This window comes from Aureimonas jatrophae (assembly GCF_900104035.1).
Lineage (GTDB): Bacteria > Pseudomonadota > Alphaproteobacteria > Rhizobiales > Rhizobiaceae > Aureimonas > Aureimonas jatrophae.
In genome coordinates this window covers 1-54,960 of the sequence record NZ_FNIT01000008.1, presented here as the reverse complement: position 1 = coordinate 54,960, position 54,960 = coordinate 1, and the positions used below count along the sequence as shown (strand labels likewise).

Genomic DNA, 54,960 nt, shown 5'->3' with positions numbered 1-54,960 from the left:
ATCCTGTCGGACCCGGCCGCCGGGCGCTCCGCCCGCCCGCCGATCTCCAACAATTACGTGATAGCTAGCGTAAGCCGCCGCGCGCCGACAAATGAATTCTTTCGGCGCCGTGATTTATCCTAAACCGTAGACGCGATCGTAGATCGAGACCGCCCTGTCGGCCCTCTCGCGCACCTCCGCGACGCTCATTCCGGGCTTGTAGAGCGACGAGCCAAGACCGAAGGTTCGCACGCCCACCTTCGCGAATCCCTCGAAGTCGTCCTCGCCGACGCCGCCCACCACGCCCACCACGCAATCCTTCGGAAGAACGGCGCGAATGGCGTTGACGCCGGCGGGCCCCAGCACGCTGGCGGGAAAGAACTTCAGCGCCGAGGCACCGGCCTTCAAGGCCGCGAAGGCCTCGGTCGGCGTGAAGACGCCCGGCATCGTGACCATGGCGTGCTCGCCGGCGCGGCGCAGGACGTCGGCGTCGACATTGGGTGAGACAAGAAGCCGGCCGCCGGCCGCGGCCAGGCTGTCGACCGCACCCGTGTCGAGAACCGTACCGGCGCCGATCCATACATGGGCCGGGGCGCGGCGTGCCGCCGACTCGATCGAGCGAAAGGCGTCCGGCGAGTTCAGCGGGATCTCGATCATCTCGAACCCGGCGTCCACGAGCGTATCGACCGCGGCATCGGCCTCGTCGGGGCGGATCCCGCGCAGGATCGCCACCAGCGAGCGCCGAAGGTGGGGCCAGGCATGCGAGCGGACGGTGGTCATCGGCCGGAGTCCTTCGAAGCGAACAGGAGCCGCGCTGCGGCCAGAAGGCCGTGGCGCACGCAGGCGTCGGCGTCCAGACGGCGCGGTGACGCGAGGCCGGCCAGCGTGAGCGCACGCTCGTAGAGCGCGACGATGGGGCCGCTGCCCATCAGCGCGACCGGCGCGTTCGCTGCGTCATGCCGCGCGATCGCGCCCGCGACCTCCAGGCCGATCAACGTGCCGGACAGGCGGGCGAGCCCGCTCTGCGGCGAGGCACCCTGCAGGAGCCAGCCGGCCCGCACCTGGAACAGGCGGTTGGTAACGAGGGCGGGCTCATCCAGCGCATGGCGCACGCCGGCCTCGAAGGCCGGGTCGTTCGCGGACGGGGCCGCCTCGGTCTGGACGGCCTGCGCGAGGATGGAATTGGCGCGCAGCATCTGGAAGAGCTCGCCCGTCATGAAGGTCGAGAAGCCCTCCACGACACCCTCCTGCAGCCGCACCCACTTGGAATGGGTGCCGGGCATGCAGACGAGGCCGGTGCGGAAGCCCTCCGCCACGACGCCCAGAAGCTGCGTCTCCTCGCCGCGCATGACGTCGGGTTCGGCTTCGGTGCGCTGCGCGATGCCGGGCAGCACGAAGACGGGACGCGATTCGTGGGTGATCGCGGTCGCGCGGGCGGCCAGATCGTCGAGACCGACCGGCGCGTCGAGATAGCTCGCCTCGACCCATCCCGTGCGCGAGCCGACCATGCCGCACAGAACCGCGGGCACGCCGGCGGGAACGCCGAGCGCCGCGAGGTGCTCCTCGAGAACGCGGCCGAAGCCCTTCGGTCCGGCGGTGACGAGGCCATCCGGCGCGCGTCGTTCGCCGAGCACCGTGCCGTCGGCCGCCGTGGCCCAGGCGCGAAACGAGGTGGTGCCCCAGTCGACCAGGGCGAAGGCAGGCGCGGCGCTCACGAGCGGTCGACCCGAACGCGTGCCTCGGGCAGGCCGCGCACGCCGGGGTCGAGGATGAAGGTCTGGCCGGCCTGCGCGTCGCGCTTGAGGCCCGCCGCGTCCAGTCCCTCGCGCGCGGAGGTGACGATCATTCGGTCGAGATCGCGGCCGACGAACATCGGGCAGGTCGGCCGGCTGGCCGGCACGGGAATCGTCAGGAGGTGCTCGCCGTCCGCCGAGTAGCGGTCGATGCAGCCGGCGCCCCAGCGCGCGTTCCAGATGCAGCCCTCCGCGTCGACCACCGCGCCGTCGAGCCCGCCCTCGCCGCCGCGGTGGTCGACGAGCGTCGACGGCTCGCCTGTCGGCAGGCCGGTGTCGGGGTCGAGCGCGACGCGCTGGAGAACGCCGGCATGGGTGTCGGTGAAGTAGCCCGTGCGCCCGTCCGGCGAGAAGCACATGGCGTTGGGAATGGTGATCTGCCCGTAGAGTCTCGTCAGCTCGCCCCGGAAGAAGTGGTAGATCGAGCCCGCCCCTTCTTCCGCGCGCCGGCCCATCGTTCCGATCCAGAGCGCGCCGCAGGGGTGGACGCGCCCGTCGTTGGAGCGCGTCAGGCCGTTGTCCTCCTCCAGCCGCGTGTGCAGCTGAAGGCGTCCCGTGGCGATGTCGCGAAGGTACAGCCCGTCGGCGGTGGCGACGAGCTGATGGGCGTCGTCGACATAGGCGAGCGCGCTCGCCATGGTCGGCAGGGTATGGACCGTCGTCTCGCCCGCCGAGACCTTGGTCTCGAAGAGCTGCTTCTCCAGAATGTCGAACCACCAGAGCGTGTCGCTCGGCCCGTCATAGGTCGGTCCCTCGCCGAGGTGGCAGGGATGGTCCGACAGGATGGCGACCTCGGTCATTCCCGTGCGCCTTTAGTGGTTGTCGCGCGGGATGCCGCGCGTCTGGGCGATGCGCTGGTACTGCACGGCGTTCTCGAGGACCGCGCCCGTCTCCATCTGGCCGACCAGCGTGCGCTGGATCTCCTGCCAGGGGGTCTGGTGCTCGGGATACTTGTAGCCGCCATCGGACTTGAGCGCCGCGCGCCGCTCATTCAGTTCCTCGTCGGAGATCAGGATGTCGGCCGTGCCGCGCCCAAGGTCGATGCGCACGCGATCGCCCGTCCGGAGAAGCGCCAGACCGCCGCCCGCCGCCGCCTCCGGCGAGGCGTTGAGGATCGACGGCGAACCGGACGTTCCCGACTGGCGTCCGTCGCCGATGCAGGCGAGCGAGGTGACGCCCTTCTCCAGAAGGTAGGTCGGCGCGCGCATGTTCACGACCTCGGCAGCGCCGGGATAGCCGATCGGGCCGGCGCCGCGCATGAAGAGGATCGTGTGCTCGTCGATGCCGAGCGCCGGATCGTCGATGCGGTGGTGGTAGTCCTCCGGCCCGTCGAACACGACGGCGCGGCCCTCGAAGGCGTTGGGGTCGTTCGGGTTGGCGAGGTAGCGCTCGCGAAATTCCGGCGAGATCACGCTCGTCTTCATGATGGCCGAGGTGAACAGGTTGCCGCGCAGGACGAGGAAGCCGGCCTTGGCCTTGAGCGGCTGGTCGTAGGGCCGGATGACCTTTTCGTCCTCGATGCGGATGCCACGGCAGTTGTCGCCGATCGTGCGCCCGTTGACGGTCAGAGCGTCCTCGCGGATCAGCCCCTTCTCCATGAGCTGGGCGACCACGGCCGGCACGCCGCCGGCATGATAGTAGTCCTCGCCGAGATACTCGCCGGCCGGCTGGAGGTTGACGAGAAGCGGGATTTCCTCGCCGAACTCCTGCCAGTCGTCGATCGAGAGCTCGGCGCCGATGTGGCGGGCGAGCGCGTTGAGGTGGATCGGCGCGTTGGTGGAGCCGCCGATCGCCGAGTTGACGCGGATGGCGTTGATGAAGGCGTCGCGCGTCAGGATGTCGGAGGGCTTCAGGTCCTCGCGCACCATGTCGACGATGCGAAGGCCGGTGCGGTAGGCGACCTCCTGGCGGTCGCGGTAGGGCGCGGGGATCGCGGCCGAGCCGGGCAGCTGCATGCCCAGCGCCTCGGCGAGCGAGTTCATCGTGGTCGCCGTGCCCATCGTGTTGCAGTAGCCCGTCGAGGGCGCCGACGAGGCCACGAGCTTCACGAAGCCGGCATAGTCGATCTCGCCCTTGGCGAGCAGCTCGCGCGCCTTCCAGACGATCGTGCCCGACCCCGTGCGCTCGCCGCGGAACCAGCCGTTCAGCATCGGCCCGACCGAGAGCGCGATGGCCGGGATGTTCACGGTCGCCGCCGCCATGAGGCAGGCGGGCGTGGTCTTGTCGCAGCCGATGGTCAGCACCACGCCGTCGAGCGGGTAGCCGTAGAGGATCTCGACGAGGCCGAGATAGGCGAGGTTCCGGTCGAGGCCCGCGGTCGGGCGCTTGCCGGTCTCCTGGATCGGGTGCACCGGGAACTCGATCGCGATGCCGCCCGCCTCGCGGATGCCCTCGCGCAAGCGATGGGCGAGTTCGAGGTGATGGCGGTTGCAGGGACTGAGATCCGAACCCGTCTGCGCGATGCCGATGATCGGTCGGCCGGACTGCAGCTCTTCCTGACTGAGGCCGAAGTTCATGTAGCGCTCGAGATAGAGCGCGGTCATGTCGGCATTGTCGGGATTGTCGAACCAGGCGCGCGAGCGCAGCTTGTTGCCGCCGGTCACGGGCGCGAGATCGCCGGTCTTCTGGGTGGCGGAAGGAAGGTTGGCCATGGGTCTTGTCTCCTCTCGGCGTCTCGAGCCCACGAGGGGCGAGGCGTCGCTCAAGCGTTATCGGACGGAAAAGCGGTAGCGGGAACGGTGACGATAGGTCTCGCCGGGCTCGAGCCGGGCGGAGGGGAAGTCGGGACGGTTCGGCGTGTCGGGGAAGCGCTGGGGCTCGAGGCAGAGCGCGTCGCCCATGCGGTAGATCTGCCCGTTCTTGCCGGCCACCGTCCCGTCCAGGAAGTTGCCGGTATAGACCTGCAGCCCCGGCTGGTCGGTCAGAAGCTCCAGCGTGCGGCCCGTTTCGGGATCGAACACGACGGCGGCCGGCACCGGGTCGCCGCCCTCGTGCCAGCCGTCCAGAACAAAGTTGTGGTCGATGCCGCGACCGCGCCGCAGCTGCTCGTGCGCCTCGCGCACCCGGTCGCCGATCCGCGCACCCTCGCGCAGGTCGAAGGGCGTACCCGCGACGCCGCTGCCGGTGCCCTCGAGCGGGATCGAGGTCTCGTCGATCGCGGTGAACAGCGAGGCCGAGACCATCAGCTCGTGGTCGAGCACCGACTCGACGCGTGCCGCGCCGCCGAGGTTGAAGAACGCATGGTTGGTGAGGTTGACGACGGTGGTGCGATCGGTGGTCGCCTGCCACGCGATCTCCAGCGTCTCGCCGTCGAGAAGGCGGTAGGTGACGCTCGCCTGGAGCGTTCCGGGAAAGCCCTGGTCGCCGTCTGGACTGGTCAGGTGAAGCGTGGCGAAGGGCTGATCGCCTTCCCCGGTCTCGCCCACCTGCCAGATGCGCCGGTCGAAGCCATCGGGCCCGCCGTGCAACGCGTTCGGGCCGTCGTTGGCGGGAATAACGAACGTCTCGCCGTCGAGCGCGAAGCGCCCCTTGGCGATGCGGTTGGCGTAGCGCCCGATCGTCGCCCCGTAGAAGCCACGCGTGCGCTCGTATCCGCTCACGTCGTCGTGGCCGAGAAGGATGTCGGCCTGGGTCCCCTCGCGGTCGGGCGCCAGAAGCGAGTGCCACGTCGCCCCGTAGGTCAGGACCGCAGCCTCCAGCCCGGAGGCATGGCGCAGCGTGATCCGTTCGACCGCCCGGCCGTCGTCGAGCTGCCCGAAGGCTTCGCGCCGCAAGCTCATCGCGCGGGCTCCTCGTGGAAGGCCTCGACCTCGTGCCGGCGCCCGAGAAGGAAGCCGTCGGCCACCAGCTGCAGCGGCGACAGGTCGACATCTCCGCTGCGCGCGGCGCAGAGGTCGCGGAAGCGCGCGTAGATGCCCTGGTATTCGAGGTCCGGCTCGTCGGTCATCGACCGGCCGTCGAGATCCAGAAGGCGCCCGCCGTTCTGGATGCGCAGGAGGCCGTCCGCGGTGTCCACCTCGACCGTCCAGGTCTCGCCGCCGGTCACGCGCCAGTCGAACTCGGCCGAGACGGAGAGACCCGAGGGCGAGGCGAAGCCCAGGTTCGCGGCGATCGGCGCCGCGCGGTTCGCCGGGAAGAACAGGTCGGAGCGGTCGAGGAAGATCGGCTCGGGCAGGATCGCGGTGACGATCGACAGCGCGTTGATGCCGGGATCGAAGACGCCGAGGCCACCCGGCTCCCAGATCCAGGCCTGGCCGGGATGCCACTTGCGCACGTCCTCCTTCCACAGGACGCGCACCGAACGGATCTGCGTCCCGGCGAGGAAGAGGCGCGCGGGCTCGACGGCGGCCGAGAAGCGCGAGTGCCAGGTGGCGAACAGCGACACCTCCCGCTCGCGCGCGAGCGTCTCGAGCGAGGCGATCTCGGCGACGGTGGCACCCGGCGGCTTTTCCAGAAGCACGTGCTTGCCGGCCGACAGCGCCTTCCAGGCCTGCGCGTGCCGCCCCTGCGGCGGGGTGCAGAGCGCGACGGCGTCGAACGCATCGGCGTGCGCGAGGAGATCGTCGATCGTGGCGACGTTGAGGACGCCCGGCAGCTCGGCGTTGCGGCTGGCGACGGCGGTCAGCTCGACGCCCTCCACCGCGCTGATCGAGGGCACGTGCTGGTCGCGGGCGATCTTGCCGAGACCCACGATGGCGACGCGAAGGGTCATGCTCAAAGGCTCCGCACGGCGACGAGCGCGTCGGCGGCGCCGCTCGCTACGCGAAGCGTGTTCACGAGCGGCAGGCGGAAGGGCGCGGCCTCGATCTCGAAGCGGTCGCCGGCCTCGGTCTTCACGCCGTGCGTCACCGAGAGCGTCGCCGTGCCGAAGAAGTGGACGTGAAGGTCGCCAGGCCGGCGGAACAGGTCGTACTTGAAGTTGTGGTGCTCGAGGTTGGCGACCGAATGGCTCATGTTCGCCTCGCCCGACAGGAAGGGCTTGTCGAAGATGACCGCCTCGCCGCGACGGATGCGCGACGAGCCCTCGACGCTGTCCGGCAGCTCGCCGACCAGAAGCTCGGGACCGAGCGCGGCCTGGCGCAGCTTGGAATGGGCGAGCCAGAGGTAGTTGCCGCGCTCGGTCACGTGGTCCGAGAACTCGTTGGCGAGGCAGAAGCCGAGGCGGTGCGGCGTCCCGTCGGGGCCGATGAGGTAGAGGCCGGCCAGCTCCGGCTCCTCGCCGCCGTCCAGCGCGAAGGCGGGCGAGACCAGGTCCTCGCCAGGCCCGACCAGCATCGAGCCGTCGCCCTTGTAGAACCATTCGGGCTGAGCGCCGACCGTGCCGGCCGCCGGCTTGCCGCCCTCGACGCCCATCTGGAACATCTTCATCGAGTCGGTGACCTGCTGGCCGGCCGCCGCCTTGTGCATCTTGTCGCGCCCGTCGGCCGAGCCGAGATGGGTCAGGCCCGTACCGGCCACGATGAAGTGGGCGGGGTCCGCGTGGTGGACGGGCAGCGCGACGCGCCCTTCCCCGAGCATCGCGGACAGGTCGATCCGCTCGCCCCGGCCCGCGCGCTCCACCGCCTCGGCCAGCGACACGCCGTCCACGATCGCCCGGCTCGCCAGATCGTAGGTCGAGCCGAAGCCCGGCACGATGGTCGCCTCGCCCGCGTCGTCGCTGGCCGCCACCACGAGCCCTGCGGGCGTTCGGACCTGGGAGAGACGAAGCGCCATGGTTTACGCGATCCACTGTGCGGAGGAAGGGAGCCGGACGGCAGAGCCGAGGCTATTTGTCTGCTTTATTCCAGACCGAGGTTATTTCGAACCGTCCCAAGTTTGTCAACGCGATCGCAGCCGCGCGCAAGCTGCTCAGCGCATGGGCATGTGCCTGCTGGACAAGCAAGGATCGTAAGTCTACCCCGCCAGCTGATACCCGATCTGTCCCGCATCCCAAGCCCGCTCCATGACCCTTGCCGCCCCGCCGCTCGCTGCCGAGACCGCCGCCCCGCTCGGCTGGCGCGAGCATGCGCGCCAGACGGTGTTGCTGGGGCTACCGCTGGCGGGCGCGCAACTCGCCCAGGTCTCGATCAACGTCACCAACACGGTGGTCGCCGGGCAGATCGGCGCGCGCGAGCTGGCCGCCGCCGTGCTGGGCGCGCAGTGCTTCTACCTGTTCTGGATGTTCGGCTCGGGCTTTGCCTACGCGGTGATGCCAATGGCCGCCGCCGCTCACGGCACGGGCGACGTGCGCGGCGTGCGCCGCGCGGTGCGCATGGGCCTGTGGATCGTCGCGCTCTACAGCCTCGGCGTGATGGTGCCGCTCTGGTTCGCCGAGCGCATCCTCGTGGCGCTCGGCCAGGAACCGGGCGTCGCCGCGATGGCGGGCGGCTACGTTCGCGTCCTCCAGTGGGCGATGCTGCCCTACCTCGCGATCTTCGTGTTCCGCTCCTACTTCAGCGCGCTGCAGCGCCCCGCCGTCGTGCTGATCGTCACGATCCTCGGCGCCTGCGTGAACGTGGGGCTGAACGTCGTCTTCGTGTTCGGCCATCTCGGCCTGCCGGCCATGGGGCTCGCCGGATCGGGACTGGCGACGATCCTCACCTCGAGCGTCATGCTGCTTCTTCTGGCGTTCTACGACCGTTGGCGGCCGGAGCTGGCCGCCAACGAGATCCTGGTGCGCTTCTGGCGACCGGACTGGGCGGCCTTTCGCGAGGTCGTGCGCCTCGGCTGGCCGATCGGGGCCACGATCGTCGCCGAGGCCGGGCTCTTCACGGCAGCCGCGCTCCTGATGGGCTGGATCGGCACGGTGGAGCTGGCCGCGCACGGCATCGCGCTGCAGCTGGCCTCGATCTCCTTCATGATTCCGCTCGGCCTTGCGGCGGCGGCGACCGTGCGCGTCGGCACGGCCTTTGGCCAGGGCGACCGGCTCGGCGTCTCGCGCGCCGCGCGCAGCGTGATCGGACTCGCCACCCTCGTCTCGGTCGGCGCCGCCCTCCTGTTCTGGCTTCTGCCGGTACCCCTGATCTCGCTCTTCGTCGACCGGGCCGACCCGCTGGCGCAGACGGTCGTCGCGGCCGCTGTGCCGCTCCTGTTCGTGGCCGGCGCCTTCCAGATCGTCGATTCCATCCAGGTCGTGGCGAGCGGCTCGCTGCGCGGGCTGAAGGACACGCGCGTGCCGCTCTTTATCGCCCTCTTCTCCTACTGGGCGGTGGGCATGCCGGTGGCCTCCGGGCTGGCCTTCGGGCTCGGCTGGGGCGGGGTCGGCGTGTGGTGGGGCCTGGCGATCGGGCTGGCGGTCTCGGCGGTCCTGATGACCATGCGCTTCCGCCAGCACGAGCGGCGCGGCGACACGGTCGCCGGAGCCTGAAACGCCTCAGCCCCTGAAGGCGTGGGCCGCGAGCGAGGCCGGCTTCATCTCGATCGAGAAGCCCGGCGCGGTCGGCGGCAGGTAGCGCCCGTTCAGGACGCGGCAGGGCTCGACGAAGTGCTCGTGCAGGTGGTCGACATATTCGGCGACCCGCCCTTCCGAGGTGCCCGAGATCGCCAGGCAGTCGATGATCGACAGGTGCTGGACGTATTCGCAAAGCCCCACGCCTCCCGCATGCGGACAGACCGGCTTTCCGAACTTGGCCGCCATCAGCATGATAGCGAGGTTTTCGTTGAGCCCGCCGACGCGCGCGGCATCGATCTGCACGACGTCGATCGCCTCGGCCTGCAGGAACTGCTTGAAGAGGATGCGGTTCTGGCCCATCTCGCCGGTCGCGACCTGGACGGGATGGACGCCGCGGCGGATCTCGGCGTGGCCGAGGACGTCGTCGGGAGAGGTCGGCTCCTCGATGAACCACGGCCGGAACTCGGCGAGTTCGCGCACCCACGAGATCGCCTCGCCGACCTCCCACACCTGGTTGGCGTCGATCATCAGCGTCCGGTCGGGACCGATCTCCTCGCGCACGATGCGGCAGCGCCGGCGGTCGTCCTCGAGGTCGCGCCCGACCTTCAGCTTGAAGTGCGTCCAGCCCGCCGCCAGCCCCTCGCGGCACAGCGCGCGCACCTTCTCGTCGGGGTAGCCGAGCCAGCCGGCCGAGGTCGTGTAGGTCGGGTAGCCCTCGGCTTCGAGCGTGGCGAGACGCGCCTCGCGCCCCGCCCTTGCGCGCTCGAGGATGGCAAGCGCCTCGTTGCGGGTGATCGCGTTGGAGAGGTAGCGCAGGTCGACGCAAGCGAGCAGCGCTTCGGGCTCCATGTCGCAGACGAGGCGCCAGACCGGCTTGCCCTCCCGCTTGGCCCACAGGTCCCAGACCGCGTTCACCACGGCGCCGATCGCCATGTGCATGACGCCCTTGTCGGGCCCGAGCCAGCGCAGTTGCGAGTCGCCTGTCATGAAGCGCCAGAAGCCGCCCATGTCGCGCGCGATGTCGTCGAGGCTCCAGCCGACGGCCCGCTCGGCGGCACGCGCGATCGCGTCCACCACGATGTCGTTGCCGCGCCCGATCGTGAAGGCGAGGCCATGGCCCGACAGCGCCGGGTCGTCCGTGTCGAGCCGGACATAGGCGGCGGAATAGTCCGGGTCGGGGTTCATCGCGTCCGAACCGTCGAGCTTGGCGGAGGTCGCAAAGCGGATGTCGTGCGTTTCGAAGCCGCGGATGGTGATGGACATGGGCTCTCCTCCTCGCTCATATATGAAACGAGAAATCATGAGCGAACAGGACGTGTCAATGACCGACGACGCGGATCCCGGCCCGCGCTACCACGCGCCGGCACTGGAGAAGGGCCTCGACATCCTGGAGCATCTGGGATCGGTGACCGACGCGCCGACGCTCGGCGACCTCGGCGAGGCGTTGGGGCGAACGCGCGGCGAGATCTTCCGCATGGTCGCCGTCCTGGAGCGGCGCGGCTATATCGAGCGCGTCGCGCCGGATCGCTTCGCGCTCAGCGACCGCCTGTTCTCGCTCGCCATGCAGCAGCCGCGCCAGCGCGCACTGGCCGAGGCCGCTCTGCCCGAGATGCGCCGCTTTGCCGAGGAGACCGGCCATAGCTGCCACCTCGCCGTGGCGAGCGGGTCGCAGATGGTGGTGGTCGCCCACGTGCCCAGCCCGGCGCATGTCGGCTTCGCGGTGCGCATCGGGCATCGCCAGCCCATCGCGCTGACGGGCTCGGGCCTCTGCCTTCTCGCCTTCATGTCGCCAGCGCGGCGCGAGCGCACGCTGCAGGACAGTCCGGAGCGGGACGGCCAGCGGGCCTGGCTCGCCGAGACGCTCGGATCGATTCGCGCGGCAGGCCATGTCCTGCGACCCTCGCGCCTGGCCGAGGGCATCACGGACATCTCGGCGCCGGTGATCGATCCCGCCACCGGCGAGGTCCTGGCCGCGCTTTCCTGCCCCTTCATTCGGCTTCTCGATGCCGCGGAGCAGCCGGCGGATCTGGCGGATCGGCTGCGTGACGCGGCCGGGCGCATCGCGAACTGCGTTGAAAACGGCTGAGCGAGCGTCTATGAAACCGTTGTTCGCCGATGAAACGGGAGGGTTCGAGCGATGACCGCACGCCTGGAGGGCCTGAGGGCCGTCGTCACCGCCGCAGCCCAGGGCATCGGCCGCGCGACCGCGCTGCGCTTCGCGCAGGAGGGCGCCGAGGTGATCGCCTGCGACATCAACGGCGAGAAGCTCGCCGAGCTGGCGGGCGCGCACGGGATCACGACGCGCGTAGTGGACGTGCTGGACGACGGGGCGGTGCGCGATCTCGCGGCCGCGGCAGGCCGCACCGACATCCTCTTCAACTGCGCGGGCTTCGTTCACGCCGGCACGATCCTCGACTGCGAGGAAGCGGACTTCGACTTCTCGTTCGCGCTCAACGTCAAGTCGACCTATCGCATGGTGCGGGCCTTCCTGCCCGGCATGGTGGCGGGCGGCGGCGGGTCGATCATCAACATCGCCTCGGTCGCGTCCTCGATGATCGCGGTGCCGAACCGCTTCGTCTATGGCGCCTCCAAGGCCGCCGTGATCGGCCTCACCAAGTCGGTCGCGGCCGATTTCGTGGCGCAAGGCATTCGCTGCAACGCGATCTGTCCGGGCACCGTGGAGAGTCCCTCGCTGCAGCAGCGCCTGGAGGCCACCGGCGACGCGGACGCCGCACGCCGCGCCTTCATCGCGCGCCAGCCCATGGGCCGCATCGGCACGCCCGACGAGATCGCCGCGCTCGCGGCCTATCTCGCGGCGCCGGAATCCGCCTTCGTCTCGGGCCAGGCGCTCGCGATCGACGGCGGCTGGACCAACATCTGACCCCCGGAGAGGACATCCCATGAAGCTCCTGCGATACGGCGAGCGCGGCCACGAGAAGCCCGGCCTCCTCGACAGCACCGGAACGCTGCGCGACCTGTCCGGCCATGTCGAGGACATCGCGGGTGACGTGCTGTCGGACGAGGGCCTGGCGCGCATCCGGGCGCTCGATCCGGCCGCGCTTCCCGCCGTGCCGGACGGCGTGCGCATGGGCGCCTGCGTCGGGCGCGTCGGCAAGTTCATCTGCATCGGGTTGAACTACGCCGACCACGCCGCCGAGACCGGCGCGCCGATCCCGGCCGAGCCGATCATCTTCATGAAGGCGACCAGCGCCATCACCGGCCCCAACGACGGCATCCTGATCCCGCGCAACTCGGTGAAGACCGACTGGGAGGTCGAGCTCGGCGTCGTGATCGGCCGCGAGGCGCGCTACGTCGAGGAGAGCGAGGCGCTCCGCTTCGTGGCGGGCTACTGCGTCGTCAACGACCTGTCGGAGCGCGCCTTCCAGACCGAGCGCGGCGGCCAGTGGACCAAGGGCAAGTCGGCCGACACGTTCGGGCCCATCGGTCCCTGGCTCGTGACGCGCGACGAGGTCGCTGACCCGCAGGACCTTTCCATGTGGCTCGAGGTCGACGGCCATCGCTACCAGGACGGCTCGACACGCACCATGATCTTCGGCGTCGCGCACGTCGTGTCCTACCTCTCGCAGTTCATGAGCCTGCAGCCGGGCGACGTGATCACCACCGGCACGCCGCCGGGCGTCGGCATGGGCATCAAGCCCGAGCCCGTCTATCTCAAGCCCGGCCAGGTGGTACGTCTCGGCGTCGAGGGCCTCGGCGAGCAGCGTCAGGACGTGACGGCCGCCTGAGGCCGGGACGCGTCTTCCCCTTCGGCCGCCTCGCCCGCGGCCGGGGGGATCGAGCGCAGAAGCGTCTCGCGCGCCGAGCGCAGGTGCCGGCGGCCGTAGAACTCGACCTCCATGGCGTTGCGCGCGCGCAACGCGGCGATGATGTCGAGATGCTCCGCCAGCGCCTGACGGTTGCGCTCCGCCTCGCCCTGCTTGTTCCACTGGTAGTGGTAGTGGAAGATCATGGCGATCACGTCGTAGAAGTCGATCACGAAGCGGTTGCCGGACGCCTCGTGGATCAGGCGATGGAAGCGCTCGTCGAGCCGCGAGAAGGCGGCGCGCTGCTCCTCGACGCGCGGCAGCAACGCGCGATGCTCCTCCTCGATCTCCGCCAGCGACGCCCAGGCCGGGTGCGTATCGGGCAGTTCCACGAAGGCCAGCACGGAGCGCAGCTCGAACAGCTCGCGCACCTCCGTCAGCTCTAGCGCGAAGCCGCGTGTGAAACCCTTCAGCACCCATTGGCTGTTGCGCCGCTTCTCGATCAGGCCGAAGCGCGAGAAGCGGATCAGGAACTCGCGCACCGCCGAAACGCCCACGCCGAGCTCGCGCGCCAGGTCCGCCTCGCCGATCGCGTCGCCCGGCTGCGCGCCCCCTTGCAGGATGCGCTGCATGAAGCCGCGCTCGATGATCTGATCCAGCGGGTCGGTCTCGTCGGCGGGAAAGCGGTCGGCGGCCGTGGGCCGGCGGATCATCGCCTTGCGGCCGCCTTCCACGCTCAGGATCCCCCCGTCCGCCATGCGGGCCAGAACCGCGCGCACGGTGGTGCGGCTGACCGCGAGCTGGCGGGCGAGCGCCCCTTCCGAGGGGAGTTCGCCGTCCTGCGAGAGAAGCGCGAGGGCGCGGTTGTAGGCGTCCTTGAAGAGCGTGTTGGGTTTGGCCATCGGGAATGCGCAGGATCGCGCGGCCGGAACCGCGCTTGGGAAACCGATTGATTACGACAGCCTTGGTTCCTTGTCGATGAAAGACAGGTGGGATAGACCTGCCGCCGCGCTCCAACCGGGCGCGCGAGGAGGAACCAGGCGATGAACAAGCGGCGAATCGGCCGAACGGCGCTCGAGATCACGGAGATCAGCCTGGGCGGCGCCGCGCTCGGCAACCTCTACCGCGCCGTGCCGCGCGAGGACGCCATGGCGGTGATGGACGGCGCCTGGGAAGCCGGGATCCGCTACTTCGACACCGCGCCCTTCTACGGGTTCGGCCTGTCGGAGCGCCGCATGGGCGACTTCCTCCAGGAGAAGCCGCGCGACGCGTTCGTCCTGTCCACCAAGGTCGGCCGGCGCCTGCGGCCCGCGCCCGGCGAGGACCTGCCGGGCCTCGGCTACGTCGATCCCCTGCCCTTCGCGGTGGAATACGACTACAGCTACGATGCGATCATGCGCTCGGTGGAATCGAGCTACGCCCGGCTCGGGCTCAACCGCATCGACATTCTCTTCGTCCACGACATCGGCGTCTACACGCATGGGCCGGAGCTGACGCGCACGCATCTCGGCCAGCTCTTCGGTTCCGGGCTGAAGGCGTTGGAAGAGCTGAAGAGCAGCGGCGTGATCGGTGCCTACGGGCTCGGCGTCAACGAGGTCGACGTCTGCCTCACGGTCTTGCGCGAGGCGCCGCTCGACTGCATCCTTCTCGCCGGCCGCTACACGCTGCTCGACCGCGCGGCCGAGCGCGAGCTTCTGCCGCTCTGCCGCCAGCACGGCACCTCGATCGTGGTCGGCGGCGTCTTCAACTCCGGCATCCTGGCCACCGGCGCGCGCGAGGGCGCGAACTTCGACTACGGACCGGCCAACGAGGAGGTTCTCGCGGCGGTGCGAGGCCTGGAAGAGGTCGCCGAGCGCGAGGGCATCCCGCTCAGCCGCGCCGCCCTCCAGTTTCCGCTCAACGAGCCGGCGGTGGCCAGCATCCTTCTCGGCACCGGGCGTCCCGAAAGCCTGCAGCGCAACCTCGCCGGCTTCGCTCCCGCGATCGAGCCCGCGCGTTTTGCCGCCTTCGAGCCCCACACGATCAACCGATAAGCGTTCCAGGAGGCCTTCCCATGCTGCGCCACGTCCACCCCCTGCTCGGCCCCGACCTTCTCCACGCGCTCCGGTCGCTCGGACATGGCGACGAGGTCGTGATCGCCGATGCGAACTTCCCGTCCCACTCGCTCGGCCCGCGCGTCGTACGCCTCGACGGCATCGACGCCGTGGAAGCCGCGGAAGCCATCCTGACCCACCTGCCGCTCGACACGTTCGTGGACCGGGCCGCCTTCCGCATGGCCGTCGTGGACCGGCCCGACGAGGTGCCGCCGATCACCGATCTCTTTGCCGACGCGATCGCCCGGCTGTCGGGCGGCGACTTTCCGATCGAGCCGATCGAGCGCTTCGCCTTCTATGAGCGCGCCCGCCGCGCCCAGCTGATTGTCGCCACCGGCGAGCGCCGGCTCTACGGCAATCTGATCCTGACGACGGGTGTACTTATTGGAAATTCTGTTCCAAAATGAAACTGTGTTGAAACGGCTTGCGGAGAATCGCGGAAGCCGCTAGCGTACCCGTACGATATCCAGAAAGAACCGGGCCGACCCGGCGGATACGTACGCTTTCTCAAGGAGGAACCATTCCGATGCAGTCCCGCCTTCCGACCCGCCGCGCGGCCCTGGCCAGCGTCGCCCTTCTGGCCGCCGCCTTTGTCCTGCCCGGCGGTCCGGCCCTGGCCCAGCAGCCCACCATCCCGATCATCGTGAAGGACACGACCTCCTTCTACTGGCAGATCGTCCTGGCCGGCGCCCGGCAGGCGGGCAAGGATCTCGGCGTCAACGTGCCCGAGCTCGGCGCCCAGGCCGAGACCGACATCAACGGCCAGATCTCGATCCTTGAGAACGCGGTGGCGGGCTCGCCGGCCGCGGTCGTGATCGCGCCGACCGAGCGCACCGCGCTCGGCGCCCCGATCACCGAGGCCGCCAAGTCCGTTCCGATCGTCGGCATCGACTCCTCGGCCGAGACCGACGCCTTCTCGTCGTTCCTCACCACCGACAACGTCGAGGGCGGACGCATCGCCGCGCGCGGCCTCGCCGAGGCGATCAAAGCCAAGACCGGCAAGGAAGAGGGCGACGTCGCGCTGATCACCAACGCGCCGAACGCCGGCTCGCTGGAGGAGCGCAAGAAGGGCTTCACCGAGGAGCTCGCCAAGTATCCGGGTCTCAAGCTCGTCGCCGACCGCTACGCCGACGGCCAGGCGGCCACCGGTCTCAACATCACGACCGACCTTCTCACCGCCAACCCAAACCTCGTCGGCATCTTCGCCTCGAACCTGATCATGGCGCAGGGTGCCGGGCAGGCGGTCGCCGAGAACGGCGTCAAGGACAAGGTGGCCCTGGTCGGCTTCGACTCGGACGAGCGTCTCGTCGGCTTCCTGAAGGACGGCGTGATCTCGGCCCTCGTGGTCCAGGATCCGTACCGGATGGGCTACGACGGCATCAAGACCGCGCTTGCTGTCTCCAAGAAGGAGAGCGTAGCCAAGAACGTCGACACCGGCGCGAACCTGATCACGACGGCCAACATGATGGACCAGCGCTCGCAGGAACTCCTCAACCCGAAGGTCAACTGACCGCGACGGGCTGACAGACGGCCGCCGACCGGGTTGGCGGCCGTCACGAAGGGCCGGGGCTGTGAAGCGCCCCGGCTTTCTCGCCCCCTTGCGGGGCAAGGCGAGACAGGGAGGCCGCCCGCGATGCGGCCCCGCTCGCAGGCCCCTGCTCGAAGGAGGCATTCCTTGACCACAGCGCCCTCCCCCCTCGATCCGCGACCGGCCGGCGAACACGCCGCGCCCGCCGAGCCGCCCGTGGCCGCCGGCGAGACCATCCTGGAACTGCGCGGCCTCGAGAAGCGCTACGGCCAGGTTCTCGCGCTCAAGCCCTGTTCGCTCTCGTTCCGTGCCGGCGAGATCCACGCGATCGTCGGCGAGAACGGCGCCGGCAAGTCGACGCTGATCAAGCTTCTGACCGGCGTCATCCGTCGCTCGGGCGGCGAGATCGTCTGGCGCGGCGCCCCCGTCGCGCTCGCCACCCCGCAGGAGGCGATCGACCACGGCATCAACGCCGTCCACCAGGAGGTCGTTCTGTGCCGCCACCTGTCGGTGGCCGCCAACATCTTCCTGGGCGACGAGAGCGTGCGCGGCGGCCTGCTTCGCAAGCGCGAGATGAACCGCGCCGCACAGGTCATCCTCGACGACATGGGCTTCCGCCTGCCGGCCACCGCCGAGCTCGGCAGCCTGACGATCGGCCAGCAGCAGTTGGTCGCCACCGCCAGAGCCTCGCTGCGCGGCACGCGCTTCATCATCTTCGACGAGCCCACCGCCTACCTGACGCGCCAGGAGGCCGCCCAGCTCTTCACGCTGATCCGCCGCCTCAAGAGCGAGGGCGTCACGATCGTCTACATCAGCCACCGCATGGAGGAGGTGTTCGAGCTGGCCGACCGCGTGTCGGTGCTGCGCGACGGCACCCATGTGGGAACGCGCAACATCCGCGAGACGAACGACGCCGAACTCGTCTCGCTGATGATCAACCGCTCGCTCGACCAGATCTATCACAAGGACAAGGTCGCGATCGGGGAGCCGCTGATCGAGGCGCGCCATCTCTCGGGCAAGGGCTTCGAGGACGTCTCGCTGACCGTTCGGCGCGGCGAGATCGTCGGGCTCTACGGCCTGATCGGCGCGGGGCGCTCGGAGTTCGCGCTCTCGCTGTTTGGTCGCAACCCGAAGACCGCGGGCGAGATCTTCTGGAAGAACAAGCCGGTCGACATCCGCTCCGAGCGCCAGGCGATCGACCTCGGCCTCGCGCTCGCGCCCGAGTCGCGGCGCGACCAGGGCCTCGCCCTCAACCTGCCGATCGGCCTCAACCTGAACCTCCCGATCTACGACCGCGTGACGAGCGGCCTCACGATCTCGCGCCGCCGCGAGGCCGAGGAGGCCGACCGGCAGATCCGCGATCTCGCGATCAAGACGCCGAGCCGCCGCACGCTCGCCTCGGCCATGTCGGGCGGCAACCAGCAGAAGATCGTGATCGGCAAGTGGCTCGCCCACGGTGCCGAGCTCTTCATCTTCGACGAGCCGACGGTGGGCGTCGACGTCGGCACCAAGGCCGAAATCTACCGCCTGTTCGGCCAGCTTCTCCAGAAGGGCGCCGGCATCCTCCTGATCTCCTCCTACCTGCCGGAGGTCTACGAGCTCGCCGACACGCTGCACGTCTTCCGCAGCGGACGGCTCGTCGGCTCCAGCGGCTTCCACGAGACCAGTCACGAGACCATCCTCGCCCAGGCGATCGGGGTCTGACCGTGCTTCCTTCCTTCGAGCGTTTTGCGAGGCGCCCATGACCGTTCAGACCTCCCCCGCCGCGCCGGAGGCCGCCCCCGTGGCGCGTCGCAACTTCGGCTTCCTGTTCGCGCTGACGCTGCTCGGCCTCTTGGTCGCGCTCTGGGTGTTCCTGAGCTTCGCGACGCCGACCTTCGCCACCGCCAACAACATCGCCAACCTCCTGCGCCAGGGCTCGATGATCGCGATCCTGGCGATCGGCCAGACCTTCGTGATCATCACTTCGGGCATCGACCTGTCGGTGGGCGCTATCGTCGGCTTCTCGACCACGGTGATCGCCTACCTCCTGCAGGCCGGCGTGCCGGTCTGGGCGGCGGTGATCCTGACCCTCGTCATGGGTCTCCTGATCGGCCTGTTCCACGGCTTCGGCATCGTGAAGATGGGCCTGCCGCCCTTCATCATCACGTTGGCGACGCTGACCGCGCTGCGCGGCATCGGCCTCGTGATCACCAACGGCTCCACGATCTCGATCACGGACGCGGGCTTCAACGCCTTCTCGCGCGAGAGCTTCCTCGGCATCCCCAACCTGTTCTGGATGGTGATCCTGGTCGCGGTGCCGGCCTACGTCTTCCTTCATATGAGCCGGTTCGGGCGCTACCTCTTCGCGGTCGGCTCCAACCCCGAGGCCGCGCGCCTGTCGGGCGTGAACGTGCCGCGCATGATCTACATGGCCTACTCGCTCTCGGCCGTCTTCGCCGCCTTCGTCGGCGTGCTCCTGGCCGCGCGCATCGGCGTGGGCAACGCCACGCAGGCGGAAGGCTGGGAGCTGCAGGCCATCGCCTCCTCCGTGATCGGCGGCACCTCGCTCTTCGGCGCGGTCGGCTCGGTGCAGGGCCCGCTGATCGGCGCGTTCATCCTCGCCACCATCAACAACGGCGCCAACCTCCTCAACGTCAATTCCTTCTGGCAGCGCATCATCACCGGCGGACTGATCATCGTGATCGTCTACTTCGACCAGCTGCGCCGTCGCCGGCAGTAGGAGCGGATCCGATGACGCATGCGATGCGGGCGCTGGTCTGCGCCGAGCCGGGCCGGCTGGCGCTGGACGAGCGGGAGAGGCCAAGCCAGACCCGCGAGGGATGGGCGCTGGTGGACGTTGGCCATGTCGGGATTTGCGGCACCGACTACCACATCTTCGAGGGCAAGCACCCCTTTCTCCAGTATCCGCGGGTGATGGGCCACGAGGTCTCCGGGCGCGTCGCGCAGAGCGCACGCCTGCCCGAGGGCACGCCGGTCGTCGTCAATCCCTATGTCAGCTGCGGCACCTGCGCGGCCTGCCGCCGGGGTCGCTTCAACTGCTGCATGCGGATCGAGGTGCTGGGCGTCCACCGGGACGGCGCGCTGTGCGAGCGCATCGAGGTGCCGGAGGGCAACCTCATCGCGGCGGGCGATCTGTCGTTGCGCGACGCCGCGATGGTGGAATTCCTGGCGATCGGCGCGCATGCCGTGCGTCGCTCGCAGATCACCGAGGGTCATGCGCTGGTTGTCGGCGCCGGGCCGATCGGCCTCGGCACGGCGATCTTCGCCAAGCTGGCCGGGCTCGACGTCACGATCATGGACCCGATCCAGGAGCGCCTCGACTTTGCCACCAGCGCGCTCGGTCTTCCCCGAGCCATGGTCGCCGACGAGGCACGCACCGAGCGCGTGCGCGAGATGACGGCCGGCGATGGGTTCGAGGTCGTGTTCGACGCGACCGGACACCCGGCCTCGATGCAGGCGGGCTTTGCCGATGTCGGGCACGGGGGAACGCTGGTTCTCGTGAGCGTCGTGACTGGCGACATCCGCTTCTCGGACCCCGAGTTCCACAAGCGCGAGATGCGGCTCGTCGGCAGCCGCAACGCTCTGGCGGTGGACTTCGAGCACGTCATGGCCTCGATCCGCGCCGGCCTCGTCCCGACGGACCGCCTGGCAACCCACCGCACGACGCTGGACGAGGCGGCCACCCGCATCCCCGTCTGGGCCCACGACAAGCAGGGATTGGTGAAGGCGATCGTCGAGGTCGCGGGCTGACCGTCGGCGCCGACGCTGTGACCGATCCGCAACGCAACCGCCGCGACGAGGTGGGTGCCCCTCGCCCTCCGGCCCCATCGCGCCAGATGCGGACACGACCAGAGCGAACGGTTCCGTCGGGATAACGGCGGGCCGCGGGGTTCGATCGGGTTGCGCCGCAACGAAACGGGAGCCAAATCCCCTTCCGTGCGTTGTGTAGGCGCGAATGGAAGTGGCGTGACAGGACGGGTCGGAGCCTCGGTTATGATGACGCAGTCTGTGACGCTGCAGGGCAAGAGGGTTCTCGTGGTCGAGGACGAGTTTCTGGTCGCGCTCGACATCGAAGCCGAACTCGAGGACTGCGGCGCGAGCGTCGTTTGCGCCAGCACGCTGGCCCAGGCCCGCGCGAAGGCGGAGGGCGGTGCCTTCGACGCCGTCGTGCTCGACCTCAACCTGCACGGCGAGGCCTCCTATCCGGTCGCCGACCTTCTCCACGAGCGGCAGGTGCCCTTCGTGTTCCACACGGGCCAGGGCGAAAAGGCGGTTTTGACGCGCCGCTACCCCGGTGTCACCGTGTGCAGCAAGCCCTGCGACGGCCGTTCGCTCGCCAATAGCCTCGGCCGCGTCATCAGCATGCGCTGAGGCGCATCGCTCCCTCAGACACGACCGGCGATCGCCGCCTCGTCGAAACCGCTCCCCTCGTCACCCCTTCCCTCGACCCGCAGGTCGCGGCGACGGATCTTGCCCGACAGCGTCTTGGGCAGGTCGTCCACGAAGGTGATGCGCCGGATGCGCTGGTAGGGCGACAAGCGTCCCTGAAGGTGCTCGAACAGAAGGCGTGCCGTCTCCTTGCTCGCCGGATGGCCGTTCTCCAGCAGGACGAAGGCTTGCGGCACGGCCAGGCGCAGCGCGTCGGCCATTGGAACCACGGCCGCCTCGCGCACCGCCGGATGCGCCACCAGCGCGCTTTCGAGTTCGAAGGGGCTGACGCGATAATCCGATGACTTGAAGACGTCGTCGACGCGCCCGACGAAGGTGAGCGTCCCGTCCGCGTTGCGACGCGCGACGTCGCCGGTGCGGTAGACGCCGGTTCCCGACAGCGTCGCGCTCGCCGTCAGGCCGCCGGGTCGGTTTTCGGTCCAGCGCAGCGCGACCTCACCCTCGGTCACCTCGCGGTCGTCGGCGTCCAGAAGCACGATCGGGTATCCCGGCAGCGGCCGCCCCATGGATCCGATCGCGCCGACCGCACCGGGAACGTGCCCGACCATGGCCGTGGTCTCGGTCTGGCCGTAGCCGTCGCGAACGCGCAGGCCCCACGCGCGGGCAACGGCCTCGATCACCGGAGCATTCAGCGGCTCGCCCGACGAGACCGCCTCGCGCAGCCGGCCGGGCCGCACGCCCAGTCCGTGGCCGACGAGATGGCGCCACACCGTCGGCGGCGCGCAGAAGGTCGTCACGGCCATGTCGTCCAGCGTCGCCAGAAGCCGCCCCGGCTCGAAGCGCTCCTGTTCTAGGACCGCCACCGTCGCACCGGCGCTCCAGGGCGCGAACAGCGAGCTCCAGGCGTGCTTCGCCCACCCCGGCGAGGATACGTTGAGATGGATGTCGCCGGGTTGCACGCCCAGCCAGTGCATCGTGGACAGCGACCCCACGGGATAGGAGCGGTGGGTGTGGAGCACGAGCTTGGGCAGCGCCGTGGTGCCCGACGTGAAATACAGAAGCATCGGATCGTCCGGCGCCGTCTCGTGCGCGGGGTGGAAGGACGCGTCGAGCCCGTCGGCCTCCGCGAGGCTGCGCCAGCCCTTCGGCGCCTCGCGCTCGGGCGATAGGCGCCGTCCGCGGAAGCCGACCTCGTCGAGAACGGCCCCCAGCGTTTGGCGCGCGACGACGCACCGCGCCTGCCCGCGTTGCAGACGATCGCGCAACTCGTGCGGTGCCAGAAGCGGGCTGGCGGGGATCACCGTGATGCCCGCCTTGAAGCAGGCGAGCTGGGTTTCCCACAGCGCCGGCTCGTTCCGCAGCATCACGAGCAGCCGGTCACCGCGCTGCAGACCCAGATTCACGAGAAGGCGGGCCACGCGCGAGGAGCGATTCGAGAGGTCACGAAAGCTCAGGACCGTCTCGATCCCCTGCCTCGCCTCGCGGATGCGCAACGCGGGTCGCGTGGCGGTTTCCGGATCGGCCGCCAAGACGCCGTCGAACCAGTCCAGCGCCCAGTTGAAGGGCTGGGGCTCCGGCCAGCGGAACCGCTCGCGCTTCTCGCGTGGTGCGATCGCGGGGTCGAGGAGCAGGCCGCGCGCCGCGCGAAAGGCGATGCGACCCGCCGTCACGGATTCGTTCCGGTCGCCGGAAGGGGATCATGGAATTGGTGCGGAACCATATAAGGCGAAATCGTGTTGAGGGCGTCGAGAATGCTTGTCCGGCCCGGAGCGGGACGCGGCGGGCAGGCTTCAAAGATCGTCCCGTCATCTGGAGTTAGCATCATGAAGCGTACCATGCTCGCCCTCGCCGTCGCCACGCTGGTTTCCGGCGCTGCCCTCGCCCAGGACACCTCCACCACCAACACCAATCCCGTCCCGGGCTCCGAGGCCGGCGAGACCTCCGTGATTCCGCCGACCGCCCCGTCCGGCGCGATGGCACCGGCCGCGACCGCGCAGCCGGAGCAGACCTCGAACCCGGTCCCGGGTACGGATCAGGGCAAAGAGTCCGCCATGCCCGCCGCCGCGGCCAGCACGGTCGTGACCACCGGCAACGCCCCGGCCACGGGTTCGCCGACCCAGCAGACCTCGAACCCGGTTCCCGGCACCTCGACCGGCGACGGCAACATCACCCCGCCGTCGAAGTAAGTTCGTCGCATTCGAACGGGGGCGCTGGCTTCGGCCGGCGCCCTTTTTTGTTTCCGGTCCGATAGTCGGGATCGGTCTCGGGAAGCCCGGTCGGTTTCTCGCGTGAGGGTGACAGGTCGAACGCTGAATGCGGCGCGTGACGCGCGAGCCGTGCCGATGCGCCAACCTGTGGAGTGCGGCGCCCGAAGAGGGCCCGGCGTCGGATCATTACGCGCAACAACGCGCCCGGCCGGATACGCGATCGGCTTGTCGTCGATGGCCCGGGAAGACGAGCCGCCGGCGGGGCGGCGCAGCGTTCCGCCGCTAGGACCTGTCAGGCCCCCGCACGGTGCTCCGCGTTCCGCTTGCGCGTGGCGGCCGCCTTCTTGGCTGACGCCGAGCGCTCCGCGGCGGTGCGCGATGCGGACGCCTTGCCACCCTTCTTCCCGCCCTTCTTGGAGGGCGTGTGGTCGGTCGGATGACCGCGGCCGGACCCGCTCTTGTTGCCGCCGCCGTCCTCCTTGTTGACGGTCGCCCAGGCGCGCCGCTCGGCTTCCGCCTCGGGCACGCCCCGCGATTCGTAGCTTTCGGCGATATGGTCCGCCTTTCGCTCCTGCTTGTCGGTGTACTTGGACTTGTCGCCGCGTGGCATGGCGCCCTCCATCCATCGTTTCACCCTGCGAGAACGGGTCTTGCCGGTGCCGGTTCCCGAAACCGGCCCGCCGCACAGGACCACGATTGCGGTGCCACGCCCCGACCTCGCCGGCTTCGCACTTGACGCGGCGCCGGGAAAGCGGTGGAGCGATGGTGAAGCGACATCGCATCAGGAGGAAGCGGGCCATGACATCGATCGAGGAGCTCAAGCGCACGACGACCCAGAGCGGCCGTGCCCTCGTCCTGGAGGAGAAGGACCGGCTGGCGCTGCGCGACTTCGTGCTGGACGAGCCGCTCGGCCCCAACGACGTGCGCATCGCGATCCATACGGTCGGCATCTGCGGCTCGGACGTCCACTACTTCACGCACGGCGCCATCGGCTCCTTCGTGGTCAAGGAGCCGATGATCCTCGGCCACGAGGCCAGCGGCATCGTGACCGAGACGGGTGCGGCGGTCACGACGCTGAAGGCCGGCGACCGGGTGTGCATGGAGCCCGGCATCCCGGATCCGAACGGGCGGGCGACGCGGCTCGGCCTCTACAATCTCGATCCGGCCGTGCGCTTCTGGGCGACGCCGCCGATCCACGGCGTCTTGCGCTCCTCCGTGGTTCACCCGGAGGCCTTCACGTTCAAGCTGCCGGACACGGTCAGCTTCGCCCAGGCCGCGATGGTGGAGCCGCTCGCCGTCGGCGTCCACGCGGCGACCAAGGCGCGCGGCGAGCCCGGCCATGTCGCGGTGGTGATCGGCGCGGGACCGATCGGCCTCGTGACCGTGCTGGCGGCGCTGGCGGCGGGAGCGGCGCATGTGATCGTCTCCGACGTCGACGACACGAAGCTGGAGATCGCCAAGACGCTTGGCTCGGTGACGGCGGTCAACGTCGGGCGCGAGGATCTCGGCGAGGCGGTGCGTCGCGAGACGGCGGGCTGGGGCGCCGACGTCGTCTACGAGTGCGCCGGTTCCGAACGGGCCATCGAGACGATCTTCGACCCGCTCTGCCCCGGCGGCACGGTGGTGTTCGTCGGCATGCCCATGAAGAAGCCGAGCTACGACGTGGTGGGCGCCATGGTGAAGGAAGCGCGCGTCGAGCACGTGTTCCGCTACGCGCACGTCTTCCCGCGTTGCATCGCGATGCTGGCGTCCGGCGCGATCGACCTGTCGCCGCTGATCACCCGCACGTTTTCCTTCGAGGAGAGCGTCGAGGCCTTCAAGCTCGCCGCCCAGGCCCCCAAGGGCGAGGTGAAGATGCAGATCCGGATGCCGATCGAGGCCTGACGGAAACTTCCAGCGGCGGCGTCAGCTCGACGGCTCGACGTCGCCCCTGTGCTGCAGCCAGCGCGCGACCGTCCAGCACAGGAGCGCCCAGGCCGAGCCGGCGCACCAGCCGGCCAGGACGTCGGTCGGGTAGTGGACGCCGAGGAAGATGCGGCTCGTGCCGATCAGGAGGGTCAGCGCGATCGCGACGCCCATCAGGTAGATGCGCGTCGTGAGCGCGGCCTGCGTGCGCGACAGGAGCGCGCCGAGCGTCAGGTAGGTCGCGGCCGACAGCATGGCGTGGCCGCTCGGGAAGCTCAGCGTGTGGACGTCCACGAGATGCGACACGACATCGGGACGCGGCCGGTCGAAGCCGAGCTTCAGAAGGCTCGAGACGAGTATCGCGCCGAGAACCGAGGCGAGCACGAGCAGCGCCGAGGACCATTTGCGAACCAGCGCCAGATAGGCCGCGACCGTGACCGTGATGAGCGTCAGGACGGTCATGCCGCCGAGCGCGGTGATATCGCGAAAGGCCAGTTCCACCCAGAGCGGGCCGATCGGGTCGGACGGATCGCCGGGCGTGCGGAACCACAGGAGGATCGCGTCGTCGAAGGCGTGCGTGTCGCCCTCCCCCACCTCTCCGGCGATCGCCAGGAACGCCCCGATCGCGCCGGAAGCCAGCAGGAGCACGACGAGGCCGCGGATCTCGAGGCGCTCGAAGATCGAACGCCAGATCGGGCGGGCGCTCCTTGGCAGTGTGGACATGGGGGGATTGTTCCAGGATGCGGAAGAACAAGTCTAGCCAGCTAGGGGAAGGACCGCCCCCGGCGAGGGGCGGTCCCGCGCAGGTTGCCTATTGCGGCGCGTGCTCGCGCAGCCAGCCCTCCAGAAGCGCGATCTCGCGCTCCTGCGAGGCGACGATCTCCTGCGAGAGCTTGACGAGGACGGGGTCGCGCTCGCCGCTAGCGAGATAGGCACGGGCCATCTCCACGGCGCTGCGGTGGTGCGGAATCATCATGCGGGCGTAGTCGACGCCGGCCTGGCCGGTCATGGGCATGGCTGCCATGGCCTCATCCATGCCGCGCATGGCGTCCATGTAGGCGGCCGAGGGCGAGCCGGGCGACATGGCCGCATGACCGGCGTGGGCCGCCGCCGCGGCACCCGGCTCTGCCGGCATGGCGTGGCCGGAATGGTCCTGCGCCCGCGCGGGCGGGGTGACGAACAGAAGCGCCGCGCACAGCATCGCGGCCGGTATCGAGCGATCGAACATAGGGAAATCCATAGCGTTCGCGCCTGTCGCCGGTTCGGCCGACGGCGCCATGGTCAGGAGAAGCGGAATTCGAAGGGGGTCAGGCCACGCGTGGCGGTGGAACCGGGACGGGCCGGCCCCATTGCGCCGGATCCTCGTCCGCGGGACGGGCGTAGCGGAAGGGGGCCGGAATCGGCCGGATCGCAGCCGGCGCGACGATCGGGATCGCCGGCGCGCAGTGAAAGGCGCAGCAGAGATCGGCGTGACGCGCACCGGACGTCGGCTCGTCGTGCCCGGCGCAATCAGCCATCGTCTGCGACAGCGGATGCGCCTCGCGCGGAACCGCCGCGACGGGGCTCGCGAGCGCGACCAGGCCCGCGAGCAGAAGCAGCATAGGCAGCCAAGCTCCCGGTCCCTGCCGTCGGTTCGTCGCGCGTCGTACCATCGGCCAGCACATCGGCCGTTTGCCGCGGTTTTCAAGAACGGACTGCGCTTGAGCGCTCCGCTGCGGCTGCCTACGTTCGGATCGTTTCGAGGAGACCTGAGCGATGAGCGACGACGCGAGCCCGACGCCCGACGATTCCAAGCTGACGCGCACCAAGGAAAGCTGGGCGCGCGAGGGCCGCTTCCTGACCGGACGCGTCGTGCGGCCCGAAGCCGAGCGCCTTCCGCCCGGTCAGCACCTCGTCCGGAACTGGCCCGTGCTGGATCTCGGCCTGACGCCCGGCGTCCCGACCGAGCGCTGGCGCCTCGACGTGAAGGGCGCGGTGGAGCGGCCGCAGAGTTGGGACTTCGCCACGTTTCGCGCGCAGAAGCAGACCAGCGAGACCACCGACATCCACTGCGTGACCACTTGGTCGCGCTACGACAACCGCTGGGACGGGCTGTCGACGCGCGACTTCCTGGACATCGTCCAGCCGCGCGCGGACGCGGCCTTCGTGATCCTGTCCTCCTACGACGGCTACACGACCAACCTCGCTCTGGAGGACTTCGCGGCCGAGAACGCCATCATCGCCCATTCCTGGGAAGGAGAACCGCTGACGCGCGAGCATGGCGGGCCGATCCGGCTCGTGGTGCCGCATCTCTACTTCTGGAAGAGCGCGAAGTGGCTGCGCGAGATCGAGTTCCGCACGCGCGACCAGCCGGGCTTCTGGGAGGTCCGGGGCTACCACAATCGCGGCGACCCCTTCGCGGAGGAACGCTACTCCGACTGATCCGCTACTCGTCGAGCCCGGGCATCCCGAAGTCGCCTGGCAGCGTGGCGGGAGCGGCCGGCGCAAGGGCAACCGGCACGGCGGGCGCCACGCGCGCGGGCGCCGCCATCACGACCGGCGCCGCAGCCGCCGGCGCGCTGCCGCCGGCGGGGCCGAGATAGGTATCGATCAGGTCCTCGACGCGTGCGTCGCGCGAGCGACCGCTCGCGCCCCCGATCACCACCACGATCACGCCGCGCCCGCCGCGCCGGGCGCTGGCGACGAGGTTGAAGCCCGACGCGTTGACGTAGCCCGTCTTCATGCCGTCGACGCCGGGAACGCGCCCGAGCAGCTTGTTGGTCGAGGCGTAGTGCCGGCCGTTGTACTCGAACCCCTCGGTCATGAAGAGCCCGCGCATGCCGGGGAAGCGCTTGCGGATGGTGAGGCCGAGTACCGCGAGGTCGCGCGCGGTCGAGATCTGGCGCTCGTCCGGCAGGCCGGACGCGTTGGCGAAGTTGGTGCGCGTCATGCCGAGCTGGCGCGCCTTGGCATTCATCTGGAGCGCGAAGCGCTCCTCGGTGCCGCCGAGGTTTTCGGCCACCACGCTTGCGACGTCGTTGGACGACTTCACCGCCAGAGCGGGAAGCGCGTCGCGCACGCGGATCGTGGAGCCCGGACGAAGGCCGAGCTTGGAGGGCGGACGCGCTGCGGCCCGCGCCGAAACGGCGAGCGGCGTGTCCAGGGTCACCTTGCCCGCATCCATCGCCTCGAACAGGAGAAGCAGCGTCATCAGCTTCGTGGTCGAGGCGGGATGGCGCAGGCCGTCGGCGTCGTCGGCAAAGAGGACGCGGCCCGTATCCTGGTCGATCACGATGGCCGAGGGCGTGCGGCTCGAGGGTACCTCGCTGGTCGCGGTCAGTGCCGGGGCCTTGGACGGCGGCACGAGACCGGCCGCCAGGTCCACGCGCGACAGGTCGGCGGTCTGGCAGGCGGCGAGCGAGACGAGGATCGGCAGCGCCAGAAGCGCACGAAGGCAGGAGATGCGAGGCACGGCGGTCAGGAACCCGAAGCGAGGAAGGTCATGCGCCCCGGGGCGCGGATCGTAAGGGAACCCCTGGCACGGGGGCGTGGAGGTTCCAGATAGCGGGCGACGCGTCGGCGGCTCCGTGTCGCGGGCCGCCCCACTCCCCTTCGTTTCCAGCCACCCAAGGAGGCCCCATGGCCGACAACACCGCACCCGTCTGGTTCATCACCGGCTGCTCCACCGGCTTCGGCCTCGAGCTCGCGCGCCTGGTTCTTGGTCGCGGCTGGCGCGCGGTAGTCACGGCGCGCGACAAGGCGCGCCTGGCCGATCTCGTCGCGCTCGCGCCCGAGCGGGCGCTGGCGGTCACGCTCGACGTCACGAAACAGGCGGAGATCGACGCCGCCGTGAAGGACGCCCTCGACCGGTTCGGCCGCATCGACGTGCTCGTCAACAACGCGGGCTACGGCTACCAGGCCTCGATCGAGGAGGGCGACGAGAACGAGATCCGCCAGCAGTTCGACGCCAACGTCTTCGGCCTCTTCGCCATGACACGCGCCGTCTTGCCCGCGATGCGCGAGCAGCGCAGCGGCCACGTCCTCAACATCACCTCGCAGGCCGGCTTCATCGGCTATCCCGGCTCGGGCTACTACGCCGCCACCAAGCACGCGGTGGAGGGCTTCTCGGACGCGCTCGCGGTGGAGGGCAAGCCGCTCGGCATCAAGGTGACCTGCGTCGAGCCCGGCCCCTTCCGCACCGACTGGGCGGGCCGCTCGCTGCGCCAGACGCCGAACCGCATCGAGGCCTATGCCGAGACCGCCGGCGCGCGGCTCAAGGGCACGTCCGACATCAGCGGCAAGCAGCCGGGCGATCCGGTTCGCGCCGGCGAGGCGATGATCCGCGCGACCGAGATGGCCGAGGCCCCGCGCCACCTGGTGCTGGGCAAGCCCGCCTTCGAGGGGATCACGCAGCGCCTGCGCGAGCGGCTGACGCAGATCGAGAACCTGCGCGACGTCTCGCTCTCGGCGGACTTCCCGGACGCGTGAGCGACGCACCGTCAGCCGCCGTTCATGCGGATCAGGTCCTCGATCGACATCGTGTCGAGGGTTTGTCCGGTGGCGCGCGGCGGCGGTCCCTCCGCGGCGATCTGGCGAGCCGCGCGGCGCAGGGCGACGCCCTGAGCAGTCGCGGGAGCGGCCGGCGCGGAGACCACGGCGACCTGGCGCGCGGCCGGCTGGTAGGGCAGCCGCCCTTCGCGTTCGGCCGCCTCGCGCGCGGCGACGGCGGCCTGCGTCGAGGTCGCGTTGCGACGCTTCTCGTAGAAGGCGTTGCCGCCTTGGATCGTGACGTAGTGCATGTTGGTATAGGGGTAGGAATAGCCGGCGGTGTGGAAGAACATCGCCTTGGCGACGCGCGGATGGCGCTCGCCCTTGAGAACCCGGCCCGCGGTGCGCATGGCGAGGTCCCGGCCCTTGGCCATGGGCTTCGACAGGACGCCCGGTGCGAACTGGTTCTTCTGCCCGACCACGCCGCAGACGCTTTCGGGGTACTTGCCGGACTGCAGGCGGTTCATGACCACGGTGCCGACCGCCAGCATGCCCTCCTCGCTGGAGCGGTTGCTCTCGAAATACATCGCGCGGGCCAGGCATTCCTGCGAGCTCATGCGCTGGACGCGCGCGCAACCGCTTGCCAGGGCGGCCAGCGCCACGAGCAGGAGAAAGACGGGAATGCGGCTCGTCGGCATCAGGCAACTCGGAACGCGACTGTGACCCGAGTTTCGCCGCGGAGGCTTAAAAGAGGGTTTCGGGGGCGCCTGCGCGCCCCCGCCCCGCGATCACGTTCAGAGCAGCGCCGAGACGGCGTCGCGCTCTTCCACGAGCTCGGCCACGGTGCGGTCCAGCATCTGCTGCTGGAACGCGTTGATCTCCAGGCCCTGCACGCGCTCGTAGGAGCCGTTCGCGCAGATCACCGGAACGCCGCACATCAGGCCTTCCGGGATGCCGTAGGAACCGTCCGACGAGATGCCCATCGACACCCAGTCGCCGTCGGAGCCCTTGATCCAGTCGCGCATGTGGTCGATCGCGGCGTTGGCCGCCGAGGCGGCCGACGAGGCGCCGCGCGCCTCGATGATCGCCGCGCCGCGCTTGCCCACGGTCGGGATCAGCGTGTCCCTGTACCAGGTCTCGTCGCCGATCACGTCGGGCAGCGGCTTGCCGGCGGCCGTGGCGTTGCGCCAGTCGGCGAACATGGTGGGCGAGTGGTTGCCCCAGACCACGAGCTTGCGGATCTCGTCGACCCCCACGCCGCCGCGCTGCGCGAACTGGGTCAGCGCGCGGTTGTGGTCGAGCCGCAGCATGGCGGTGATGTTCTCGGTCGGGAAGCCCGGCGCGTTGGCCGCCAGGATCATCGCGTTGGTGTTGGCCGGGTTGCCGACCACGATCACCTTGGCGTCGCGCTTGGCCGCAGCGTCGAGAGCGCGTCCCTGCGTGCGGAAGATCTCGGCGTTGGCGTTCAGGAGATCGCGGCGCTCCATGCCGGCGGTGCGCGGACGCGAGCCCACGAAGAAGCCGGCGTCGATGTCGCGGAACGCATCCGCCGGATCGTCCGTGATCACGACGTCGCGCAGGAGCGGGAAGGCGCAGTCCTCGAGCTCCATCACCACGCCCCGCACGGCCTTCTGCGCCTGGGGCAGGTCGAGCAGCTGCAGGATGACCGGCGTGTCCTTGCCGTAGACGTCGCCGTTGGCGATGCGGAACAGGAGGGAGTAGCAGATCTGTCCGGCCGCGCCGGTTACCGCAATGCGCTTGGGCTCAACTGTCATGGTACGACCTTTCCTGCCATGCCGGAGGGAGGCTCCGGCCTCGAGTCGTCCGCGCTCTAACGCGATCCGTGCCCCCATGCCAGTTGAACTTCGCCCCTGCCCCCGTTCAAATCGATCCAATAACGGCGCCTCGCGGCCGGGCCGGCGCCGTTGAGCGCCTCGGACACGCTGCGCCGCCGCGTTCGCCGCCTGCGCGAGACGGGATGGCGCGAGACGCTGCGTCGCCTGTTTCGCCGCTCCGAGGTCTGGTTCGTTCTTCTGGCGGCGCTCGTGGGCGGGGCGAGCGGCGTGCTCACCGTTCTGATCAGCCGCCTTGCCTACGCGATCCAGGTACTCCTGTTTCAGCTGCCTCAGCCCGAGCGGCTCAGCGCGCAGCCGTCGCTGGAGCCCTGGCAGCTCGCCATCCTGCCGCTCGGGGGCCTCGCGCTCGGCCTGTTCGGCCTCCTCGTCAGGGCCCGCCGCCGCGCGCTGGTGGACGCGGTCGAGGCCAACGCGCTGCACGGCGGACGCATGTCGGGGCGCGACAGCCTCGTGATCACCGGCCAGACCGTGATCTCCAACGGCTTCGGCGCCTCGGTCGGCCTCGAGGCGGCCTATGCGCAGATGGGCGGCGCGGCGGCGTCGCTCGGCGGCCGCCTCTTCGCGCTGCGTCGCGCCGACTTCCGAACGCTGACCGGCGCGGGAGCGGGTGCGGGCATCGCGGCGGCCTTCGGCGCCCCGCTGGTGGGCGCCTTCTACGCCTTCGAGATCGTGATCGGCGCCTACACGCCGGCCGCGATCGCACCCGTGGTGGCCGCGTCGCTGACGGGAGCGCTGGCCGCCGAGGCGCTCGGCGCGAAGGGCTACGTGCTTCACGTCACAGAGGCGGCGGCGCTGGATACGGCGAGCTATCTCGCCTATGCGGGCTTGGGCGTGGCGGCGGCGCTGTTCGGCATCGCGCTGATGCGCCTGGTGGCGCTTCTGGAAGCGCACACCCGGCCCGCGTGGCTGCCGCGCTGGCTGCGCCCGGCCGTGGGCGGCCTCCTGCTTGTGCCGATCGCCTTTCTGTCGCCTCAGACGCTCTCGGCCGGCCACGGCGCCATGCACCTCGACATCGCGGCGGGTGCCGGCATCGGGCTGGTGGCGGCGGTGTTCCTTCTCAAGTCGCTCGCTTCGGTGGTCTCGCTCGGCTTCGGCTTTCGCGGCGGCCTGTTCTTCGCCTCGCTGTTTCTGGGAACGCTGCTCGGCCATCTCTTTGCGGCCGGCCTTGCGGGATTGGCCGGTCGGCCGCTGCTGGATGGCGGGGATGCGGCGGTGGTGGGCATGGCGGCGCTCGCGGTGTCGGTAATCGGCGGGCCGATGACCATGGCGATGCTGGTGCTCGAGACGACGCAGGACTTCGCGCTGGTGGGCGCCGTGCTCGCCGCCTCGCTGGTCGCCTCGCTGATCGTTCGCGAGGTCTTCGGCTACTCCTTCTCCACGTGGCGCCTTCACCTGCGTGGCGAGACCGTCAAGAGTGCGCGCGACGTCGGCTGGGTCCGAACGCTCACGGCCGGCCGGATGATGCGGCGCGACGCCCGGACCATTCCTGAGACCGCGACGATCGCCGAGTTCCGGCGTCGCTTTCCGCTCGGTTCGGTCGGCCGCGTCGTGCTTCTGGACGAGGCGGGCCATTATGCCGGCATCGTCCAGACCGCGGGTGCCTTTGCCGAGGGACTGGAGGCCGAGAGCCCGGTCGGAACCCTGATGGGCACCCACGATGCGGTGCTGGAGCCGGGCGACGACATCCAGACCACGATGCACGTCTTCGACGAGACCGGCGCCGACGAGGTCGTCGTGCTCGCCCCGGACGGTTCGGTGCTGGGCGTCCTGTCCGAAAGCCACGCGCGCAAGCGCTATGCCGAGGAGCTGGAGAAGGCGCAGCGCGACCTCTTCGGCGAGCGCTAGCCGCCTCATCTCGACACGACGCCGCTTCTGTGCTGCCTGTGCGCCGATGCGGCCACCCGGGCCGTCCGTTCGTATCCAAGGGGACCCCGTCATGGCCCTCCTTCCTCGCTGGCGCCTGGCTCTCGCGGCGTTGGTTCTCGCGCTGCCGAGCAGCCTTCCCGCCGGTGCGCAGACGCCGCGCGACGACATTCGCATCGCGATGTCGATCGAACCGGCGGGCCTCGACCCGACCGCGGCCGCGCCCGCCGCGATCGGCCAGATCGTCTGGCAGAACGTCTTCCAAGGCCTGACGCGAATCGACGAGAACGGGCAGATCCTGCCCCAGCTCGCGACCGACTGGACCGTGTCCGACGAGGGGCGCACCGTCAGCTTCACGCTGCGCGAAGGCGTGCGCTTCAGCAACGGCGTCGCCTTCGACGCCTCCACCGCCCGGTTCTCGATCGACCGGGCGCGCGGCGACGGCTCCACCAATCCGCAGAAGCAGTTCTTCACGAAGATCCAGGCGGTCGAGACGCCCGATCCCCGAACGCTGGTGCTGCGCCTTTCCGAGCCGTCCGGCGACCTCCTCACCCATCTCGGCTGGCCGGCGGCCGTCATGGTGGAACCCTCCAGCGCAGAGACCAACCGCTCCGCGCCGGTCGGCACCGGCCCCTATCGCCTGGCCGAGTGGCGGCCGGGCGACCGTCTGCGCCTGGAGCGCATCGAGACCTACTGGGGCCCGGCGCCGGCGTTGCGCGAGGCGGAGTTCCGCTTCATCAGCGACCCGCAGGCCCAGGCGGCGGCGCTGCGCTCGGGTGCCGTCGACGCCATTCCCGAGTTCGGCGCGCCCGAGCTCGTCGAGGACCTTCGGCGCGAGGAGCGGCTGGCGGTCGTGATCGGCGACACGGAGCTCAAGGTCGTCGCCGGCATGAACGAGCGGCGCAAGCCCTTCGACGACACCCGCGTGCGACGCGCCCTGATGATGGCGGTAGACCGCGCGGCCGTGATCGAGGGGGCGTGGGCGGGCTTCGGCACCCCGATCGGCAGCCACTACACGCCCAACGACCCGGGCTATGTCGATCTCGCGAACCACGTTCCCTACGATCCGCAGGCGGCCAAGCGGCTTCTGGCCGAGGCGGGCTACCCGAACGGTTTCGAGACCACGATCCGCACACCGCAGATGGCCTACGCCACCCGTTCCGCCGAGGTGCTGCAGGCGCTTCTCGCCGAGATCGGCGTCACGCTGCGCATCGTGCCGACGGAGTTTCCCGCGGTCTGGGTCGACCAGGTCCTCAAGGGCCACGACTTCGACATGACCATCGTCGCCCATGCCGAACCGCTCGACATCGGGATCTACGCACGCCCCGACTATTATTTCGGCTATCGAAACCCGCGCTTCGACGAGACGCTGGCCCAGGCCGAGCGCACGCTGGACGAGGAGGACCGGCTGGCCCTCTACGGAGACGCGCAGCGCATTCTCGCCGACGACCTGCCCGCCCTCTACCTCTTCGTCATGCCCAAGCTCGGCATCTGGGACAAGCGCCTCACCGGCTTGTGGAGCGACGAGCCGATCCCCGCCAACGACCTGACGGCGGTCCGCTGGCAGCCGTGAAGGGCGCCGCCGGCGTCCTCCTGATGCTGGTGGGCGCCTCGCTCATCATTTTCCTGGCCGCGAACGCCCTGCCGGGCGACCCGGCCGCCGTGATGCTGGGAACGGCGGCTCGGCCCGACACGCTGGCGGCCCTTCGCCTCGAACTCGGCCTCGACCGCCCCATCCTCCTGCGCTGGCTCGAATGGCTGGGCGATGCGCTGCGGGGCGATCTCGGACGTTCGCTGACCTACGGCACGCCGGTCTCAGTGCTGGTCGGGGCACGCCTCGCGCTGACCCTGCCGCTCGCGTTCCTCGGCTTTCTGCTCGCCGCCGCGATCGGGCTTGGGCTCGGTCTCCTGTCGGCCCGGCGGCCGGGCGGCTGGCTCGACCGATTGACGACGATCGCCACGCAGGCGGGAACCGCGGTGCCGGCCTTCGTGGTCGGGCTCTGTCTCGTGCTTCTGGCGAGCCGCAGCACCGCCTGGCCCACCGGTGGCTTTCCCGGATGGCAGGACGGGTTTCTCCCCGCGCTGCAGAGCCTGGCGCTGCCAACGCTCGCGCTGGCGCTGCCTCAGGGCATGGTGCTGGCGCGCGTGGCGCGCGCCGCGCTGATGGATGTCGGGTCCGAGGACTATATGCGCACCGCCCGCGCCAAGGGCCTGTCGCGCGGCCAGGCGCTGCGTCGCCACGCCCTGCCCAACAGCCTGGTGGCGGTTGCCACGGTCATGGGCCTGCAGTTCTCGTTCCTGGTGGGCGGCGCGGTGCTGGTGGAAACGGTCTTCGCCTTGCCCGGCCTCGGGCAGCTTGCCGTGCAGTCGCTTCAGAACCGCGACCTCGTCACGCTCCAGGCGGTCGCGCTGCTTCTGGTCGCGACCGTGATCGGCGTGAACGCGCTGGTGGATTTCGCGCTCGGCCGGCTCGACCCGCGATGGGGCGAGCGGCCATGAGGGAACGGACGCCGCCGCGTCTTCTCGTGGGCGGCATGCTTCTCGCACTGGTCGCGGGGCTGGCCCTCGTGGCGGCGTGGTGGACGCCGGTCGCGGAGCCGCTGCGCCTGCGCATGCGCGCGCGCCTTCTCGCGCCCGGTTCCGAAGCCTGGTTCGGGACCGACGCACTGGGGCGCGATACCTTCTCGCTCCTGATGCTCGGCGCCGGCCAGACGCTCGTCGTGGCCGTGGTCTCGGTTCTGATCGGCGCGGCCCTCGGCACCGCGATCGGCCTTCTGGCCGCTCTGCGCGGCGGACGGCTCGAGCGGGCGCTGATGCGGGCGATGGATCTTCTGTTCGCCTTTCCCCCGGTGCTGTCGGCCTTGATGCTCGGGGCCGCGCTCGGAGCCGGACGAACCAGTGCGATCGCCGCCATCGCGCTCTTCACGCTGCCGGTCTTCGCCCGCGTCGCGCGCAACGGGGCGCGGCGCGTCCTGGCGCAGGACTTCGTGCGCGCCGCCCGCGCGCTGGGCGTGCCCGGCGCGGGCATCGTGCGGCGCCACGTCCTGCCCGCGATCGGCGGCGAGGTCGCGGTGCAGGCCTCGATCCAGATGGGGCTGGCGGTGATCACCGAGGCCGGGCTGTCGTTTATCGGCGTCGGCCCGCCGCCGCCCGCACCCTCCTGGGGCCGGATGCTGGCGGATGCGCAGACCTATCTCGGCCCGGCGCCCTGGCTGCTCGCCGCGCCGGCCGGTGCGATCGCGCTGCTCGTTCTCGGCTTCAACCTCGCGGGCGACGGCCTGCGCGACCTTCTGGACCCGCGGCGCGCGCGCTAGAACTCCAGGTCGACGACAAGACCCAGATGGTCCGACGCCGGTGCGGTGGCGGGCGCCGTCCGTGCCCCGACGATGCGCGCACCGCCACCCGCATAAGCTCGGTCGAGCGGCACGAGCGGTCGCTGCGCGGGCCAGGACGCGAGCGCCGCGCGCGCCGAGAGGACGGCGCGCAGTCGCCGGTCGACGCCGCCCTTCGGGTTCCACTCGTTGAAGTCGCCGAGCGCGATCGTCGGGCCGGACCCGACCAGGCCTGCCACGGCCTCCGCCTGCCGCCGCCGCGCCTGGGGGCGCAGGCCGAAATGCGTGGCGAGAACGTGGAGCGGGCCTCGCGGCGTCTCGACCCGGGCCCGGATCACTCCGCGCGGCTCGTTGCCAGGTCCCGGCAGGAGCACGACCTCGCCGCTCAGCGGGTATCGGCTCCAGAGCATGTGGCCATACGCAGTCTCGCCTTCGCCGAACAGGCGGGCCTCCAGGACGAAGCCGCCGAGCCCTGCGGTGAGCCGCTCGAAGGCCTTCGGCAAGCGGCCCAGACGGGTTCGGCCATCGACCTCCTGCAGGGCCGCGACATCCGCGTCGATCTCGCGGATGACGCGCAGGGACCGCTCGGGATCGGGCCGCCGCCCTTCTCCGATGAAGCCGTGGAGGTTCCAGGTCAGACAGCGAAGCGGGCGGGGCATGGACGTCTCGTCAGCTGGCGACACGGTCGCCCTGCCCTCCGCCCGCGACGGTGCGCAGGATCAGCGCGAGATCGCCCAGGAACGAGCGCGAGGCGCCGTAGCGTGCATCGATCTCGGCCAGGCGCACGGGATCGCGCATGTCGATGCCCTGAACCTGCGCCAGACCCGTGATGCCGGGGCGCAGCGCAAGGACGCCGCGACGGCGTCGCTCCTCGATCAGCTCGCGCTGGATCAACAGGCAGGGACGCGGACCGACGAAGCTCATCTCGCCCTTCAAGACGTTCCAGAGCTGGGGCAACTCGTCGAGCTTCCAGCGCCGCAGGCGGGCGCCGAGCGCGGTGACGGCCGAGGCCGGCGTGTCGTGCGAGGCGGCCGAGACCGTGTCGATCCGCATGGTTCGCAGCTTCAGGCACGTGAACGGCACGCCGTTGCGCCCGACCCTCTCCTGCCGGAACAGACCCGGTCCCGCGCTGTCGCGCCGGACGAGAACGGCGAGGAGCACGATCAGCCAGCCGAGGACCACGAGCCCGCCGAGACTTGCCACGATGTCGAAGAGGCGCTTCATGGCGCTTCGATTGCCGGAGAACCCGGCCGGAAACAAGGACCGTTTCCCCGCTTGCGCATTCTCCTGACCGGCTCCCGCGGATTCATCGGCCGCCATCTTCTTCCCTTCCTGCAAGCGCGCGGCCACGAGGTCGTGCCGCTCCTGCGCGGCCATGGCGCGGCACCAGACGATCTGCGCGCCGTCCGGGACTGGACCGGCTGGCCGGACGGCATCGAGGCGGTGGCGCATCTGGCCGCTCTCAACCCGGCGCGCGGCGCGCGCGAGGCGCTCGACGACGCGGCTCTGATGGCGGCCAACGCGCAGGGAACGCGGGCGCTCGCGAGCCGCGCGGCGGGCGTGGGCGCACGCGTGGTCGTCGTGGCGTCGACCGGCCTCGTCCATGGCCTCGGCGAAGCGCCGGTCACGGAAGCGGAGCGCATCGCTCCGCAGAACCTTTACGCCGCCTCAAAGCTCGCGGCCGAGGCCGAGTTGGCGCAATCGCTCGAGGGTGGCTCAACGCGCGGTGTCGCCCTGCGCCTGCCGCCGGTCTTCGGTCCCGGCGGGCGTGGCGCGATCGCCCAGCTGCGGCGGCTGACACGCCTGCCCGTGCCCGTGCCCGTTCCCGACGGGGGGCGGCGCAGCGTCCTGTGGCTTGGCGATGCCCTAGAGGCGTTTGCGCGCGCGCTGGAGGGTGCGCCGACGGGCGGTCCCTATCTCGTGGCCGCCGACGAGGCGCCGACCTTGCGTGATATGGCAGGCGCCATGCGCGGCGGCGCCCCACTTGCGTTGCCGAGCGCCCTGCCCCGACTGGCCGCCCGGCTTCTGGGACGCGGCGAGACCTGGCGGCGCGTCGAGGGCAGTCTTGTGTTCCACGACGCACGGTTTCGCCGCGAAACCAACTGGCGTCCCACGACAAGCGCGCTGGAGGCGCTCGGATGGGAGGACCACCGCATGATCCGCGAACTCGAACGCATCGGAGCCAGGCCATGAGCGACCACGCGCCCAAGGATCCCGCCAAGCTGCAGCGGCAGAAGCGGCTGGAGGAGCAGCTGCGCGAGAACCTCAAGCGGCGCAAGGCACAGGCCAAGGCTAGGCGCGATTCTGGCGAGGCACCGGACGGGGGCGAGGAAATGGCCGCCGACAACGGTGAGCCATGACACGAACGCATGCGTGATCCATGCGGCGAAGCGGCCCTAGGACCGTCTGTCCAGGTGGACTCAAGGAGCCGGGAAGCCTAGAACGCTTCTCATGAAGGAGTCCCGCATGATCGACTACCATTCGCACTTCGAAGCGGCGATCGAAGCTATTCATGCCGAGAAGCGCTACCGCGTCTTCGCCGATCTCGAGCGCATCGCAGGCCGCTTTCCGGCTGCCCTCTGGCGGCACGAGGGCAAGAGCCGCGAGATCACGGTCTGGTGCTCCAACGACTATCTCGGCATGGGCCAGCACCCGAGCGTCATCGACGCGATGACCACGACCGCGCAGGGTCTGGGCTCGGGCGCGGGCGGCACGCGCAACATCTCGGGCACCAGCCACCCGCTGGTGGAGCTCGAGCGCGAGCTCGCCGAGCTGCACGGCAAGGAGGCGGCCCTCGTCTTCACCTCGGGCTTCGTGTCGAACGAGGCGTCGATCTCGACCATCGCCAAGCTCCTGCCCGACTGCCTGATCCTGTCGGACGAGCTGAACCATGCCTCGATGATCGAGGGCGTGCGCCGCTCCGGCGTGCGCAAGCAGGTCTTCCGTCACAACGACCTACAGCACCTCGAGGAGTTGCTGGCCGCCGCGGATCCGGGCCGGCCCAAGCTGATCGTCTTCGAGAGCGTCTACTCGATGGACGGCGACGTCGCGCCGATCTCCGCGATCTGCGACCTCGCCGACCGCTACAACGCGATGACCTATATCGACGAGGTCCATGCGGTCGGGATGTACGGCGCGCATGGCGGCGGCATCACGGAGCGCGACGGCGTCGCGCATCGTCTCGACGTGATCGAGGGAACGCTGGCCAAGGCCTTCGGCGTGCTGGGTGGCTATATCGCGGGCTCGCGCGCCGTGATCGACGCGGTGCGCTCCTACGCGCCGGGCTTCATCTTCACCACCGCCCTCCCGCCCGCGCTCGCGGCGGCCGCGACGGCTTCGATCCGCCACCTCAAGGCCTCGGGCGCCGAGCGCGCCGGACAGCAGCGTCAGGCCGGCGCGGTGAAGCAGCTCCTGGCCGAGGCCGACCTGCCGGTGATGCCGTCCGACACGCATATCGTGCCGGTTCTGGTGGGCGACCCGGACCTGTGCAAGCGGGCGAGCGACCGGCTGCTCGAGGTGCACGGCATCTACATCCAGCCGATCAACTACCCGACCGTGCCGCGCGGCACGGAGCGACTGCGCATCACGCCGACCCCGCTTCACGACGACGCGCTGGTGGCGCATCTGCGCGAGGCGCTGCGCGAGACCTGGTCGGCGCTCGGCATTCCCTTCGCCTCCGAGCGCGGCGAGGCGAGCGAGCGAGCGCCCGAGCGGATGCCGGCGCTTCTGGTGGCGCAGGCCGGCGGCTGAGACTCACGAAAACGAACTGACCGATCGAGGGGCCGGGCGAGCGATAACCCGGCCCCTCGTCGTTTCACGTGCGGTCGGCCGGATCCTCGGTGTCGCGCGCGGCGGCGTCGCCGGCCACCTCGGCCTGCCGCGACGGGAGACGCCGCGCCAGAAGCGGCACGGCCAGCGCCAGCGCCACGAAGCGCACGACGTGGTGCGCGGCGACATAGGCCGGGTCGAGATCGAACTGAAAGGCTAGAACCGTCAGCGCCTCCAGGGCGCCGGGTGCGTAGGCCAGCGCGATCTTGCCGAAATCGATGCCGAGCGCGACGAGCGCGACAAGCCCGGCCAGTCCCGACAGGACGACGCCGATCACGAAGGCGCCGAGCGAGGCCGGCAGCAACGGCAGCATCGAGGCTCGATCCTCGGGGCGCAGGCGTCCGCCGATCACGCAACCGAGGATCACCAGCGCGGGGATGGCGATCTCGTTGGGTATCGCGACCGCCGCGATCTGCGAGCCGTGCATGAGCGCACTGCCGAGCATGGCGCCGAGGATGAGGCCGCCCGGCACCTTGGTCGCGACGCCGGCCGCGGCCAGCGCCAGGCAGATGCCGACAAGGAGAAGGTACTGCCACCAGGCACCGATCGCGCCGCCTCGCAATCCTTGCGCGACCACGTCGCCGCCCTCCAGCCATCCCAGGAGAGGCGTCAGCGCGCCGATCAGGAGAAGAAGCCGCATGGACTGAACCACCACGATGCGGGTCATGTCGGCGCGCGTCTGCGAGGCGGCGGCGAGCACGAACGATAAGGCGCCCGGCATGGCGGCGAAGAGCGCCGTCTCGCGATCCCAGCCGAAGACGTGCTGGAGAAAGGCGCGGGTCGCGATCACGACCAGAACGACGCCCCCCATCTGGATCGCGAAGGACAAGGGCCACAACGCGAGCTGACCCAGCACCTCCGGCGTCACGCCGGATCCCGCCTGGATGCCGAGAACAAAGAAGACGAGGTCGCGCAACCGGTTCGGCAGATGAACGCGCAGGCCCGACAGACCCGCCACGGCCACGGCCAGGGTCGAGCCCAGAAGCCAGCTCACCGGCAGATCGAGAAGCGTCGCGAGCGCGCCGCCCGCGGAGCCGACGAGGAGGGTCAGTCCGAGGCGCGCGGCGCTGCCCTGCGCCGCGGCGACGCTCACGTGGCGCGTCCGATCCAGCGAACGAGCCGGTCGGCGGCCTCCTCCACCTCGTCGAGGCGACGATGGAAGCAGGCCCGCAGGTAGTTCTCAGTGGTCGGTCCGAAGGCGGCGCCGGGAGCAAGGCCCACATTCGCCTCGTCGGCGATGCGCAGCGCGGCCGTCATTCCGTCCTCGATCCCGTCGATCGCGAAGAAGGCGTAGAACGCGCCCTCGGGCTTGACGAGGCGCACGCGGTTGGTGGCCAGCAGCGCGTCGCAGAAGAGGTCCCGCGCCGCGCCCGCCCGCTCGACCTGGGACGCGACAAAGGATTCGCCCTCCCGGATCGCGGCCACGGCCCCGCGCTGCATGAAGGCGGCAACCCCGGAGTTGGAATACTGCACGAGGTTCTCGACGACGTCGCCGAAGGCGGCCGGCGCCTCGATCCAGCCGACCCGCCAGCCCGTCATCGCCCAGTTCTTGGAGAAGGAGTTGACGAAGATCACGGGATCGTCGTCCCGCATCTCGTCGTGGAACGAGGGCGCGCGCGTGCCGGCGTAGAAGAAGCGGCTGTAGATCTCGTCGGCGATCACGAACACGCCCCGCTCGCGCGCGAGGTCCAGCACCGCGCGGATCGTCTGCGCATCCGCCGTCCAGCCGGTCGGGTTGTTGGGCGTGTTCAGGAAGATCGCACGCGTGCGCGGGGTGATCGCCGCCGCGAGCTGAACGAGATCGAGCCGCCAGGCGCCGTCGCGGATCTCGAGAGGCACTTCGACGGGCCGCGCGCCCGCCAGCCCGGCGGCGGCCGCGAAGTTCGGCCAGAGCGGAGCGACGAAGACGATCTCGTCGCCCGTCCCGGCCAGCGCTGCGATCACGGTCTGGATGGCGTGCATGCCCGAACCCGTCACGAAGATGCGCTCGGGCGCGGTCGGACGGTCGTAGAGCCGCGCGACGTAGTCCGCGAGCGCCTCGCGCAGGTCCGGGATGCCGCGCTGCCAGGTGTAGAAGGTCTCGCCCGCCTGCAGGCTCTGCGCGGCGGCATCCGCGATGAAGGCGGGGGTCGGCAGGTCCCCTTCGCCCGCCCACAGTGGGATCAGTCCCTCACGGCCGCGCGCATGGTTGATCACCCGGACGATGCCGCTCTCGGGTGCGGCGAGAGCGGCGGGGCGCAGGCGTTGAAGAAGGCTCATGGGCATCCGGAAGGGCAATGCGGGCAGGACGCCGGCCGGCGCCGCAAAGCGCCCTGCCGACCATCGCTGTGCTCCGCCTTCCCGGGCCCGGCGTCAACCCCCGTGGGGTGTCAGAGACCGATGCCCGGCACCTGGCCCGGACGCGCCCCGCGTCCGCTGGCCAGAAGGTCGCGGATCTCCTCCAGGAGTTCCTCCTCGCGCGGCACCTTCTTCTCCTCGGCGGGCTTGGCCTCCTCGCGGCGCTTCAGGCGGTTCATGCCCTTCACCACCAGGAACAGCACGAAGGCCACGATCACGAAGTTGATGAGAAGCGTGATGAAGTTGCCGTAGGCCAGGACAGGTCCCTGCTCGCGCGCCTGGGCCAGGCTGGTCGCGGTGACGTTGGACGACAAGGCGACGAACTTGTTGGTGAAGTCGACGCCGCCCGTGATCAGGCCGATGATCGGCATGAACAGGTCGGCCACCACCGAGTTCACGAGGCCCGAAAAGGCCGCGCCGATGATGATGCCGATGGCAAGGTCGACCATGTTGCCCTTCAGGGCGAACTCGCGAAACTCCTTGAGCACGGGTCTGTCTCCTTCACGCTAAGGTAGCCACACGAAAGAGTGACCGTGTGGAACCGTGAAGGCAACCTGCGCGGGAAACGTCACGGCGCTAGCGGCGCTTCGTCCCCAGGAAATGCAGCGCCACCTCGCGCCGGTGGGGCCGGCGGCGATGCTCGAACAGGTAGACGCCCTGCCAGGTGCCGAGCATCATGCGTCCGTTCTCCACCGGCACCGACAGGCTGACGCCGCTTAGAACCGACTTGATATGGGCGGGCATGTCGTCGGGTCCCTCGATCGTATGGACGTAGGGTGCCGTCTCGGGCGCCAGACGGTCGAAGGCGGCGAGAAGGTCCGTGCGAACGTCGGGATCGGCATTCTCCTGGATCGTCAGCGAGGCCGAGGTGTGGCGCAGGAAGATCGTCAGCAGGCCATCACCCGCCCCTTCCTCGCCCAGGCGGGCGGCGAGCGAGGCGGTGATGTCCTGAAGCCCGCGCCCGCGCGTTTCGAAGCGGAGCGTCGCGATGAACTGCTGGTCGAGCGTCTGCATGGGTCATGGATCCGCTGGGGCGTAGCGACCGCAATGCGGCGCGCTATTCTTGCCGGGGTTTCAGGCAACCGTCGGCCTTGGCCTCGGGTTGCAGGCGAAATCACAGCCGGAGCGTTTGACCCATGACCGACGAGAAACTGATCGCGGCCGCACCCTTCGCGCTGGAAGCGGGCGACGCCGAGCTGAAGCGCATCAATGCCGAGATCGAGAGCTTCCAGGCCTCGATGCCGAGCGCCTGGGACCTGCCGCTGGAAACCGTGCGCCAGGCCCGGCGCGAGGGGCGCGGCGTGTTTCCGGGGCTTCAGCCCGACCCGGATGCGAGCATCGTGAGCGTGCGCGGCCGGGCCGGCCATCCCATACCCTTGCGGATCCTGCGCCCCGCCACCCGGGCGGCGATCGGCACCTATCTCCACATCCACGGCGGCGGCTGGGTGTTCGGCGAAGCCACCGAGAACGATGCGAGGTTGCGACGCCTCGTGGAAGCGACCGGTCTTGTCAGCGTGTCGGTGGACTACCGGCTCGCGCCCGAACATCCCTTTCCGGCCGCCCCCGACGATTGCGAGGACGCGGCCCTGGCTCTTCTGCGAGGCGAGGTGGACGGCGCGCCGACCGGTCGGCTCGCCATCGGCGGCGAGTCGGCGGGCGCCCATCTCTCGGTGCTGGTCCTCCTGCGCCTGCGCGACCTCCACGACCAGACGCCGTTTCACGCCGCCAATCTCGTGGCCGGCGCCTATGATCTGTCGCTGACGCCCTCGGTGCGATCCTTCGGGTCCGAGCGCCTCGTTCTCAACACGCAGGACGTAGTGGAGTTCGTCCAGCGCTTCGTGCCCGACAGCTTGGCCTTGCGCGATCCCGCGGTCTCGCCGCTGTTTGCCGGGCTCGAACGCCTGCCGCCCGCGCTCTTCGGCGTGGGCACGCGCGACCTCCTGCTCGACGACACGCTCTTCATGGCCGCCCGCTGGCTGGCCGCGGGTAACCGGACCGAGCTCGACGTCCAGCCCGACGGTTGCCATGTCTACCAGGCCTTCGCCTCGGAGGCCGCGCGGCGCTCGGAGGCTTTGATGGCAGCCTTTCTCCTGCGCCATCTCGGCGACGCTTCGTCCCGCGTCCTCTCGCAGGATTGATTTTCGCCCCTCCCTCTGGCACCGCGAGAGGCATGAGCCCGCACGCCCCGATCTACAAGCTCCTGTCCCGCACACTCTGGCTCGAGGCCGAGGATCGCGGCCGTTTCGAGGGATCGACCGTCGATCTTCAGGACGGCTTCATCCACTTCTCGACGGCGGCGCAGGTGCGCGAGACGGCCGCCAAGCACTTCGCGGACGAGCGCGCGCTGGTAATGGTGGCGGTGGACCCGGCCGTGCTCGGCGCGGCGTTGCGCTGGGAGCCCTCGCGCGGGGGCGCCCTGTTCCCCCATCTCTACGAGCCACTCGATCTCGATGCGGTGCTGTATGTCGAGGACATCGACTACCGCGACGGCGACGGTCACCACTTCCCGGACAGCCTCCGGTGAGCCGGCTCTATCGCTTCGCCCGGCCGGTTCTCTTCGCGCTCGACCCCGAACGCGCCCACGGTCTGTCGCTGGAAGCGCTGAAGCGCGGCCTCTTCAAGCGTCAGGACCTGCCGCTGGACGCGCGGTTGCGCGTCGAGGTGGCGGGGCTGCGCTTTCCCAACCCGCTAGGTCTGGCGGCCGGCTACGACAAGAACGCCGAGGCGCCCGATGCGCTGCTGAGGCTCGGCTTCGGCTTCGTCGAGATCGGCACCGTCACGCCCCAGCCGCAGGAGGGCAACGAGCGGCCCCGCATCTTCCGGCTGCCGGAGTCCTTTGCGGTGATCAACCGTCTCGGCTTCAACAACGAGGGCCATGCCGACGTTGCCGAGCGCCTCGAGGCGAGACGCCGGCGCGGCGGCATCGTGGGTGTCAACATCGGCGCCAACAAGGACACGAGCGACCGGATCGGCGACTATGTCGCCGGCATCCATCGCTTCCTGCCGCTCTCCTCCTACCTCACCGTCAACATCTCCTCGCCCAACACGCCGGGCCTGCGCGATCTGCAGAAGGGTTCGTCGCTGGATGAGCTTCTAGAGCATTCGGTTGCCGCGCGCGACGGGGCGGCCGCGATCCTGGCCGAGGAGCGTCGTCCCCTCTTCGTGAAGGTCGCGCCCGACCTGTCGCGAGACGAGATCGAGGCGATCGCCGAGACCGCGCTGCGTCGCAAGGTGGACGGGCTGATCGTGTCCAACACGACGCTTTCGCGTCAGGGCGTCGAGGGCCGGCGCTTCGCCAACGAGACGGGCGGCCTTTCGGGGCGCCCGCTCTTTTCGCGCTCGACCTACGCGCTGGCCGCCTTCCGCCGCGCGCTCGGCTCCGACTTCCCCCTGATCGGAGCGGGCGGGGTCGAGAGCGCACGCACCGCGCTCGGCAAGATGGAGGCTGGCGCCGATCTCGTGCAGCTCTACACGTCGCTGATCTATGGCGGCCCGGAACTCCCGATCCGCATTCTCAACGGCATGATCCGCTATCTCGACAAGACCGGCTCCGACACGATCCGCCAGATCCGGGACACCAAGGTCGACGAGATCCTGGCCCGCGACCCTCCGCTCGGCTGGGAGGTGCAGCGCGCCTGACGCCGAGCGCGCGGTCGCCCGATGCCCCCGCTGATCCACCATCCCGCGTTCGACGCCGAGTTCGATCCCGCGCACCGCTTTCCGATGCGCAAGTTCACGCGGCTCGCCGAGATCCTGGTGGAAGACGGGCTCGTGGCGCCCGGCGGCTTCGAGGTGCCCGCCCCCGCGCTTTCCGCCTGGCTGGAACTTGCGCACGACCCGTTCTACGTCGAGGCGGTTCTGACGCAGAGCGTTTCGCGCGAGCGCGAAAAGCTGATCGGCTTCCCGGTCGATGCGCGTGTCGCGATGCGCTCGCGCTGCGCCGTGGGCGGGACGCTGCTGGCGGCGCGCCTAGCGCTGGAGGGCGGACTCGCCTGCAACACGGCGGGTGGGAGCCATCATGCGGGCCCAAGTGGGGGTGCGGGCTTCTCGGTGTTCAACGACGTGGCGGTGGCCGCGCACGTGCTTCTGGCCGAGGGCGACGTCAGCCGCGTCCTCGTCTTCGACTGCGACGTTCATCAGGGCGACGGAACGGCGCGCATCTTCGCCGAAGATCCGGCCGTGTTCACGCTGTCGATGCATGCCGAGCGCAACTATCCGACCGAAAAGGCGCGCTCCGATCTCGACGTCGCCCTGCCCGACGGCCTGGAGGACGACGCCTATCTCGCGCTTCTGCCGGACCTTCTGGACCGGGCGATCCGCGAGGCACGGCCCGACATCGTCTTCTACAATGCGGGCGTCGATCCGCACCGCGACGACCGGCTGGGCCGCCTCGCCTTGAGCGACGCAGGATTGGCGGAGCGGGACCGGCGCGTGATCGGCACCTGCCGCGAGCGCGGCCTGCCGATCGCCGGCGTCATCGGCGGCGGCTACTCGCGCGATATCGAGGCGTTGGCCCGGCGCCACTCGATCCTGCACCGCGTCGCCGCCGAGTTCGGTTGACGGGTTCGAAGCCTCAGCCGCGCCCCGTCTTCAGGAGGCGGGAGACGAGAAAGATCGGCACCACGATCACCGCGCCCAGCACGAAATACTCCCAGGCCCGGCCAAGCGAGCCGAAGATCGAGATCCAGGTATAGCGCACGAGGTCCACGACCCAGTCGACGAGGTCGAGCGGGCGCAGATCCAGCCAGGACAGGAGAATGCCGACCAAGAGCGAGATGATCGCGAGCCGGACGATCACCGACAGCGGCGAGCCGCCGAGAAAGCGCGTGACCTGACCCGACATGACGATCCTTGATGCAAGAGACGAAGCGGCCCTGACGTAGAGAGCGACCGTGGCGGATGCAAGGAAGCGGTCAGGCCGGCAGCATGCGCTGCAGCGTCTCCAGCCGGTCGGCTTCGGCGGCGGGCTTGTCCCAGCGCAGGCGCGAGACGCGCGGGAAACGCATGGCGACGCCCGACTTGTGGCGCGGCGAGCGCTGGAGGCCCTCGAAGGCGATCTCCAGCACCAGCCCCTCGTCGCGCGTGGCGCGCACCGAGCGCACCGGTCCGAAGCGCTCGGTCGTGTGATCGCGCACGTACTTGTCGAGTTGCTTCAGCTCGGCATCCGTGAAGCCGAAATACGCCTTGCCGACCGGCACGAGCTCGCCCGCGCCCTCCGGTCCCGTCCAGACGCCGAACGTGTAGTCGGAGTAGAAGGACGAGCGCTTGCCGTGGCCGCGCTGCGCGTACATGAGAACCGCGTCGATGACGTGTGGATCCTGCTTCCACTTGAACCAGGGCCCCTTCGGGCGGCCGGGCACGTAGGCGCTGTCCCAGCGCTTCAGCATCAGCCCCTCGATCACCGCGTGCGGGGGATGGCTGCGAGCGCGCGCCAGATCGTCGAAGGTCTGGAAGGGGATGAAGGGCGACACATCGAAGCGCGTCGGCTCGAGCTTGGTCATGAAGCGATCGAGCCGCTCGCGCCGCTCGCGGAAGGGCAGCGCGCGCAGGTCGTCCGCGCCGTCCTGCAGGAGGTCGTAGACACGCAGGAACACCGGATGCTTGCGCTGGACCGCGAGCGACACGCTCTTGCGGTTGAGGCGCTGCTGGAGATCCGAAAAGGTGCCGACCACGATGTCGTCGCGCAAGACCGAGCCGTGCGGGTCAAGAAGCGGCTCGCCGCCGCCGCCCGGTCGCGCGACGAGAAGCTCGCCGTCGATCGAGCCCTCGAACTCCATCGCCTCGGCCAGATCCGGGAAGGCGGCCGAGATGTCGTCGCCGGTGCGCGAGTAGAGGCGCCGGACGCCCGCCTCGCAGGTCGCCTGGACGCGGATGCCGTCCCACTTCCACTCGGCCGCGTAGTGATCGGGATCGATGCGGCCGTAGTCCGGCTCCTCCAGCGGCTGCGAGAGCATGACGGGACGAAACGGGCTTCGGGCCGCCGAGACGGGCTTGTCGGCGCGCCCTTCCAGCCAGTCGAAAAGCGCGAGGTACGGCGCGTCGAGCCCGTGCCACATCTCCTCGATCTCGGTGATGTCCTTGCCCCCGAAGTCGGCCAATGCCTGTTTGGCGAGGCGCGAGGAGGCGCCGACGCGCAACTGCCCCGTCACGAGCTTCAGAAGCGCGTAGCGGCCCGAGGAGTCCAGCCGGTCGAGCCACTCGGCGACGAGCTTCGGCCCCTCGATCCGCGTCGCTCCCTCCAGCGTTCCGATCACCTCGGAGAGCGAGGGCACGTCGTTGCGCAAGGGACCCGTGCCGTCGTGCGGCGCCGGCCAGACGAGCGCGATCGTCTCGGCGAGATCGCCGACATAGTCGTAGGAGTAGCCGAACAGGACCTCGTCCATGCGGTCGAGCATGAGGTCGCGCAGCATGGCCGGCTTGACCGAGCGGATGTCGAGCTCGCCCGTCAGCGCCGCCAGCGCCCAGCCGCGCTCGGGATCGGGCACGGCGCGAAAGTAGTCGGCAATCAGCTTGAGCTTGCCGTTGCGCGAGGGCGTCAGGACCAGGCGGTCGAGGAGTTCGGCAAAGCGCTGCACGGCGGGTCGCGGGGCCTTGAGGTCGCATTCGGGCGATAGGAGATAGCGCCGGCGCGGTCCGGCACCAGACGCGCTACTCGGCGGCGGCGGCCTCCAACGCGCGACCACGCAGGCGAAGACGCAGGTGGTGGCGAGCCGTGTAGACGGCATCGGCCTCCATGCCCGGTTCCGCCACCAGCCACTCCAGATAGTCGGTCGGGACCTCGGCCAGGCTCAGACCCTTGTGCCGGCCGAAGCGCAGGCGCGCGAGCAGTGCGGGCTCGGCGGAAACGCGCTCCGCGCGGTCCAGGAAGTCGGCCGCGTCGCGGCAGCGCGGCAGGAGTTCGGCCGAGATCCGACGCAGGAGGACCGCGGTGCACAGCGCATCGTAGAGTGCGCGATGGGCGTGCAGCCCCTCCATCAGCGGCCGGACGTCGGATAGGTCGAGAGGCAGGTACTTGACCAGCGACTGGAGGCCGTGCGCGCGGCAGCCGGGAAAGGCGCGCAGCGCCAGCTTGTAGGTGCAGAGCCAGCGGCCGGGCAGGCGCAGGCGTGCCCGGTCGAAGCTCGCGCGCTGGGCGGCGTAGGTCGAGGCGCCCGCAAAGCGCCCGATCACATCCGCAAAGGCCGGTGCCCCCTCCAGCATCTCGTCGCTGATATGGTGGACACGCCGGGCGTGCGGGTTGATCGGAACGCCGGCCGGATCGCACAGCGTTTCCAACGGGTTGAAGATGCGGCCCGTGGCGAGATCGACGTCCACCGAGCCGATCTCGATCACCGCGTCCTCCTCCAGCCGTTGGCCGGCGGTCTCGGTGTCGATGACGCGGACCACCGTGTCGACGGCGGCAAACAGGTCGGGCGTGCGGGGGCTGGCGGGAAAGAGATCGCTCATCAGACGCATCTAGTTCGGGCATCCCCCGCCCGCCGGCAAGGGTGCGCGAGGCCGGCCGCGCTGATCGGGCGCGGATGGGAGGCCCGACGGGCGACTAGTTGCCCGACAGCGTCAGAACCGCGAAGCCCGTCCCCCCGTCGGCGCCGATGAGATGGACCTGGTTCCCGACCTCGACCGCCAGGCCCGACCGGTTGGCGGCCGCCTCCTCCACCGCATCCCGATCGTAGCCCCGGGCCGGCTCTCCCGCCGAGCGCAGGCGTCCGAGGTAGACCGAGGTCTGATCCGTCAAAGGCTCCAGGCGCAGATCGAGCGCCTCGCCGGTGACCTGTTCCAGCGTCGGCGCGCCGCTCTCGTCGCGGCCGATGCGGCAGCGCTGCGTCGGCTCGGTCACAACGCGGCCTTCGCGAAAGCGCCGCCACGTGCAGTCGACGTCGCCGGACGAGATGTCGAGCGGGGCGACCACCTGTTCATCCTCGGAGCCCATGTTCGCGAGCGCCGCCGCCGCGCTTCGGGCGACGCGCGCACCCCCTTCGGCACCGCTTCCCGCCCCTTCGCCTTCGCCCAACTCCCGACGCACGCGCTCGGGCAGCTCGATCAGCGCCTCGCGATCGGCGTCACTCAGGAGCGTGAGGCTGGTATCGCATTCCTCGGCGCAACGCCCCCCGAAGGGCAGCGACGCTTCCGGCGGCTCCGATGCCGTGTCCGCCGCGGCGACCCGCCAGGTCGAGCCCGTGACGATCGCAGTGTCGGGCGCCATGGCACCAAAGACGCAGAGCGCGCTGCGGCCTGCCTGCGGCCGGCCTTCCGCTGCCCCGTCGCTCCCGTCGGTTCCCGCCCGAAACGGACGCACGTGGGCCACCGGCATCTCGAGGATCCGGCCGCCGGCGCGCCGGCAGGCATCGGCCCCTTCCGCACGGCCCCCGTCCCACAGGATCTCGGGGGACAGGTCCGCCGCCGAGGCGGTGGTGGCGAGCGGGGAATGGACCATCATCACGATCGCAGCCCATCCCGCGCCGATACCCCAGCCCTTCGCATGCGTCATGCCGTTCCCCTCGCCGTCCCCTTGCGCCCGCGTGCTCTCTGGCGGCGAAAGACGACATTTTTAGGCGCATGGCAGCTCGGCTCGTCTCGCCCCGACGCCGGTCGCGTCGCGCGGCGCTTGGCATCCGGCATCGCGCGGGGTAGCACTTTGACGTAAACGTCAATCGAGGTCCGCCCATGCCGCTTCCCGCCATTCTCGAAGGTCGGCTTCGCCTGCCGGTGATCGCGGCTCCGCTGTTCATCATCTCGAACCCCGCCCTGGTGATCGCGCAATGCCGGGCGGGCGTCGTGGGCTCGTTTCCCGCCCTCAACGCCCGGCCCGCCGAGCAGCTCGACGAATGGCTGCACGAGATCCGCGAGGCGCTGCAGCCGGCGGCGGCGGGTGGCCGCATGTCCGCGCCCTTCGCGGTGAACCAGATCGTCCACCGGTCCAACGAGCGCCTGGAACGGGATCTGCGCGTCTGCGTCGACCACAAGGTTCCCATCGTGATCACCTCGCTCGGAGCGGTCGAGGAGGTGAACCAGGCGGTCCATGCCTATGGCGGCATCGTTCTTCACGACGTGATCAACGATCGCTTCGCGCACAAGGCCGTGGACAAGGGCGCCGATGGGCTGATCGCGGTCGCCACCGGAGCGGGTGGCCATGCCGGAACGCTATCGCCCTTCGCCCTGATCGGCGAGATCCGGCGCTGGTTCGAGGGTCCCCTTTTTCTGTCCGGCGCGATCGCAACCGGCGCCGGCGTTCTGGCGGCGGAAGCGATCGGTGCCGACGGCGCCTATATCGGCTCGGCCTTTATCGCGACCGAGGAAGCGCGCGCCGAGGCGACCTACAAGCAGGCCGTGGTCGACGGGCGGGCGGCCGATATCGTCTACACCAATCTCTTCACCGGCGTTCACGGCAACTACCTGCGCCGATCGATCGAAGCCGCTGGGCTCGATCCGGACGCGCTACCCCAAAGCGACCCGAGCGCGATGAACTTCGGCGCGGGCGCGGCCAAGGCTTGGCGCGACATCTGGGGCTCGGGCCAGGGCATCGGCGCGGTGGACGCCGTGGTCCCGGCCGCCGCCCTCGTGGAGCGGCTTGCAAACGAGTACGAGGCGGCGCGCCGACGCCTTCGCCGATGACGCCCATCGGTGCGTCGTCGTTTTCGGCTTGTCTTCGGCGACGCCCGGCGCTATGAGACCCCCGTTCCCCGGCCAAGCCGGGCGGGCCGCTTTAGCTCAGTCGGTAGAGCACATCATTCGTAATGATGGGGTCAGGTGTTCGAGTCACCTAAGCGGCACCATTCTAACTTCCCTTACTTGTTGACGTTTTAGCCACTCGACGAACGAGTCCGTTGCCCTGATCCGATCCGCGGGGGCAAGTTGGGGGCAAATCGAATTTCAAAGCATTCCGTTCACAAGTCTGAACGAAGGGTTGCGACGGTCGCTCGAACTGGCTGAGTTTAGGAAAACTTCTCGGAAACGCTGCTTCAATGTCGCCTCGGATCGGGGGTGCTGGACGGACTCAGCCTGCGCTAGTCTTCTCCTCGACCCCAGAGGGTGCGTCGACCGTGGAAGAGGCTGAGACTACGAGGGCTCGGTGACTGCGGACCATCGATAAGCAGCACCCACCCCCCGCCCTTCCCGTTCCCGATCGCCAAGGTGGCCCTGTGTCTTCCGACGCCGCGAGTCCGTACGACGTCCTAATTTCCGAAACCCAGATCTACGACGAGAGCCTGCAGCCTGTTCTTGCGGGCCTGGAGTATGCCTCTCTCGATCTCCTGCTGAAGGGCGGTCCGCCTGCCGCCGGCTCGATCCTGACCGACTTCGGCCTGTGGGCCGAGTCCATCCGTCGACGTCGTCTGCTCTCTGACGATGGTGAACTCCGCCTCCTCGTCGCCTCCACCGACTTGCCGACGCGTGCCATCCTGAGCGACCTGCGGGATCACATGCCGGCCGGCAACGACAGGCAGCGGCTTGAGTACTGGCTCGCGATCTATGGCGACGTCGATGCGGCCAAGGACTTGTACCGCCGGTACCATGCGTCGGTGGACCTACGAGCCGCATTCGTGATCGGTCTGGTGCACCATGCGAAGGCGATTACGGGGAACGCCGCCTGGTCGTGGCATCCCGGTGTCGAGATCTGGATCCTGATCCGCGGTGCGGGCGAACTCGCCACGCGCATCTCCTTGCAGTCGAGTGCCGTCAACGCGGTCTGCGACTGGCGGGATGCGATCAGGCGCCCAAGTCCGCAGGAGGAGCACGCGGCGGCCGAAAGGGCATGGCTTCGGGATCTCGTGACGATCGCCAGGACAAAGGCCTTCGAGCGCGAAATGGAGAAGTCCGAAAACGTCGAGGTCAAGACGGAATCCGTCGTCGAGCCGGCACCCGCAACCGAGGCCGAAGACTACGTCGGCCCGGACGACCCGAACCGGTACTTCCGTGCTGGGTCCGGGCTGCTGTGGGATCTCCACCTCAACGAGGTCGTCGACGAGACCTCGGACGAGCCTCCCGAGGAACGGGCGGCGCGGATCAGGTCACACGTGGCGAAGGTGACGGCGGAGCGGAAGGCGGCGCGGCCCGACCGTCCCACGGCGGCATATCCTCACTTGGTCGTCCTCGCTGACCTGCAGCCCTCGGGCGGCGACGCGAAGGCGCCCGGCGGAGGCGACAACGAATTGATCCGGCATCTGGGATCGATCTCCGGCCGTCACCTGGACCTTACCTGTGCGCCAAGGGACGTTGCTGGGATCGCCCGGACGCTCGGTGACGCCTGGCCGCATGCCCGTTGTGTAATCGACCGGATCCTCCGGGACGTCCAGCCCGGCGAGCCGATCCGCTTCCGCCCGACGCTACTCGTCGGCAGGCCTGGGTCCGGAAAGACGAGCTTGGTCCGCGAGATCGGGACGGCTTTGGGCATGGCGACCACGGTCTACCCGTGCGCGTCCGTCTCCGACAACTCCTTCGGCGGCACGCCGGCGCAGTGGGGTACCAGGCGTGCTTCGACGCCTCTTGAAGCAATCCGGGCAGCGAATCTTGCAAACCCGGTCCTGGTGTTGGACGAGATCGAGAAGACGGGTACCGGCGGCAACCACGGTTCTCTCCTGACGTCGCTCCTGCCGATGCTCGAACGGCACACGGCCTCGGCGTATTTCGAGGTCGGCATCGAGCGCCCTGCCGACCTTTCGTACGTTGGCTTCCTGGCGACCGCGAATAGCCTCGACGGCGTGCCCGCTCCGCTGCGGGACCGCTTCCGGGTGATCGAAATGCCCGACGCCCGCCCGGAACATCTCGGCGATCTCGCTCGTCGGATCGTCATGGATATTGCGATCGATGCCGGCATGGACCCTGCGTGGAGCCCGCCGCTGGCCCACGACGAGCTTGGAGTGATTCGCAAGATGTGGGGGGGCGGTTCCCTCCGCCGGCTCAAGACGGCAATGGCCTGCCCCGGTTAGGTGGCCCGGTTTCAATCTAATGCATGGTGGGCTTGCAGGCGACGGTAGAGGTGGCCGGCGAAGCAGGTTGGGGTGGCGCAGCCGGCCACGGCACGGTGGCTGGAGCGGGTGGCCGGTAGCCGAGCGAGGAGTGCGGTCGCTTGGTGTTGTAGTGGCAGCGCCAGCTCTCGATGACGATCCGGGCTTCGGCTAGGCTGTAGAAGATCTCGCCGTTGAGGAGTTCGTCGCGGAGCTTGGAGTTGAAGCTTTCGCAATAACCGTTCTCCCAGGGGCTGCCCGGCTCGATGAACGCGGTCCTGGCCCCGACCGCCGCGATCCACTCG

56 protein-coding genes and 1 tRNA gene are annotated in these 54,960 nt (G+C 69.8%); 29 read left to right on the top strand and 28 right to left on the bottom strand.

Translation table 11 applies throughout. The features are described from left to right. Positions 1-114: 114 nt before the first annotated feature. Genes BLQ76_RS16345 through araD1 form a run of 7 tightly spaced genes read right to left on the bottom strand, consistent with a single transcriptional unit; the run spans position 115 to position 7,484 of the window. A complete protein-coding gene (locus BLQ76_RS16345; RefSeq protein WP_090675481.1) occupies positions 115-759 on the bottom strand; it encodes a 2-dehydro-3-deoxy-6-phosphogalactonate aldolase in 645 nt (214 codons plus the stop codon). After that, positions 756-1,694: a 2-dehydro-3-deoxygalactonokinase gene (locus BLQ76_RS16340; protein WP_090675478.1), complete on the bottom strand. Its 939-nt coding sequence runs from the start codon at positions 1,692-1,694 to the stop codon at positions 756-758. The genes BLQ76_RS16345 and BLQ76_RS16340 overlap by 4 nt, the downstream gene beginning before the upstream one ends. Next, positions 1,691-2,572, bottom strand: a complete 882-nt coding sequence (locus BLQ76_RS16335) for an SMP-30/gluconolactonase/LRE family protein (protein ID WP_090675475.1) — start codon at positions 2,570-2,572, stop codon at positions 1,691-1,693. Before BLQ76_RS16335 ends, BLQ76_RS16340 begins: the two co-directional genes overlap by 4 nt. A gap of 12 nt (positions 2,573-2,584) precedes the next feature. Beyond that, complete coding sequence (locus BLQ76_RS16330; RefSeq protein ID WP_244519686.1) at positions 2,585-4,423, bottom strand: IlvD/Edd family dehydratase; 1,839 nt, start codon at positions 4,421-4,423, stop codon at positions 2,585-2,587. A 57-nt stretch (positions 4,424-4,480) separates the two neighbouring features. Then, positions 4,481-5,551: an aldose epimerase family protein gene (locus BLQ76_RS16325; protein ID WP_090675473.1), complete on the bottom strand. Its 1,071-nt coding sequence runs from the start codon at positions 5,549-5,551 to the stop codon at positions 4,481-4,483. Further along, complete coding sequence (locus BLQ76_RS16320; RefSeq protein ID WP_090675470.1) at positions 5,548-6,483, bottom strand: Gfo/Idh/MocA family protein; 936 nt, start codon at positions 6,481-6,483, stop codon at positions 5,548-5,550. Before BLQ76_RS16320 ends, BLQ76_RS16325 begins: the two co-directional genes overlap by 4 nt. A gap of 2 nt (positions 6,484-6,485) precedes the next feature. Next, complete coding sequence (araD1, locus tag BLQ76_RS16315; RefSeq protein ID WP_090675468.1) at positions 6,486-7,484, bottom strand: AraD1 family protein; 999 nt, start codon at positions 7,482-7,484, stop codon at positions 6,486-6,488. Positions 7,485-7,713: 229 nt separating this feature from the next. Here araD1 and BLQ76_RS16310 point away from each other — a divergent pair, with 229 nt between their 5' ends. Next, positions 7,714-9,117, top strand: coding sequence for an MATE family efflux transporter (locus tag BLQ76_RS16310; RefSeq protein ID WP_090675466.1), 1,404 nt, complete (start codon positions 7,714-7,716; stop codon positions 9,115-9,117). A 6-nt stretch (positions 9,118-9,123) separates the two neighbouring features. Here BLQ76_RS16310 and BLQ76_RS16305 read toward each other — a convergent pair whose 3' ends face one another. Continuing rightward, a complete protein-coding gene (locus BLQ76_RS16305) occupies positions 9,124-10,404 on the bottom strand; it encodes an L-fuconate dehydratase (protein ID WP_090675464.1) in 1,281 nt (426 codons plus the stop codon). A gap of 37 nt (positions 10,405-10,441) precedes the next feature. Between BLQ76_RS16305 and BLQ76_RS16300 the strand changes: the two genes are divergently transcribed. From BLQ76_RS16300 to BLQ76_RS16290, 3 genes are read left to right on the top strand one after another with little or no spacing between them, the layout of a single operon-like run. Then, positions 10,442-11,227 (top strand): IclR family transcriptional regulator, encoded by a 786-nt coding sequence (locus BLQ76_RS16300; protein WP_170842624.1) that lies wholly within the window; start codon positions 10,442-10,444, stop codon positions 11,225-11,227. Positions 11,228-11,278: 51 nt separating this feature from the next. Beyond that, on the top strand, positions 11,279-12,022 hold the full coding sequence (locus BLQ76_RS16295) for an SDR family oxidoreductase (protein WP_090675462.1): 744 nt from the start codon (positions 11,279-11,281) through the stop codon (positions 12,020-12,022). Between the two features lie 19 nt (positions 12,023-12,041). Continuing rightward, the gene (locus tag BLQ76_RS16290; protein ID WP_090675459.1) at positions 12,042-12,887 is read left to right on the top strand and encodes an ureidoglycolate lyase; all 846 of its coding nucleotides are present in this window, start codon (positions 12,042-12,044) and stop codon (positions 12,885-12,887) included. On the opposite strand, the gene BLQ76_RS16285 is transcribed toward BLQ76_RS16290, so the two are convergent. After that, the gene (locus BLQ76_RS16285) at positions 12,866-13,807 is read right to left on the bottom strand and encodes a GntR family transcriptional regulator (protein ID WP_090675456.1); all 942 of its coding nucleotides are present in this window, start codon (positions 13,805-13,807) and stop codon (positions 12,866-12,868) included. The two genes, BLQ76_RS16290 and BLQ76_RS16285, sit on opposite strands and share 22 nt — an antisense overlap. A gap of 141 nt (positions 13,808-13,948) precedes the next feature. On the opposite strand from BLQ76_RS16285, the gene BLQ76_RS16280 reads away from it, so the two are divergent. From BLQ76_RS16280 to BLQ76_RS16250, 7 genes are all read left to right on the top strand, one after another. After that, positions 13,949-14,938 carry an aldo/keto reductase gene (locus BLQ76_RS16280; protein WP_090675454.1) on the top strand — a complete coding sequence of 330 codons (990 nt, stop codon included), beginning with the start codon at positions 13,949-13,951 and terminating at the stop codon, positions 14,936-14,938. 20 nt (positions 14,939-14,958) lie between these two features. Next, complete coding sequence (locus BLQ76_RS16275; RefSeq protein WP_090675452.1) at positions 14,959-15,405, top strand: RbsD/FucU family protein; 447 nt, start codon at positions 14,959-14,961, stop codon at positions 15,403-15,405. Positions 15,406-15,524: 119 nt separating this feature from the next. Beyond that, positions 15,525-16,508 (top strand): ABC transporter substrate-binding protein, encoded by a 984-nt coding sequence (locus BLQ76_RS16270; RefSeq protein ID WP_090675450.1) that lies wholly within the window; start codon positions 15,525-15,527, stop codon positions 16,506-16,508. Between the two features lie 234 nt (positions 16,509-16,742). Continuing rightward, positions 16,743-18,230 (top strand): sugar ABC transporter ATP-binding protein, encoded by a 1,488-nt coding sequence (locus BLQ76_RS16265; RefSeq protein ID WP_244519691.1) that lies wholly within the window; start codon positions 16,743-16,745, stop codon positions 18,228-18,230. A 37-nt stretch (positions 18,231-18,267) separates the two neighbouring features. Then, positions 18,268-19,248 (top strand): ABC transporter permease, encoded by a 981-nt coding sequence (locus BLQ76_RS16260; RefSeq protein ID WP_090675445.1) that lies wholly within the window; start codon positions 18,268-18,270, stop codon positions 19,246-19,248. Between the two features lie 23 nt (positions 19,249-19,271). Further along, a complete protein-coding gene (locus BLQ76_RS16255; protein ID WP_090675751.1) occupies positions 19,272-20,279 on the top strand; it encodes a zinc-binding alcohol dehydrogenase family protein in 1,008 nt (335 codons plus the stop codon). Between the two features lie 246 nt (positions 20,280-20,525). Beyond that, positions 20,526-20,900, top strand: a complete 375-nt coding sequence (locus BLQ76_RS16250) for a response regulator (protein ID WP_090675749.1) — start codon at positions 20,526-20,528, stop codon at positions 20,898-20,900. A 14-nt stretch (positions 20,901-20,914) separates the two neighbouring features. Here BLQ76_RS16250 and BLQ76_RS16245 read toward each other — a convergent pair whose 3' ends face one another. Further along, positions 20,915-22,588 (bottom strand): AMP-binding protein, encoded by a 1,674-nt coding sequence (locus tag BLQ76_RS16245; protein ID WP_090675442.1) that lies wholly within the window; start codon positions 22,586-22,588, stop codon positions 20,915-20,917. 153 nt (positions 22,589-22,741) lie between these two features. On the opposite strand from BLQ76_RS16245, the gene BLQ76_RS16240 reads away from it, so the two are divergent. Next, on the top strand, positions 22,742-23,104 hold the full coding sequence (locus BLQ76_RS16240) for a hypothetical protein (protein ID WP_139184035.1): 363 nt from the start codon (positions 22,742-22,744) through the stop codon (positions 23,102-23,104). Between the two features lie 313 nt (positions 23,105-23,417). Here BLQ76_RS16240 and BLQ76_RS16235 read toward each other — a convergent pair whose 3' ends face one another. Further along, on the bottom strand, positions 23,418-23,735 hold the full coding sequence (locus BLQ76_RS16235) for a type II toxin-antitoxin system RelE/ParE family toxin (RefSeq protein WP_090675747.1): 318 nt from the start codon (positions 23,733-23,735) through the stop codon (positions 23,418-23,420). A 188-nt stretch (positions 23,736-23,923) separates the two neighbouring features. On the opposite strand from BLQ76_RS16235, the gene BLQ76_RS16230 reads away from it, so the two are divergent. Further along, the gene (locus BLQ76_RS16230) at positions 23,924-25,009 is read left to right on the top strand and encodes an NAD(P)-dependent alcohol dehydrogenase (protein ID WP_090675438.1); all 1,086 of its coding nucleotides are present in this window, start codon (positions 23,924-23,926) and stop codon (positions 25,007-25,009) included. Between the two features lie 21 nt (positions 25,010-25,030). Here BLQ76_RS16230 and BLQ76_RS16225 read toward each other — a convergent pair whose 3' ends face one another. The 3 genes from BLQ76_RS16225 to BLQ76_RS16215 all read right to left on the bottom strand — a co-directional run bounded on the left by BLQ76_RS16225 (position 25,031) and on the right by BLQ76_RS16215 (position 26,631). Further along, a complete protein-coding gene (locus tag BLQ76_RS16225) occupies positions 25,031-25,753 on the bottom strand; it encodes a phosphatase PAP2 family protein (RefSeq protein WP_090675436.1) in 723 nt (240 codons plus the stop codon). Between the two features lie 88 nt (positions 25,754-25,841). Further along, entirely contained in the window at positions 25,842-26,258 is a 417-nt protein-coding gene (locus BLQ76_RS16220; RefSeq protein ID WP_210184184.1) for a DUF305 domain-containing protein, read from the bottom strand. Between the two features lie 79 nt (positions 26,259-26,337). Next, positions 26,338-26,631 carry a hypothetical protein gene (locus BLQ76_RS16215; protein WP_090675431.1) on the bottom strand — a complete coding sequence of 98 codons (294 nt, stop codon included), beginning with the start codon at positions 26,629-26,631 and terminating at the stop codon, positions 26,338-26,340. A 154-nt stretch (positions 26,632-26,785) separates the two neighbouring features. On the opposite strand from BLQ76_RS16215, the gene BLQ76_RS16210 reads away from it, so the two are divergent. Continuing rightward, the gene (locus BLQ76_RS16210) at positions 26,786-27,451 is read left to right on the top strand and encodes a sulfite oxidase-like oxidoreductase (RefSeq protein ID WP_090675428.1); all 666 of its coding nucleotides are present in this window, start codon (positions 26,786-26,788) and stop codon (positions 27,449-27,451) included. 4 nt (positions 27,452-27,455) lie between these two features. On the opposite strand, the gene BLQ76_RS16205 is transcribed toward BLQ76_RS16210, so the two are convergent. Continuing rightward, on the bottom strand, positions 27,456-28,481 hold the full coding sequence (locus tag BLQ76_RS16205; protein ID WP_244519685.1) for a D-alanyl-D-alanine carboxypeptidase family protein: 1,026 nt from the start codon (positions 28,479-28,481) through the stop codon (positions 27,456-27,458). 167 nt (positions 28,482-28,648) lie between these two features. Between BLQ76_RS16205 and BLQ76_RS16200 the strand changes: the two genes are divergently transcribed. Further along, a complete protein-coding gene (locus BLQ76_RS16200; protein ID WP_090675426.1) occupies positions 28,649-29,497 on the top strand; it encodes an oxidoreductase in 849 nt (282 codons plus the stop codon). An 11-nt stretch (positions 29,498-29,508) separates the two neighbouring features. Here BLQ76_RS16200 and BLQ76_RS16195 read toward each other — a convergent pair whose 3' ends face one another. Together BLQ76_RS16195 and BLQ76_RS16190 are read right to left on the bottom strand one after the other, a co-directional pair. Further along, on the bottom strand, positions 29,509-30,195 hold the full coding sequence (locus tag BLQ76_RS16195; protein ID WP_244519684.1) for a cell wall hydrolase: 687 nt from the start codon (positions 30,193-30,195) through the stop codon (positions 29,509-29,511). A gap of 96 nt (positions 30,196-30,291) precedes the next feature. After that, complete coding sequence (locus BLQ76_RS16190; protein WP_090675423.1) at positions 30,292-31,272, bottom strand: malate dehydrogenase; 981 nt, start codon at positions 31,270-31,272, stop codon at positions 30,292-30,294. A 150-nt stretch (positions 31,273-31,422) separates the two neighbouring features. Between BLQ76_RS16190 and BLQ76_RS16185 the strand changes: the two genes are divergently transcribed. The 4 genes from BLQ76_RS16185 to BLQ76_RS16170 all read left to right on the top strand — a co-directional run bounded on the left by BLQ76_RS16185 (position 31,423) and on the right by BLQ76_RS16170 (position 36,530). Further along, the gene (locus BLQ76_RS16185; RefSeq protein ID WP_210184183.1) at positions 31,423-33,198 is read left to right on the top strand and encodes a chloride channel protein; all 1,776 of its coding nucleotides are present in this window, start codon (positions 31,423-31,425) and stop codon (positions 33,196-33,198) included. A gap of 91 nt (positions 33,199-33,289) precedes the next feature. After that, a complete protein-coding gene (locus tag BLQ76_RS16180) occupies positions 33,290-34,789 on the top strand; it encodes an ABC transporter substrate-binding protein (RefSeq protein ID WP_090675421.1) in 1,500 nt (499 codons plus the stop codon). Further along, positions 34,786-35,715 (top strand): ABC transporter permease, encoded by a 930-nt coding sequence (locus BLQ76_RS16175; protein WP_280140075.1) that lies wholly within the window; start codon positions 34,786-34,788, stop codon positions 35,713-35,715. Before BLQ76_RS16180 ends, BLQ76_RS16175 begins: the two co-directional genes overlap by 4 nt. Further along, a complete protein-coding gene (locus BLQ76_RS16170; RefSeq protein WP_244519683.1) occupies positions 35,712-36,530 on the top strand; it encodes an ABC transporter permease in 819 nt (272 codons plus the stop codon). Before BLQ76_RS16175 ends, BLQ76_RS16170 begins: the two co-directional genes overlap by 4 nt. On the opposite strand, the gene BLQ76_RS16165 is transcribed toward BLQ76_RS16170, so the two are convergent. Both BLQ76_RS16165 and BLQ76_RS21775 read right to left on the bottom strand, forming a co-directional pair. Further along, positions 36,527-37,207, bottom strand: a complete 681-nt coding sequence (locus BLQ76_RS16165) for an endonuclease/exonuclease/phosphatase family protein (protein ID WP_090675417.1) — start codon at positions 37,205-37,207, stop codon at positions 36,527-36,529. The genes BLQ76_RS16170 and BLQ76_RS16165 overlap by 4 nt on opposite strands. Before the next feature lie 10 nt (positions 37,208-37,217). Then, a complete protein-coding gene (locus tag BLQ76_RS21775; protein WP_139184034.1) occupies positions 37,218-37,772 on the bottom strand; it encodes a sugar transferase in 555 nt (184 codons plus the stop codon). Positions 37,773-37,823: 51 nt separating this feature from the next. On the opposite strand from BLQ76_RS21775, the gene BLQ76_RS16160 reads away from it, so the two are divergent. From BLQ76_RS16160 to hemA, 3 genes are all read left to right on the top strand, one after another. Beyond that, entirely contained in the window at positions 37,824-38,741 is a 918-nt protein-coding gene (locus BLQ76_RS16160) for an NAD-dependent epimerase/dehydratase family protein (RefSeq protein WP_170842623.1), read from the top strand. After that, the gene (locus tag BLQ76_RS22170) at positions 38,738-38,908 is read left to right on the top strand and encodes a hypothetical protein (RefSeq protein WP_170842622.1); all 171 of its coding nucleotides are present in this window, start codon (positions 38,738-38,740) and stop codon (positions 38,906-38,908) included. Before BLQ76_RS16160 ends, BLQ76_RS22170 begins: the two co-directional genes overlap by 4 nt. Positions 38,909-39,017: 109 nt before the next feature. Then, positions 39,018-40,298, top strand: coding sequence for a 5-aminolevulinate synthase (hemA, locus tag BLQ76_RS16155; protein ID WP_170842632.1), 1,281 nt, complete (start codon positions 39,018-39,020; stop codon positions 40,296-40,298). A gap of 64 nt (positions 40,299-40,362) precedes the next feature. Here hemA and BLQ76_RS16150 read toward each other — a convergent pair whose 3' ends face one another. The 4 genes from BLQ76_RS16150 to BLQ76_RS16135 form a co-directional block, all read right to left on the bottom strand. Then, complete coding sequence (locus BLQ76_RS16150; protein WP_244519682.1) at positions 40,363-41,469, bottom strand: AbrB family transcriptional regulator; 1,107 nt, start codon at positions 41,467-41,469, stop codon at positions 40,363-40,365. Next, the gene (locus tag BLQ76_RS16145; protein ID WP_090675413.1) at positions 41,466-42,635 is read right to left on the bottom strand and encodes a pyridoxal phosphate-dependent aminotransferase; all 1,170 of its coding nucleotides are present in this window, start codon (positions 42,633-42,635) and stop codon (positions 41,466-41,468) included. The genes BLQ76_RS16150 and BLQ76_RS16145 overlap by 4 nt, the downstream gene beginning before the upstream one ends. Before the next feature lie 110 nt (positions 42,636-42,745). Next, on the bottom strand, positions 42,746-43,201 hold the full coding sequence (gene mscL / locus BLQ76_RS16140; RefSeq protein ID WP_090675411.1) for a large conductance mechanosensitive channel protein MscL: 456 nt from the start codon (positions 43,199-43,201) through the stop codon (positions 42,746-42,748). 88 nt (positions 43,202-43,289) lie between these two features. Continuing rightward, on the bottom strand, positions 43,290-43,727 hold the full coding sequence (locus BLQ76_RS16135; RefSeq protein WP_090675409.1) for a secondary thiamine-phosphate synthase enzyme YjbQ: 438 nt from the start codon (positions 43,725-43,727) through the stop codon (positions 43,290-43,292). 122 nt (positions 43,728-43,849) lie between these two features. Here BLQ76_RS16135 and BLQ76_RS16130 point away from each other — a divergent pair, with 122 nt between their 5' ends. From BLQ76_RS16130 to BLQ76_RS16115, 4 genes are read left to right on the top strand one after another with little or no spacing between them, the layout of a single operon-like run. Beyond that, the gene (locus BLQ76_RS16130) at positions 43,850-44,851 is read left to right on the top strand and encodes an alpha/beta hydrolase fold domain-containing protein (protein ID WP_090675407.1); all 1,002 of its coding nucleotides are present in this window, start codon (positions 43,850-43,852) and stop codon (positions 44,849-44,851) included. A gap of 32 nt (positions 44,852-44,883) precedes the next feature. Next, positions 44,884-45,237, top strand: coding sequence for a DUF952 domain-containing protein (locus BLQ76_RS16125; protein WP_090675405.1), 354 nt, complete (start codon positions 44,884-44,886; stop codon positions 45,235-45,237). Beyond that, positions 45,234-46,352, top strand: a complete 1,119-nt coding sequence (locus tag BLQ76_RS16120) for a quinone-dependent dihydroorotate dehydrogenase (RefSeq protein WP_090675402.1) — start codon at positions 45,234-45,236, stop codon at positions 46,350-46,352. The genes BLQ76_RS16125 and BLQ76_RS16120 overlap by 4 nt, the downstream gene beginning before the upstream one ends. Before the next feature lie 21 nt (positions 46,353-46,373). After that, entirely contained in the window at positions 46,374-47,273 is a 900-nt protein-coding gene (locus tag BLQ76_RS16115) for a histone deacetylase family protein (RefSeq protein ID WP_090675399.1), read from the top strand. 13 nt (positions 47,274-47,286) lie between these two features. On the opposite strand, the gene BLQ76_RS16110 is transcribed toward BLQ76_RS16115, so the two are convergent. From BLQ76_RS16110 to BLQ76_RS16095, 4 genes are all read right to left on the bottom strand, one after another. Next, positions 47,287-47,556 carry a DUF6460 domain-containing protein gene (locus tag BLQ76_RS16110; RefSeq protein ID WP_090675397.1) on the bottom strand — a complete coding sequence of 90 codons (270 nt, stop codon included), beginning with the start codon at positions 47,554-47,556 and terminating at the stop codon, positions 47,287-47,289. 70 nt (positions 47,557-47,626) lie between these two features. Next, the gene (locus tag BLQ76_RS16105; protein WP_090675395.1) at positions 47,627-49,288 is read right to left on the bottom strand and encodes a cisplatin damage response ATP-dependent DNA ligase; all 1,662 of its coding nucleotides are present in this window, start codon (positions 49,286-49,288) and stop codon (positions 47,627-47,629) included. A gap of 73 nt (positions 49,289-49,361) precedes the next feature. Beyond that, positions 49,362-50,159, bottom strand: coding sequence for an exonuclease domain-containing protein (locus tag BLQ76_RS16100; protein ID WP_244519681.1), 798 nt, complete (start codon positions 50,157-50,159; stop codon positions 49,362-49,364). Between the two features lie 94 nt (positions 50,160-50,253). Beyond that, positions 50,254-51,201 (bottom strand): hypothetical protein, encoded by a 948-nt coding sequence (locus BLQ76_RS16095; protein ID WP_090675389.1) that lies wholly within the window; start codon positions 51,199-51,201, stop codon positions 50,254-50,256. 176 nt (positions 51,202-51,377) lie between these two features. Between BLQ76_RS16095 and BLQ76_RS16090 the strand changes: the two genes are divergently transcribed. The 3 genes from BLQ76_RS16090 (at position 51,378) to BLQ76_RS16080 (ending at position 54,637) form a co-directional block, all read left to right on the top strand. Continuing rightward, positions 51,378-52,325: an NAD(P)H-dependent flavin oxidoreductase gene (locus tag BLQ76_RS16090; RefSeq protein WP_090675386.1), complete on the top strand. Its 948-nt coding sequence runs from the start codon at positions 51,378-51,380 to the stop codon at positions 52,323-52,325. An 85-nt stretch (positions 52,326-52,410) separates the two neighbouring features. Next, positions 52,411-52,486, top strand: a tRNA-Thr gene (locus BLQ76_RS16085). A gap of 366 nt (positions 52,487-52,852) precedes the next feature. Next, positions 52,853-54,637 carry an AAA family ATPase gene (locus tag BLQ76_RS16080; protein ID WP_090675383.1) on the top strand — a complete coding sequence of 595 codons (1,785 nt, stop codon included), beginning with the start codon at positions 52,853-52,855 and terminating at the stop codon, positions 54,635-54,637. 16 nt (positions 54,638-54,653) lie between these two features. Here the strand turns inward: BLQ76_RS16080 and BLQ76_RS16075 are convergent. Beyond that, positions 54,654-54,960, bottom strand: a 307-nt coding sequence (locus tag BLQ76_RS16075; RefSeq protein WP_139184032.1) for an integrase core domain-containing protein, incomplete at its 5' end; no start/stop codon positions are given.

Bases quoted from the DNA above. Each gene is read 5' to 3' on its own strand.
- BLQ76_RS16345 (WP_090675481.1), bottom strand. From the start codon at position 759: ATGACCACCGTCCGCTCGCATGCCTGGCCCCACCTTCGGCGCTCGCTG.
- BLQ76_RS16335 (WP_090675475.1), bottom strand. From the start codon at position 2,572: ATGACCGAGGTCGCCATCCTGTCGGACCATCCCTGCCACCTCGGCGAG.
- BLQ76_RS16330 (WP_244519686.1), bottom strand. From the start codon at position 4,423: ATGGCCAACCTTCCTTCCGCCACCCAGAAGACCGGCGATCTCGCGCCC.
- BLQ76_RS16325 (WP_090675473.1), bottom strand. From the start codon at position 5,551: ATGAGCTTGCGGCGCGAAGCCTTCGGGCAGCTCGACGACGGCCGGGCG.
- BLQ76_RS16320 (WP_090675470.1), bottom strand. From the start codon at position 6,483: ATGACCCTTCGCGTCGCCATCGTGGGTCTCGGCAAGATCGCCCGCGAC.
- araD1 (WP_090675468.1), bottom strand. From the start codon at position 7,484: ATGGCGCTTCGTCTCTCCCAGGTCCGAACGCCCGCAGGGCTCGTGGTG.
- BLQ76_RS16310 (WP_090675466.1), top strand. From the start codon at position 7,714: ATGACCCTTGCCGCCCCGCCGCTCGCTGCCGAGACCGCCGCCCCGCTC.
- BLQ76_RS16305 (WP_090675464.1), bottom strand. From the start codon at position 10,404: ATGTCCATCACCATCCGCGGCTTCGAAACGCACGACATCCGCTTTGCG.
- BLQ76_RS16300 (WP_170842624.1), top strand. From the start codon at position 10,442: ATGAGCGAACAGGACGTGTCAATGACCGACGACGCGGATCCCGGCCCG.
- BLQ76_RS16295 (WP_090675462.1), top strand. From the start codon at position 11,279: ATGACCGCACGCCTGGAGGGCCTGAGGGCCGTCGTCACCGCCGCAGCC.
- BLQ76_RS16290 (WP_090675459.1), top strand. From the start codon at position 12,042: ATGAAGCTCCTGCGATACGGCGAGCGCGGCCACGAGAAGCCCGGCCTC.
- BLQ76_RS16285 (WP_090675456.1), bottom strand. From the start codon at position 13,807: ATGGCCAAACCCAACACGCTCTTCAAGGACGCCTACAACCGCGCCCTC.
- BLQ76_RS16280 (WP_090675454.1), top strand. From the start codon at position 13,949: ATGAACAAGCGGCGAATCGGCCGAACGGCGCTCGAGATCACGGAGATC.
- BLQ76_RS16275 (WP_090675452.1), top strand. From the start codon at position 14,959: ATGCTGCGCCACGTCCACCCCCTGCTCGGCCCCGACCTTCTCCACGCG.
- BLQ76_RS16270 (WP_090675450.1), top strand. From the start codon at position 15,525: ATGCAGTCCCGCCTTCCGACCCGCCGCGCGGCCCTGGCCAGCGTCGCC.
- BLQ76_RS16260 (WP_090675445.1), top strand. From the start codon at position 18,268: ATGACCGTTCAGACCTCCCCCGCCGCGCCGGAGGCCGCCCCCGTGGCG.
- BLQ76_RS16255 (WP_090675751.1), top strand. From the start codon at position 19,272: ATGCGGGCGCTGGTCTGCGCCGAGCCGGGCCGGCTGGCGCTGGACGAG.
- BLQ76_RS16250 (WP_090675749.1), top strand. From the start codon at position 20,526: ATGACGCAGTCTGTGACGCTGCAGGGCAAGAGGGTTCTCGTGGTCGAG.
- BLQ76_RS16240 (WP_139184035.1), top strand. From the start codon at position 22,742: ATGAAGCGTACCATGCTCGCCCTCGCCGTCGCCACGCTGGTTTCCGGC.
- BLQ76_RS16235 (WP_090675747.1), bottom strand. From the start codon at position 23,735: ATGCCACGCGGCGACAAGTCCAAGTACACCGACAAGCAGGAGCGAAAG.
- BLQ76_RS16230 (WP_090675438.1), top strand. From the start codon at position 23,924: ATGACATCGATCGAGGAGCTCAAGCGCACGACGACCCAGAGCGGCCGT.
- BLQ76_RS16225 (WP_090675436.1), bottom strand. From the start codon at position 25,753: ATGTCCACACTGCCAAGGAGCGCCCGCCCGATCTGGCGTTCGATCTTC.
- BLQ76_RS16220 (WP_210184184.1), bottom strand. From the start codon at position 26,258: ATGTTCGATCGCTCGATACCGGCCGCGATGCTGTGCGCGGCGCTTCTG.
- BLQ76_RS16215 (WP_090675431.1), bottom strand. From the start codon at position 26,631: ATGCTGCTTCTGCTCGCGGGCCTGGTCGCGCTCGCGAGCCCCGTCGCG.
- BLQ76_RS16210 (WP_090675428.1), top strand. From the start codon at position 26,786: ATGAGCGACGACGCGAGCCCGACGCCCGACGATTCCAAGCTGACGCGC.
- BLQ76_RS16200 (WP_090675426.1), top strand. From the start codon at position 28,649: ATGGCCGACAACACCGCACCCGTCTGGTTCATCACCGGCTGCTCCACC.
- BLQ76_RS16195 (WP_244519684.1), bottom strand. From the start codon at position 30,195: ATGCCGACGAGCCGCATTCCCGTCTTTCTCCTGCTCGTGGCGCTGGCC.
- BLQ76_RS16190 (WP_090675423.1), bottom strand. From the start codon at position 31,272: ATGACAGTTGAGCCCAAGCGCATTGCGGTAACCGGCGCGGCCGGACAG.
- BLQ76_RS16180 (WP_090675421.1), top strand. From the start codon at position 33,290: ATGGCCCTCCTTCCTCGCTGGCGCCTGGCTCTCGCGGCGTTGGTTCTC.
- BLQ76_RS16170 (WP_244519683.1), top strand. From the start codon at position 35,712: ATGAGGGAACGGACGCCGCCGCGTCTTCTCGTGGGCGGCATGCTTCTC.
- BLQ76_RS16165 (WP_090675417.1), bottom strand. From the start codon at position 37,207: ATGCCCCGCCCGCTTCGCTGTCTGACCTGGAACCTCCACGGCTTCATC.
- BLQ76_RS21775 (WP_139184034.1), bottom strand. From the start codon at position 37,772: ATGAAGCGCCTCTTCGACATCGTGGCAAGTCTCGGCGGGCTCGTGGTC.
- BLQ76_RS22170 (WP_170842622.1), top strand. From the start codon at position 38,738: ATGAGCGACCACGCGCCCAAGGATCCCGCCAAGCTGCAGCGGCAGAAG.
- BLQ76_RS16145 (WP_090675413.1), bottom strand. From the start codon at position 42,635: ATGAGCCTTCTTCAACGCCTGCGCCCCGCCGCTCTCGCCGCACCCGAG.
- BLQ76_RS16135 (WP_090675409.1), bottom strand. From the start codon at position 43,727: ATGCAGACGCTCGACCAGCAGTTCATCGCGACGCTCCGCTTCGAAACG.
- BLQ76_RS16130 (WP_090675407.1), top strand. From the start codon at position 43,850: ATGACCGACGAGAAACTGATCGCGGCCGCACCCTTCGCGCTGGAAGCG.
- BLQ76_RS16125 (WP_090675405.1), top strand. From the start codon at position 44,884: ATGAGCCCGCACGCCCCGATCTACAAGCTCCTGTCCCGCACACTCTGG.
- BLQ76_RS16115 (WP_090675399.1), top strand. From the start codon at position 46,374: ATGCCCCCGCTGATCCACCATCCCGCGTTCGACGCCGAGTTCGATCCC.
- BLQ76_RS16110 (WP_090675397.1), bottom strand. From the start codon at position 47,556: ATGTCGGGTCAGGTCACGCGCTTTCTCGGCGGCTCGCCGCTGTCGGTG.
- BLQ76_RS16100 (WP_244519681.1), bottom strand. From the start codon at position 50,159: ATGAGCGATCTCTTTCCCGCCAGCCCCCGCACGCCCGACCTGTTTGCC.
- BLQ76_RS16095 (WP_090675389.1), bottom strand. From the start codon at position 51,201: ATGACGCATGCGAAGGGCTGGGGTATCGGCGCGGGATGGGCTGCGATC.
- BLQ76_RS16090 (WP_090675386.1), top strand. From the start codon at position 51,378: ATGCCGCTTCCCGCCATTCTCGAAGGTCGGCTTCGCCTGCCGGTGATC.